This window comes from Nocardia sp. NPDC056564 (genome assembly GCF_042793755.1).
Taxonomy (GTDB): domain Bacteria; phylum Actinomycetota; class Actinomycetes; order Mycobacteriales; family Mycobacteriaceae; genus Nocardia.
This window is the reverse complement of the sequence record NZ_JBHTUR010000027.1, coordinates 1-54,990: the sequence shown is the minus strand read 5'-3', so window position 1 is coordinate 54,990 and position 54,990 is coordinate 1. Positions and strand designations below refer to the sequence as shown.

56 protein-coding genes, 1 tRNA gene and 2 pseudogenes (1 of these 59 only partly in view) are annotated in these 54,990 nt (G+C 67.0%); 25 read left to right on the top strand and 34 right to left on the bottom strand.

Features of this window, described 5'->3' with window-relative positions:
- Positions 1–604, bottom strand: partial view of a helix-turn-helix domain-containing protein gene (locus tag ACFQ9K_RS40715; protein WP_378715943.1) — the 5' portion only. The gene continues 239 nt to the left of window position 1, outside the view; the window shows 604 of its 843 coding nt (coding positions 1–604); it begins with the start codon at positions 602–604; the stop codon falls past the left edge of the window.
- A gap of 151 nt (positions 605–755) precedes the next feature.
- Between ACFQ9K_RS40715 and ACFQ9K_RS40710 the strand changes: the two genes are divergently transcribed.
- The 4 genes from ACFQ9K_RS40710 to ACFQ9K_RS40695 all read left to right on the top strand — a co-directional run bounded on the left by ACFQ9K_RS40710 (position 756) and on the right by ACFQ9K_RS40695 (position 4,660).
- Entirely contained in the window at positions 756–1,391 is a 636-nt protein-coding gene (locus ACFQ9K_RS40710) for a TetR/AcrR family transcriptional regulator (RefSeq protein WP_378715940.1), read from the top strand.
- Positions 1,392–1,479: 88 nt separating this feature from the next.
- Complete coding sequence (locus tag ACFQ9K_RS40705) at positions 1,480–2,613, top strand: phosphotransferase family protein (protein ID WP_378715939.1); 1,134 nt, start codon at positions 1,480–1,482, stop codon at positions 2,611–2,613.
- A 40-nt stretch (positions 2,614–2,653) separates the two neighbouring features.
- Positions 2,654–3,739: a TIGR03857 family LLM class F420-dependent oxidoreductase gene (locus ACFQ9K_RS40700; protein WP_378716027.1), complete on the top strand. Its 1,086-nt coding sequence runs from the start codon at positions 2,654–2,656 to the stop codon at positions 3,737–3,739.
- 78 nt (positions 3,740–3,817) lie between these two features.
- Positions 3,818–4,660, top strand: a complete 843-nt coding sequence (locus tag ACFQ9K_RS40695) for a hypothetical protein (protein ID WP_378715937.1) — start codon at positions 3,818–3,820, stop codon at positions 4,658–4,660.
- On the opposite strand, the gene ACFQ9K_RS40690 is transcribed toward ACFQ9K_RS40695, so the two are convergent.
- Positions 4,637–5,608 carry a helix-turn-helix domain-containing protein gene (locus ACFQ9K_RS40690; protein ID WP_378715934.1) on the bottom strand — a complete coding sequence of 324 codons (972 nt, stop codon included), beginning with the start codon at positions 5,606–5,608 and terminating at the stop codon, positions 4,637–4,639. The genes ACFQ9K_RS40695 and ACFQ9K_RS40690 overlap by 24 nt on opposite strands.
- A 265-nt stretch (positions 5,609–5,873) precedes the next feature.
- Here ACFQ9K_RS40690 and ACFQ9K_RS40685 point away from each other — a divergent pair, with 265 nt between their 5' ends.
- The gene (locus tag ACFQ9K_RS40685; RefSeq protein ID WP_378715932.1) at positions 5,874–7,097 is read left to right on the top strand and encodes a cytochrome P450; all 1,224 of its coding nucleotides are present in this window, start codon (positions 5,874–5,876) and stop codon (positions 7,095–7,097) included.
- Here ACFQ9K_RS40685 and ACFQ9K_RS40680 read toward each other — a convergent pair.
- Positions 7,094–8,437 carry a cytochrome P450 gene (locus ACFQ9K_RS40680; RefSeq protein ID WP_378715930.1) on the bottom strand — a complete coding sequence of 448 codons (1,344 nt, stop codon included), beginning with the start codon at positions 8,435–8,437 and terminating at the stop codon, positions 7,094–7,096. The two genes, ACFQ9K_RS40685 and ACFQ9K_RS40680, sit on opposite strands and share 4 nt — an antisense overlap.
- Before the next feature lie 139 nt (positions 8,438–8,576).
- Positions 8,577–9,111, bottom strand: a pseudogene (locus tag ACFQ9K_RS40675) (dihydrofolate reductase family protein).
- 33 nt (positions 9,112–9,144) lie between these two features.
- Between ACFQ9K_RS40675 and ACFQ9K_RS40670 the strand changes: the two are divergent.
- Positions 9,145–9,954 (top strand): hypothetical protein, encoded by an 810-nt coding sequence (locus tag ACFQ9K_RS40670; RefSeq protein WP_378715927.1) that lies wholly within the window; start codon positions 9,145–9,147, stop codon positions 9,952–9,954.
- A gap of 64 nt (positions 9,955–10,018) precedes the next feature.
- Here the strand turns inward: ACFQ9K_RS40670 and ACFQ9K_RS40665 are convergent, their stop codons facing one another.
- The 10 genes from ACFQ9K_RS40665 to dnaK form a co-directional block, all read right to left on the bottom strand.
- A complete protein-coding gene (locus ACFQ9K_RS40665; protein ID WP_378715925.1) occupies positions 10,019–11,677 on the bottom strand; it encodes a PucR family transcriptional regulator in 1,659 nt (552 codons plus the stop codon).
- Positions 11,678–11,790: 113 nt separating this feature from the next.
- The gene (locus ACFQ9K_RS40660) at positions 11,791–12,231 is read right to left on the bottom strand and encodes a DUF1931 family protein (protein WP_378716025.1); all 441 of its coding nucleotides are present in this window, start codon (positions 12,229–12,231) and stop codon (positions 11,791–11,793) included.
- A gap of 14 nt (positions 12,232–12,245) precedes the next feature.
- Positions 12,246–13,895, bottom strand: a complete 1,650-nt coding sequence (locus ACFQ9K_RS40655) for an FAD-dependent oxidoreductase (protein WP_378715921.1) — start codon at positions 13,893–13,895, stop codon at positions 12,246–12,248.
- Positions 13,895–14,161, bottom strand: a complete 267-nt coding sequence (locus ACFQ9K_RS40650; RefSeq protein WP_378715918.1) for a UBP-type zinc finger domain-containing protein — start codon at positions 14,159–14,161, stop codon at positions 13,895–13,897. The genes ACFQ9K_RS40655 and ACFQ9K_RS40650 overlap by 1 nt, the downstream gene beginning before the upstream one ends.
- Positions 14,158–14,610: a thioredoxin family protein gene (locus ACFQ9K_RS40645; protein WP_378715916.1), complete on the bottom strand. Its 453-nt coding sequence runs from the start codon at positions 14,608–14,610 to the stop codon at positions 14,158–14,160. The genes ACFQ9K_RS40650 and ACFQ9K_RS40645 overlap by 4 nt, the downstream gene beginning before the upstream one ends.
- Before the next feature lie 15 nt (positions 14,611–14,625).
- The gene (gene clpB / locus ACFQ9K_RS40640; protein ID WP_378715913.1) at positions 14,626–17,256 is read right to left on the bottom strand and encodes an ATP-dependent chaperone ClpB; all 2,631 of its coding nucleotides are present in this window, start codon (positions 17,254–17,256) and stop codon (positions 14,626–14,628) included.
- Complete coding sequence (locus ACFQ9K_RS40635; protein ID WP_378715912.1) at positions 17,238–17,555, bottom strand: chaperone modulator CbpM; 318 nt, start codon at positions 17,553–17,555, stop codon at positions 17,238–17,240. Before ACFQ9K_RS40635 ends, clpB begins: the two co-directional genes overlap by 19 nt.
- Positions 17,552–18,463 carry a DnaJ C-terminal domain-containing protein gene (locus ACFQ9K_RS40630; RefSeq protein WP_378715910.1) on the bottom strand — a complete coding sequence of 304 codons (912 nt, stop codon included), beginning with the start codon at positions 18,461–18,463 and terminating at the stop codon, positions 17,552–17,554. The genes ACFQ9K_RS40635 and ACFQ9K_RS40630 overlap by 4 nt, the downstream gene beginning before the upstream one ends.
- 6 nt (positions 18,464–18,469) lie before the next feature.
- Positions 18,470–18,970, bottom strand: a complete 501-nt coding sequence (locus ACFQ9K_RS40625) for a nucleotide exchange factor GrpE (protein ID WP_378715908.1) — start codon at positions 18,968–18,970, stop codon at positions 18,470–18,472.
- 11 nt (positions 18,971–18,981) lie between these two features.
- Positions 18,982–20,868 (bottom strand): molecular chaperone DnaK, encoded by a 1,887-nt coding sequence (gene dnaK / locus ACFQ9K_RS40620; RefSeq protein ID WP_378715906.1) that lies wholly within the window; start codon positions 20,866–20,868, stop codon positions 18,982–18,984.
- A gap of 184 nt (positions 20,869–21,052) precedes the next feature.
- On the opposite strand from dnaK, the gene ACFQ9K_RS40615 reads away from it, so the two are divergent.
- A complete protein-coding gene (locus tag ACFQ9K_RS40615) occupies positions 21,053–22,027 on the top strand; it encodes a CorA family divalent cation transporter (protein ID WP_378715905.1) in 975 nt (324 codons plus the stop codon).
- A gap of 24 nt (positions 22,028–22,051) precedes the next feature.
- On the opposite strand, the gene ACFQ9K_RS40610 is transcribed toward ACFQ9K_RS40615, so the two are convergent.
- Positions 22,052–24,136: a restriction endonuclease gene (locus ACFQ9K_RS40610; RefSeq protein WP_378715903.1), complete on the bottom strand. Its 2,085-nt coding sequence runs from the start codon at positions 24,134–24,136 to the stop codon at positions 22,052–22,054.
- Between the two features lie 141 nt (positions 24,137–24,277).
- Between ACFQ9K_RS40610 and ACFQ9K_RS40605 the strand changes: the two genes are divergently transcribed.
- Positions 24,278–25,288, top strand: coding sequence for a hypothetical protein (locus ACFQ9K_RS40605; RefSeq protein WP_378715901.1), 1,011 nt, complete (start codon positions 24,278–24,280; stop codon positions 25,286–25,288).
- A 397-nt stretch (positions 25,289–25,685) separates the two neighbouring features.
- Here ACFQ9K_RS40605 and ACFQ9K_RS40600 read toward each other — a convergent pair.
- The 5 genes from ACFQ9K_RS40600 to ACFQ9K_RS40580 form a co-directional block, all read right to left on the bottom strand.
- Positions 25,686–25,758: transfer RNA gene (locus ACFQ9K_RS40600), tRNA-Ala, on the bottom strand.
- A gap of 102 nt (positions 25,759–25,860) precedes the next feature.
- Positions 25,861–26,994, bottom strand: coding sequence for a gephyrin-like molybdotransferase receptor GlpR (gene glpR / locus ACFQ9K_RS40595; protein WP_378715899.1), 1,134 nt, complete (start codon positions 26,992–26,994; stop codon positions 25,861–25,863).
- Positions 26,995–27,275: 281 nt separating this feature from the next.
- Positions 27,276–27,929: a GNAT family N-acetyltransferase gene (locus ACFQ9K_RS40590; protein ID WP_378715896.1), complete on the bottom strand. Its 654-nt coding sequence runs from the start codon at positions 27,927–27,929 to the stop codon at positions 27,276–27,278.
- Between the two features lie 12 nt (positions 27,930–27,941).
- Entirely contained in the window at positions 27,942–29,201 is a 1,260-nt protein-coding gene (gene glp / locus ACFQ9K_RS40585) for a gephyrin-like molybdotransferase Glp (protein ID WP_357381761.1), read from the bottom strand.
- Between the two features lie 132 nt (positions 29,202–29,333).
- Complete coding sequence (locus tag ACFQ9K_RS40580; RefSeq protein ID WP_378715892.1) at positions 29,334–30,290, bottom strand: UTP--glucose-1-phosphate uridylyltransferase; 957 nt, start codon at positions 30,288–30,290, stop codon at positions 29,334–29,336.
- Between the two features lie 67 nt (positions 30,291–30,357).
- Between ACFQ9K_RS40580 and ACFQ9K_RS40575 the strand changes: the two genes are divergently transcribed.
- From ACFQ9K_RS40575 to mscL, 4 genes are all read left to right on the top strand, one after another.
- On the top strand, positions 30,358–30,966 hold the full coding sequence (locus ACFQ9K_RS40575; RefSeq protein ID WP_378715891.1) for a 5-formyltetrahydrofolate cyclo-ligase: 609 nt from the start codon (positions 30,358–30,360) through the stop codon (positions 30,964–30,966).
- A 67-nt stretch (positions 30,967–31,033) separates the two neighbouring features.
- The gene (locus ACFQ9K_RS40570; RefSeq protein WP_378715889.1) at positions 31,034–31,345 is read left to right on the top strand and encodes an FmdB family zinc ribbon protein; all 312 of its coding nucleotides are present in this window, start codon (positions 31,034–31,036) and stop codon (positions 31,343–31,345) included.
- Positions 31,346–31,433: 88 nt separating this feature from the next.
- The gene (locus ACFQ9K_RS40565) at positions 31,434–32,081 is read left to right on the top strand and encodes an SAF domain-containing protein (protein WP_378715886.1); all 648 of its coding nucleotides are present in this window, start codon (positions 31,434–31,436) and stop codon (positions 32,079–32,081) included.
- Positions 32,082–32,186: 105 nt separating this feature from the next.
- Positions 32,187–32,591: a large conductance mechanosensitive channel protein MscL gene (gene mscL, locus ACFQ9K_RS40560; protein ID WP_378715884.1), complete on the top strand. Its 405-nt coding sequence runs from the start codon at positions 32,187–32,189 to the stop codon at positions 32,589–32,591.
- Positions 32,592–32,671: 80 nt separating this feature from the next.
- Here the strand turns inward: mscL and ACFQ9K_RS40555 are convergent, their stop codons facing one another.
- From ACFQ9K_RS40555 to ACFQ9K_RS40530, 6 genes are all read right to left on the bottom strand, one after another.
- A complete protein-coding gene (locus ACFQ9K_RS40555; protein ID WP_378715882.1) occupies positions 32,672–33,334 on the bottom strand; it encodes an MspA family porin in 663 nt (220 codons plus the stop codon).
- Between the two features lie 64 nt (positions 33,335–33,398).
- Positions 33,399–34,073 (bottom strand): MspA family porin, encoded by a 675-nt coding sequence (locus ACFQ9K_RS40550; protein ID WP_378715880.1) that lies wholly within the window; start codon positions 34,071–34,073, stop codon positions 33,399–33,401.
- Positions 34,074–34,383: 310 nt separating this feature from the next.
- Positions 34,384–35,055: an MspA family porin gene (locus tag ACFQ9K_RS40545; protein WP_150402042.1), complete on the bottom strand. Its 672-nt coding sequence runs from the start codon at positions 35,053–35,055 to the stop codon at positions 34,384–34,386.
- A 65-nt stretch (positions 35,056–35,120) separates the two neighbouring features.
- Positions 35,121–35,795: an MspA family porin gene (locus tag ACFQ9K_RS40540; RefSeq protein WP_378715877.1), complete on the bottom strand. Its 675-nt coding sequence runs from the start codon at positions 35,793–35,795 to the stop codon at positions 35,121–35,123.
- Positions 35,796–36,491: 696 nt separating this feature from the next.
- Positions 36,492–36,986 (bottom strand): molybdenum cofactor biosynthesis protein B, encoded by a 495-nt coding sequence (locus tag ACFQ9K_RS40535; RefSeq protein ID WP_223885114.1) that lies wholly within the window; start codon positions 36,984–36,986, stop codon positions 36,492–36,494.
- Positions 36,987–37,066: 80 nt separating this feature from the next.
- A complete protein-coding gene (locus ACFQ9K_RS40530; protein ID WP_378715875.1) occupies positions 37,067–38,542 on the bottom strand; it encodes a S1C family serine protease in 1,476 nt (491 codons plus the stop codon).
- Positions 38,543–38,965: 423 nt separating this feature from the next.
- On the opposite strand from ACFQ9K_RS40530, the gene ACFQ9K_RS40525 reads away from it, so the two are divergent.
- On the top strand, positions 38,966–39,196 hold the full coding sequence (locus ACFQ9K_RS40525; protein WP_378715873.1) for a hypothetical protein: 231 nt from the start codon (positions 38,966–38,968) through the stop codon (positions 39,194–39,196).
- Between the two features lie 464 nt (positions 39,197–39,660).
- Here ACFQ9K_RS40525 and ACFQ9K_RS40520 read toward each other — a convergent pair whose 3' ends face one another.
- Together ACFQ9K_RS40520 and ACFQ9K_RS40515 are read right to left on the bottom strand one after the other, a co-directional pair.
- A complete protein-coding gene (locus tag ACFQ9K_RS40520; RefSeq protein WP_378715870.1) occupies positions 39,661–41,127 on the bottom strand; it encodes an ATP-binding protein in 1,467 nt (488 codons plus the stop codon).
- A gap of 9 nt (positions 41,128–41,136) precedes the next feature.
- Positions 41,137–41,823 carry a response regulator transcription factor gene (locus ACFQ9K_RS40515; RefSeq protein ID WP_150402038.1) on the bottom strand — a complete coding sequence of 229 codons (687 nt, stop codon included), beginning with the start codon at positions 41,821–41,823 and terminating at the stop codon, positions 41,137–41,139.
- Between the two features lie 363 nt (positions 41,824–42,186).
- Between ACFQ9K_RS40515 and ACFQ9K_RS40510 the strand changes: the two genes are divergently transcribed.
- The 7 genes from ACFQ9K_RS40510 (at position 42,187) to ACFQ9K_RS40480 (ending at position 48,847) form a co-directional block, all read left to right on the top strand.
- Positions 42,187–44,955, top strand: a complete 2,769-nt coding sequence (locus ACFQ9K_RS40510; RefSeq protein ID WP_378715867.1) for an ATP-binding protein — start codon at positions 42,187–42,189, stop codon at positions 44,953–44,955.
- Positions 44,952–45,359: a roadblock/LC7 domain-containing protein gene (locus ACFQ9K_RS40505; RefSeq protein ID WP_150402036.1), complete on the top strand. Its 408-nt coding sequence runs from the start codon at positions 44,952–44,954 to the stop codon at positions 45,357–45,359. Before ACFQ9K_RS40510 ends, ACFQ9K_RS40505 begins: the two co-directional genes overlap by 4 nt.
- A 7-nt stretch (positions 45,360–45,366) precedes the next feature.
- Positions 45,367–45,738, top strand: a complete 372-nt coding sequence (locus ACFQ9K_RS40500; RefSeq protein ID WP_107659355.1) for a DUF742 domain-containing protein — start codon at positions 45,367–45,369, stop codon at positions 45,736–45,738.
- Positions 45,728–46,354 (top strand): ATP/GTP-binding protein, encoded by a 627-nt coding sequence (locus tag ACFQ9K_RS40495; protein ID WP_373283749.1) that lies wholly within the window; start codon positions 45,728–45,730, stop codon positions 46,352–46,354. Before ACFQ9K_RS40500 ends, ACFQ9K_RS40495 begins: the two co-directional genes overlap by 11 nt.
- On the top strand, positions 46,351–47,109 hold the full coding sequence (locus tag ACFQ9K_RS40490) for an MHYT domain-containing protein (protein WP_378715863.1): 759 nt from the start codon (positions 46,351–46,353) through the stop codon (positions 47,107–47,109). The genes ACFQ9K_RS40495 and ACFQ9K_RS40490 overlap by 4 nt, the downstream gene beginning before the upstream one ends.
- A 55-nt stretch (positions 47,110–47,164) precedes the next feature.
- Positions 47,165–48,184 (top strand): glycoside hydrolase domain-containing protein, encoded by a 1,020-nt coding sequence (locus tag ACFQ9K_RS40485; protein ID WP_378715861.1) that lies wholly within the window; start codon positions 47,165–47,167, stop codon positions 48,182–48,184.
- Between the two features lie 438 nt (positions 48,185–48,622).
- Positions 48,623–48,847 carry a hypothetical protein gene (locus ACFQ9K_RS40480; protein ID WP_135233452.1) on the top strand — a complete coding sequence of 75 codons (225 nt, stop codon included), beginning with the start codon at positions 48,623–48,625 and terminating at the stop codon, positions 48,845–48,847.
- A 63-nt stretch (positions 48,848–48,910) separates the two neighbouring features.
- On the opposite strand, the gene rpmF is transcribed toward ACFQ9K_RS40480, so the two are convergent.
- Genes rpmF through mrf form a run of 3 tightly spaced genes read right to left on the bottom strand, consistent with a single transcriptional unit; the run spans position 48,911 to position 50,668 of the window.
- A complete protein-coding gene (rpmF, locus tag ACFQ9K_RS40475; protein WP_378727179.1) occupies positions 48,911–49,084 on the bottom strand; it encodes a 50S ribosomal protein L32 in 174 nt (57 codons plus the stop codon).
- Position 49,085: 1 nt separating this feature from the next.
- A complete protein-coding gene (locus ACFQ9K_RS40470; RefSeq protein ID WP_378727177.1) occupies positions 49,086–49,349 on the bottom strand; it encodes a type B 50S ribosomal protein L31 in 264 nt (87 codons plus the stop codon).
- Complete coding sequence (gene mrf, locus ACFQ9K_RS40465; RefSeq protein WP_378727175.1) at positions 49,346–50,668, bottom strand: ribosome hibernation factor-recruiting GTPase MRF; 1,323 nt, start codon at positions 50,666–50,668, stop codon at positions 49,346–49,348. The genes ACFQ9K_RS40470 and mrf overlap by 4 nt, the downstream gene beginning before the upstream one ends.
- 96 nt (positions 50,669–50,764) lie before the next feature.
- On the opposite strand from mrf, the gene rpmB reads away from it, so the two are divergent.
- Genes rpmB through rpsR form a run of 4 tightly spaced genes read left to right on the top strand, consistent with a single transcriptional unit; the run spans position 50,765 to position 51,779 of the window.
- Complete coding sequence (rpmB, locus tag ACFQ9K_RS40460) at positions 50,765–51,001, top strand: 50S ribosomal protein L28 (protein ID WP_150402029.1); 237 nt, start codon at positions 50,765–50,767, stop codon at positions 50,999–51,001.
- 13 nt (positions 51,002–51,014) lie between these two features.
- Positions 51,015–51,185 (top strand): 50S ribosomal protein L33, encoded by a 171-nt coding sequence (rpmG, locus tag ACFQ9K_RS40455; RefSeq protein ID WP_150402028.1) that lies wholly within the window; start codon positions 51,015–51,017, stop codon positions 51,183–51,185.
- A gap of 1 nt (position 51,186) precedes the next feature.
- Positions 51,187–51,492 (top strand): 30S ribosomal protein S14, encoded by a 306-nt coding sequence (gene rpsN / locus ACFQ9K_RS40450; RefSeq protein WP_378727172.1) that lies wholly within the window; start codon positions 51,187–51,189, stop codon positions 51,490–51,492.
- Between the two features lie 32 nt (positions 51,493–51,524).
- A complete protein-coding gene (gene rpsR / locus ACFQ9K_RS40445; protein WP_040738992.1) occupies positions 51,525–51,779 on the top strand; it encodes a 30S ribosomal protein S18 in 255 nt (84 codons plus the stop codon).
- 74 nt (positions 51,780–51,853) lie between these two features.
- On the opposite strand, the gene ACFQ9K_RS40440 is transcribed toward rpsR, so the two are convergent.
- Positions 51,854–52,417 carry a LysM peptidoglycan-binding domain-containing protein gene (locus ACFQ9K_RS40440; protein WP_378727120.1) on the bottom strand — a complete coding sequence of 188 codons (564 nt, stop codon included), beginning with the start codon at positions 52,415–52,417 and terminating at the stop codon, positions 51,854–51,856.
- Positions 52,418–52,629: 212 nt separating this feature from the next.
- Between ACFQ9K_RS40440 and ACFQ9K_RS40435 the strand changes: the two genes are divergently transcribed.
- Complete coding sequence (locus tag ACFQ9K_RS40435) at positions 52,630–53,091, top strand: hypothetical protein (protein ID WP_378727118.1); 462 nt, start codon at positions 52,630–52,632, stop codon at positions 53,089–53,091.
- Positions 53,092–53,103: 12 nt separating this feature from the next.
- Here the strand turns inward: ACFQ9K_RS40435 and ACFQ9K_RS40430 are convergent, their stop codons facing one another.
- Positions 53,104–54,666 (bottom strand): family 20 glycosylhydrolase, encoded by a 1,563-nt coding sequence (locus ACFQ9K_RS40430; RefSeq protein WP_378727116.1) that lies wholly within the window; start codon positions 54,664–54,666, stop codon positions 53,104–53,106.
- A 134-nt stretch (positions 54,667–54,800) separates the two neighbouring features.
- A pseudogene (purH, locus tag ACFQ9K_RS40425) lies at positions 54,801–54,990 on the bottom strand (bifunctional phosphoribosylaminoimidazolecarboxamide formyltransferase/IMP cyclohydrolase); the annotation flags it as partial.

The following is a 54,990-nucleotide window of genomic DNA, read 5'->3' as shown; positions in this document are numbered from 1 at the left end:
TGACTCCGACATGCGACTTGAACTGTGTAGCAAGGTGATTGCCACTCACCCCGGCGGCATCCGACAGCGCGCCGACCGAGATCCCACCGCACGAACTCGCCAGGCGCCCGCCGACCTGCTGGACCAGTTCGAGCCCGCGCGACGGCCCCTCCGCCAGCCGCGCGCGCAGTTCCGCTTCGACCGCCCGCAGCGTCTCGGCGGGCGACGCGAGATCACCGATCTGGTTGCGGATCCGCTCCACCGATCGCTGCCAGACACCGTCGACCGGCACCCATCGATCGCGCAACTCACACACCGGCAGGTCGACGAACGGCGAAATCCCCCACGGCTTGAAGTGCACCCCGACCAGCCGCACCCGCTCGGGGTATTCGAACAGGAACCGCCTGGTCCACACGCCCATGAACCATCCGTCCGCGAATACCGCCGACGGCACTGAGGCATCGGAATCCCACAGCCGGGCGGGGTCGCCCAGGTTGATGAACAGGTGCGCGGACGGCATCGGCGGGACGACCATCCGGCGATGGCTCGGCACCCCGGTCAAACAGTAGATATCGTCGATGAACCGGTCCAGCGGCGGGCCGGGCACCAGGCCGACGTAGTGCATGGACTCAGTCTGCCCACCGATTCGATCGCTGACATCGGTAGACACGGAAGCCGCCCTAGGTATATCGCGGGCAGGCGGCCGCTTGCTCGCCGTCGGCCAACCGAGCGGTGTGAAAGGCTTCCTTCGGCTGGTCGGCGAAATGGAGGTACCGATGACCGCAGCGGGACCGACAATGCAGTCCGCGGCCGGAACCCGGCTCAACAAGAAGGGCAGGGAGACCCGCCAGCGGCTGCTCGACGTCGCCATCACCTGTCTCGCGGAGGGGTCCGGCGAACCGTTGTCGGCGAACCGGGTGGCCCGGGCGGCGGGGGTCAGCTGGGGAACGCTGAAGCATCAGTTCGGTGACCTGGACGGATTGTGGGCCGCGGTGCTGATCGAGCTGACCGATCGCAGCGGCGCGAGCAGTCCGGAGACCTGGCCGCGGTTCAGCGGTTCGATCCAGCAGCGGGTGGGCGAAATGGTGAATGCCATCTGGACCATCCTGGGTGCGCCCGAGGGACGCGCGGTGGAGACCCTGCGCGCCGGACTGCCCACGGATCAGACCGAACGGCTCGCCCACTTCCCCCAGACCTCAGCGGCCATGGCCGGATATGAGGACGCGTGGCTCAGAGCCTTCGAGCACTCCCTGGCCGACCTGCCGCTCGATCCGCAGAAGGTGCATCGGATCCGCTGCCTGATCCCGCCCGCGATTCGTGGCATCAATAACGAGCGCAGGCTGACCTCCCCGGCCGATGTAGCGAGCGCACTGCGCGGACTGGTCGAGGCGACCACGGCCTACCTGGAGTAACTCCCATTCATTGAGAACCCTTGTTGACAATTGCGCGGCGGCGGCCGATGGTTATCCGCAGTTTTCGCCCAGCTGTCAGGAGTGATCGATGTCTCAACCGCGAGCCGAAAAGGGAATGCGGCTGCAACGCAGCAGCCGCGACACCAGCACGCTGATCCCACACCTCACCGAATGGCTGAGCACGCAGCTCCCGGCGGCGGCCGAGCCGAGCATCACCTTGCGGTCCGGCATCGACAGCAACGGCATGTCGGCGGAAACCATGGTGTTGCAGGTGAATTGGACCGAGGCCGAGTCCGCGCAGTCCGCCGATTTGATCGCCCGCATGGTGCCTGCGCCCGGCGACTTCCCCGTCCTGGAGGACTACAACCTGCCGGATCAGTTCGACGCCATGCGCATCGTGGCCGAATCGAGCGAGGTCCCCGTCCCGCGGGTGCGGTTCATCGAGCCGACCGGCGACGTGCTCGGCACGCCGTTTCTGCTGATGGACCGCGTCGACGGCCTGGTACCGCCGGACGTCATGCCCTACACCTTCGGCGACAATTGGCTCTTCGACGCGACTCCCGAACAGCAGAACCGATTGCAGCACAGCACGATCGAGGCCGTCGCCAAGCTGCACGCCATTCCGGACGCGGCCACCACCTTCGCCTTCCTCGACCCGCGCCAGCCCGGCGCCGATCCACTCGAACGAACCCTTCACCGCGCCGAGCGGTGGTACGAATTCGCCGCCCGCGACAGCGGAAGGTCGCCGCTGGTCGAGCGAATCCTGGTGTGGCTCAAGGCGAATCTGCCTGCCACCGCGTCCGGTGAGACCGTGCTGTCCTGGGGCGACGCCCGCATCGGCAATTGCATGTACCGGGACTTCAGGCCGGTCGCGGTGCTCGACTGGGAGCTGGCCACGATCGGCCCCCGCGAACTCGACCTGGCCTGGCTGATCTTCGCGCACCGCGTTTTCCAGACCATCGCCAATACCTATGGCCTGCCCGGGATGCCGGAGTTCCTGCGCGCGGAGGACGTCGCGGCGGCCTACCGCGAGTACTCGGGCGTGCGGGTCGGCGATCTCACCTGGTACACGCTGTATGCCGCCCTCAACTACTGCGTCGTCTTCATGCGGTCCGGCGGGCGTCAGGTTCATTTCGGCGAGATGGCCCGGCCCGACGACATCGAGATCCTCTTCCACCACAAGTCGCTCGTCGAAGAACTGCTCGCCGATCTCGGCGCCTGACCATAGTCTCGAAAACTACCTGGGGAGAACCACTCTCGTGATCGAACAGCTCAATGAACTGGCCTACTACTGCGTCACCCGGCACCCCGCCGACGCCAGGGTGCTCTTCCCGGAGGCACGCACCGCGGAGGAGATCGGCCTCGGATCGTGCATGATCGGCGAGCGCATGACCGTCAAGGATTCCGCCGTGCTCTCCGGTGGAATTGCCGGGTGCACAACCACTTTGGGGGTCGCGGCGGCGGCGACGAATCACCACACCCGGCACCCGATGGTCACCGCGACCATGGGCTCGACGATGCAGGCACTGACCGAGGGCCGGTACGCGATGGCATTCGGCCGCGGGATGGCGGCGAATTGGAAGGCGATCGGACTGCCCGCGGTCACCGCGGCCCAACTCCGGGACTTCGTCGATATCCTGCGGCGACTATGGGCCGGGGAAACCCTGATCGACCGCAAAGGTCCGGCAGGTTCGTGGCCGGTCCTGTACCACCAGAACGGGTTGGCGGACGCGCCGCCGATCGGCTTCGTCGCGGTCGGCCCGAAGACCCTCGAACTCGCCGGTGAGATCGGCGATTTCGTCATCCTGCACACCTTCTTCTCCGAGGAAGCCACCGCGAACTCCGTCGCGGCGGTGCGCCGCGGCGCCGAACGCGCAGGCAAGGATCCCGACAGCGTCCGAATCTGGTCGTGCCTGGCCACCGCGAGTGACGCACTCTCCGAAGAGGATCGGCTGCGCCGCCGGACCGGTCGCCTGGTGACCTATCTCCAGGCCTACGCCGACGTCCTCATCTCCGCCAACGGCTGGGACCCTCAGGTCTGGGAGCGGATCCGCACCACCCAGCTCTTCCTCGACGCCGCCGCGGCCGGGCCGATCGATGCGTCCGCGTCCGTCGAGGTCCTCGAACAGTTCGACGCCCTCATCCCCGACGAATGGCTCAGCGCCGCCGCCTACGGCACCCCGGAACAGTGCGTACAGAAGATCTCCCGGGAGTACGACCTCGGCTGCCACTCCGTGATCATGCACGGGGCGAGCCCGCACGAATTGGCGTCGGTGGTCGAGGCTTATCGAGCGAATCGCCCGGCACTGCGCCGAAAGGTGGCGGCGAATCCAGGAAAGTTCCTCTGACGCGCCCGGCGTGCATGTTCCATCCGGTTGGCGCGTCTGTTCAAGTGTGGTCCGGAGTCGCTTCCCTATGGTCACTTCATGAATTCGATCAGCAACCCCGGGTTTCCGGTCCAGTGCGATATTCGGGTGCGGCAGGGCGATCTCGGTCGGGACGGGGCCGCGAGCACGGTCGGGATGGCTCGCTGGCTGGAGGACGCTCGGATACGGGTGCGGATGTCCAGGTTCGAACGGCTCGTCGACGCCGGTGGGTTCGGGGCCTATCAGATTATTTTCGTCAGCCAGCAGATCGAGCGGCTGGCGCCCGTCCATGGGACTCACGCCGAGGTGCAGGTGCACACCGGTATTCGGCGGATCGGCAGGTCCTCGTTCACCTACGAGCAGGCGGTGTTCGCCCCAGGGCGGCAGGTGGGTCGTGGCGGAGCCACGGTGCTGCACCTCGGCCCGGCGGGGCCGGTCGCGCTGCCGGAGGAGTTGATCGCGGATCTCACCGAGCTGTCCATACCGGATTCGAGCGGGTCGACGGCGGATCGCCCCGGCGCCGAACGTCAAAAGCGAGACCACTACGGGTTTTTCGCTCCGCTGCGGGCGCGGATCGGCGATGTCGACATCAATCAGCACGTCAATTATCTGGCGCTCGCCACCTGGTATGACGAGGCTGTCGCGACGTTCGCGGCCGCGGCAGCGGACGCGGAGGCGCTGGTGCCGGATCTGGCGCCGTCGTCGTATCGGATCGACTACCTCGGCGAGGTCACTTATCCCGGTGACTACGAGATCGGCGTTCTCGTCACCGCTTTCGACGCGGCCGCGGTGCACTACGAACTCGGGATCTTCTCCGGCAGCGCCTGTTTGGGCATCGCCGATGCGGTCGGAGCGCGCGGACCGTTGTCCGCCAGGGCTTTAGGGCCCGGTGGCCCGCGCTGACCTGGCGTACTCGACGGGCGTCCGACCGTAGCGTTTCTTGAAGGCGCGGATGAAATGGCTGCTGTCGGAGAACTGCCAGTACGCGGCCAGTTCGGTGACGCTCGGCGGACGGGCCTGGGCGAGGGCCGCCCTGGCCTCCTCCAGCCTGCGGTGGCGGATGTAGCCGGTCACCGACTCACCCGCCTGGGTGAACGCTCGTTGCAGGGTGCGCACGGAGACGTGGAGTTCCCGGGCGAGCAGCGCCGGGGACAGCTCGGGATCGGCGAGCCTGCGGTCCGCCGCCGCCTTCGCCGCGTGGACGAGCGCAGGTCTCAGCTCGGGTTCGGCGGCGTCGAAGCGGCCCGTCACCACGGCCTTGGCCAGCTCGAGCAGGGCGCCGTGCGCGGCGTGCACACCGGCCGGGCCGAGGTCGGTCACCGTCGCGTGGACCATGTTCGTATGGGCCAGCAGCAGGCGCATCTCGGCGGAGTCCGCCGACTCGGTGACGCTGCGGTTGCGCAGCCGGGGATCGAACGCGGCGGCGGGCAGCGTCAAGATCTGCACCGTGGTGTGCGGCGACGCGCCGAAATGCAACGGCGGCCCGTGCCGTAGCAGGAACTGCCCGGCGCGCACCGTATGTTCGCCTCGACCGGCCACGCCGCCCAGCGACCAGAGGCCGCGCCGCACCACATACATCCGCACCTGGTCCGCGTAGCCGTACGGGGTGCCTGCCGTCCGGATGACCGACGCGCTGTCGAGATCGGTGATCGCCACGTCGCGCAGCTTCGCCACGCGGCTGCGAACCCGGAAGTCGCCGGTGGTGGCCTGGCTGAAGGTCGGCAGCGGAAAGGCCGCGCCGACCTGCGTCTGCCATCCATGGCGGAAGGTATCGAACCCGTGTGAGACGGCGCCCGCGACGGTGGAGTCCAGGGAGAACCCTCCGCGCGTGCCGGCGATCACTGCTCCCATGCTGTCCATCACCTGGCGCTCCATTCCGGTCCCTGTTCGGAGCCTATTTTCGCGCTCGCTCCAGTTCAAGCTCGGCCGTCTACGGCACAGTTCGCGAGTTGTCCGCCGTGGTGGCGGCCATGGCGCGAACGTTCCATTCACCTGGCGCAGCGGTGCAAGCGTGCGCGGTATCGACATCCATAGGCTTCGACGTGCCCGTTCAGGTCCGCTCCCGAGCCAACTGGCCTGTGATGCAGAGGAATTCGGGCAATGGAGGAGGCAGCACATGGAACCCGAACCCATCGTTGTGGACACTGCCGGTGTCGACATCCAAGGCGAGTCGGCCCGGATCCGCCGCAACGGGCCGATCACCAGGGTGCTGCTACCCGGCGATGTTCCCGCCTGGTCGGTGACCGACGCGGCCGTACTCCGCCGCCTGCTGACCGATCCCCGGGTATCCAAGGACGCGCGGCAGCACTGGACCGCGTTCAGCGCGGGCGAGATCCCGGCGGAGTGGCCGTTGCGCTCATGGGTCGGCGTCGACAATATGTTCACCGCCTACGGGGGTGAACACCGGCGACTGCGGAAGCTGGTCGCCCCGGCGTTCACCCACCGCCGCACGATGGCGATGCGTCCACGGATCGAGGCGATCACCGCAGGCCTGCTCGACCAGCTGTGCGCGACCCGGCCCGGCGCGGTGGTCGACCTGCGGCAGCGGTTCGCCTACCCGGTGCCGATTCGCGTCATCTGCGAATTGATCGGCGTGCCAGAGCATTTGGCCGCCCCGCTGCACTTCTGCGTGGACAGGTTCTTCGACACCTCGGACACTCGCAAGGATCCACCGGCCGACTACCTCGAAATGTACGGTCTGGTAGGCGAACTCGTCGACTATCGCAGAGCCGAGCCCGGCGACGACATCACCAGTCTGCTGACCGCCACCTACGACGACGACGGCACCCGGTTGACCGAGAAGGAACTGGTCGACACCCTCATGCTGATCATCAGCGCCGGGCACGAGACCACGGTAAACCTGCTCGACCAAGCGATTTTCGCGCTGCTGACCCACCCGCGGCAGCGGGCCGATGTGCTCGCGGGAAGGGCGAGTTGGGCCGCCGTGGTGGAGGAGGCATTGCGGTACCAGGCGCCGCTCGCGCACCTGCCGCTCCGGTTCGCGGTCGAGGATCTCGACGTCGACGGCGTCCGAATCGCGCAGGGCGAGGCGATTCTCGCGTCCTACGCCGCGGCCGGCCGTGACCCGAAGGTGCACGGGCCCACCGCCGACGAGTTCGACGTGCATCGCGGCACGGCGGGCGGGCATCTGGCGTTCGGGCACGGTGTGCACCATTGCCTCGGCGCGCCGCTGGCCCGGCTCGAGGCGCAGGTCGCGTTGCCCGCGCTGTTCGCCCGGTTCCCCGAGCTCAGCCTGGCCGCCGATCCGACCGAGTTGGCGCCCGTGCGCAGCTTCATCTCCAACGGGCATGCGCGGCTGCCGGTCCGCCTGACCGGCTAGTCACGCGGCGTGAGGTTCACCCGGATGTCGTCGGCCGCCCACAGGACGAAGCGCTCGACCGGAATCACCGCATGGTCGGCGGCGAGTTCGAAGCGGAACCGCCGCACCAGGACCGCGAGCATCAGTTCCGCTTCGACCATGGCCAGCGCGGCTCCTTCGCAGCTGCGCGGGCCGAAGCCGAAGGGGATGTAGGCGAGCCTGGGCCGTGCGGCCGTCTCCGCCGCGGTGAACCGCTCCGGGTCGAAAACCGCTGGCTCCGGCCAGTATTCGGCGTTCATATGCACGGCCCAGATCGGATAGAAGATCGTGGTGCCTGCGGAGACCGGATAGTCGCCGACGCGCAGGTCCTCGGTGGCTTCCCGGGCGCCGTAGGGACCGGGCGGGTAGAGCCGCATCGATTCCTTCAGCGCCATGGTCAGGTAGGTCAGGTTTCTCAGATCCGCGTAGTCCGGGACGGCACGGGCGCCGAGGACTCTGTCGAGTTCTTCGGCGATCCGGTCGGCCACGTCCGGATGCTGCGCGAGCAGGTACAGGGTCCAGGAGACGGCGACGCCCGTGGTGTGGTGGGCGGCCAGCATGGTCATCAGCACGGTGTCGCGGATCCGCGCCGCGGGTTGTCCCGCGGCGGCCAACGCGGCGATCAGGTCGCTGCCGTCGCTTCGCCGCGCGTCGTCGCGGTGCGCGGTCAGTACGTCGTCCACCGTCGACCGCAGATAGGCCAGGGCATGTCGCGCGCGATCGGTGCGCTCCGCTTCGGCGCCCGGCATCTCGGCCTGATACAGCCGGGCCAGCTGCTCGGACAGCACGTCCTCGAACGCCGATACGATCCGGTCGGCCTGCTCCGGCGTGTCCGCTCCACCGCCGAGTGCGTAGGCGCAGATCATGCGCAGGGATAGTGCACTGAGGTTCTGCTGCAAGGCAATTGGGCCCGGTGCCGCCGCCCACCGATCGGCCAGTTCACCGACCAGGGTCACGAACTGCCCGAAATGTGCCTCGTGTGAGGGACGCCCGGCCAGCACCGACAGCAACACTCGCCGCCACGGCGTGTGCTCAGCCGCGGCGAGGGTCTGCAGGTTGTCCGATTCCTGCAGTGGCGCAAGGAATTCGAACAGTTTCGCCGGCCGCTTGTCGATCGTGGCGGTGGCTTCCAGCAACACCGGGTCGGCGACCGACACCGCGGTCTCCGCACCAGGAAGCCGGAACCGAACGACCGGGCCGTACTCCTCGTGCAGCTTCAGCTGATAGTTGTGCAGGCCGCCTGCGGCGACGATCTCGGCGAGACCGTCCCCCGCGCAAGGCGGTCCGGGGATCGAGGTGGACTTACCGTCGTCTGGTTTCACGACATCCCTCCATGACCATCATCCCGTGCGCGACAGTGGTTCCCGAAGCCGACGTTACCCAGACATCGCCCCGTCCTGTGCGGTTCCCGCTGAATTCAATAAATATATTGAGGAACAACAAGTTTCGGGTTATTGCTGGTCAACGCCGCCAGAACAGATGATGCGTCACCCCGCTCGGGCTCGGGACCTTCTCCAGATGGAAACGGTCCGTGAGTTCGTCCGGGCCGGTCCACAGCCTTTCCCCGCTGCCGAGTTCGACCGGGGCGATCGCGATGTGCAGCTGATCGATCAGATCCGCGTCGAGGAAGGCTCGGACGGTGGCGACTCCACCGCCGATTCGCACATCCTTACCCTCGGCTGCCTCGAACGCCCGAGCCAACGCCTCCTTCGGCGATGCGTCGAGGGTTCTCCCACGGCCCACGCTGCGGTCCGAACTTGTTGCGTCCCATGATTTCCGCACCGATATTGTTCCGGAAATCACGGGTGAAGTAGTCGTCGAGGCCGTAGCTGCCACCCGGGTCGGTCCGGTTGGGCCAGTGCGCCGTGGGGCCACACCACGCGAACAGTGCGCTTGCGTCCGCGTCGCCGAATGGACGCTGCAGCGTCTGCCCGTTACCGGCGCCGTAGCCGTCGCTGGAGATGTTGAAGTTCTGCACTCGAACACATTGCGCCACCGCGAGCACAGGCCCGCCACCTACGATGGCGGCATGGGGTTGGATGCTTTTGTGCGGTGCCGGTGCTGGCAGGACGGCCGCACCACGCCCGCGCCGGTCCCGGCGGACCTGATCGTCGAAGACGGCGAGGGGTACCTGACGTTCTCGATGCCCTACGAGGGGCACGAGGATCAGCATCGCAGTGTCGACGGCTGGATTCGCAACGGCGCGTGTCCGCACAAGCACATGGACCTCGTGTCCGTACGGATCGCGAACTGGTCCGGCTATCGGCTGTTCCAATCGGCCCTGGCGGCGGCCGGAACGGCCGGCTTCCCGACCCTCTCCGCGGAACTCCCCAACAACAACGGTGGCATGCTGTCGCCGACGTCGGCCGCGACCGCGCTCATCGAAATCGACCTGTTCCGAACACAATCCGAAGTCGGCACGGCGACCGATCTGGTCGACGCCTCGACCGGTGAAACGCTGATCACCGGCGTACCGTCCTACGACGGCGTCTTCATCTGGGATGGCCGGACCAAACACAACTTCGCCCTCGACCCCGACGCAGGCCTCACGATCACCGACACCTCCACCGACCCCGAATCGGAGATCTTCCGCGCACGCCATTTCACCCAGAAACAATCATGGCAAGGCGGAACCTGGTTCACCGACCTCGACACCGGACAGCGAACAAGGATTCGGGCGCGCGCACCGATCAACCCGAAGAAATCCCCGACCTATCCGCGCCGGCTGCGTGTGCGGATAACACCGGTCGCCCCGGATCATTTCGACTACATCCTCAACCCGTTGACCCGAGTACTGCAAGCCTCCGTCGACACCGGCAACCCGGTCGTGTGGTGCTGACCGGAACGCCGCCGGACGACAGCGGCTTCCGACGATCGGCCCAGCCGGTTCCCGATCCGCCGAATCACGGATCCGGGACGACCGCGAGGAATTGCCAAGCACGCGTTGCGGCTTGGAGGTTGAACCGGATGTTTATATCGCGTAAGTCGAAGCCGGTGAGTTCGCGGATCCGCCCGAGGCGATAGCGCAGGGTGCTCCGATGGATGTGCAGCACGGCGGCGGAATCGTCGTAGTTGCCACCGCATTCGAGATACTGGGCCAGGGTGTACACGAGGTCGGAGTGCCGGTTGTCGTCGTAGTCCAGGAGCGTGCCGAGCCATTCGCGCACGAAGTCCTCCACCTGGCCCTGGGTGTGCGCCGCGTCGACCAGCCGATAGAAACCGAGTTCGTCGAATGCCGTCGCGCCGTCCGGGATACGCGATCGTAGCCGGATGTGCACGGCCCGGTGTGCGTCGGCGAAGTGCCGGGCGAGATCGCTCGGTTGCTCGCACCGGCCGCTGACGCCGATCGTTATCGAGGTCGTGTCGACACCCTCGTGGAGTGCGTGGTGGAGCGCGGCCGGGTCCGGTCGCCGGTCGGTGACGAGCACGATCATGCCGCGATGGCGACCCTGGATGCATTGCAGGCCCTGAGCCGACAAGGCGCGGCTCGCCACCTCGGCGATCGCCTCGAGCCGACTCGGGCTGTGCACCAAGACCACATAGTGCGTTCCGCGCAGGTCGAGTCCCAAAGCTTCCGCGCGGGCGTAGGCGCTGTCGTTGTCGGTGCCGGAGGCCATATCGTCGACGAGATCGCGGCGCAACCGCAGCTCGACCTCGGCGAGATTGCGTTGATGTGCGAGTTCGAGGGCGAGCATGGTGCTGCCGAACGCCAGCGCGAACAGCTGAGGCTCGGCCACCCGATCGTCCGGATCGATCAATGCCAGGGTGCCGAGAACCTCGGCCCGCGGCTTCACCAACATGATCACCCGATCGTGGATCCGAAGCGGCGCATTGTGCGTGGCGAGCCGGCGCAATAGTCGATCACGTTGCTCCGGTGCGGTTTTGGGATACGGCTCCGGTCGGCCGGGTCCCGACCAGGCACGCAGATTGCCGAAGGGGTCCTCGACCGCGACCGGCAAATCGGTCAGCTGGGCGATGGCGTCGGCGATACCCTGTTCGCCCTGTCCGTAGGCGGCGGCTCCGGAGAGCACCTCGAGTGCTCGGGTCTGCCGTTCGAGACGCAGGATGGTGGCGGCCAGATGTTCGTTGATCTCGGTGAGTTCGGTCGCGTGCACGGCGGCGCGTTCGTGGGTGGCCGCATTGGCCAACGCCGCACCGGTGATCTGCGCCAGCACTTCCAGCAGGAGGATCTCCTTCGGCCGCGGTGCGCGATCGGAGCCGACAATCAGCGAACCGCTGATGCCGGACAGACTGCCCAGCACAAAGGCCCAGCCCCATTTCTCGTCGGTCACGACAACGCTGCCCGCGCCGTCTTGGGCGCTGACCTGCGCGTCCAGACCGGGCTGTGCAAGTAGCCCGTCCGGGTGCCGCTGGAATTCGCCGTCCACCCGACGGTAGCTCGCCAGCGTGTGACACGAGCTGAGGGACGGCACGGCCGCACCCGCCATACGCAATATCTCCACGACTTCGTGCTCGTTCGACAGCGCCGCGGACAACGCGCACAGCGCGCGCAGCGACACCAGCTGAGCATCTGCCGAATCGTCGACGGTGGGATTACTCAATCGCGGCTGCTTCATAAGAAAGGCGCCTGACCTGCGGAGGGCGGATGATGATCATCGCGATACCCGGACCCCTCCGGCGCATGCAGCTCCAGCGAATATGCACCGCTAATGCATCAAAGCAGCAAATGGAATATCTCGAAAACCACCGACCATTCGGCGGTGCCGGGGTGCTTGGCCTTGGGGTCGATCGCGACGAATGTCTGCGCGAGCGCCATACTGAGCCCGCCGGCGATCAGCGGCAGCCTGCGCTCGGTCTCCTGCGCCAGCGCCACGTCCAGCGGCGGACGGGCGACGAGTTGGTCGAGCAGCGGTTGCAGCTCGATCTCCTCATCCAGCTTCTCGAAGCGATGGATGCTCTGTTGCAGGCCCGCGGTGATCGGCAGATCCCATGGTTCGATCACGTCGCGCACGTTCGCCTTCGCCGACGCCTTGGCAACGAGGAACAGGTCGTAGATCTTCTCGTCGATGAACTCGTCATAGCGCTTGAGATCGTTGTGGTGCACCTGCAGCCCGGCCGCGGCGCGGAAGAAACGCTGAAATTTGACCACACCCATGATCGGCATTTCGGTCAGCTCCTCTCGAGATATTCGTGAATGTGGCGCACCGCCATCGACCCTTCACCGACGGCGGACGCGACCCGTTTGACCGAGCCGCTACGGACATCGCCCACCGCGAAGACGCCGGGCCTGCTCGTCTCGAGCGGTAGCGGCCGACGGCCGGAATCGTGCTGATCCCCGGCCGGGTACACCGCGTCCAGGCCGGTGCGGACGAAGCCGTGCGCGTCGAGCGCCACCGCGTCCCCCAACCACTGGGTGCACGGCATCGCGCCGATGAAGACGAACAGTGCCCGCACCGGGATCGTCGCTCGCTCCGCGGTGCGGTTGTTCTCGACCTCGACGGCATCGAGCTCGCCGACCCCGATCACCTCGCGCACCTCGGTGTTGCGGTGCACCGTCACCCGCGGGTGCTGCTCGATCCGTTCGACCAGGTATCGGGACATGCTCTTGCCCAGATCACCGTCCCGGATCAGCAGGTGCACGTGCTCGACCCGGCCGGCGAGAAACACCGTTGCCTGCCCGGCGGAGTTGCCGCCGCCGACGATCGCCACCGGGTCCACGCCGCACATCGACGCCTCCTGATGGGTAGCGGCGTAGTACACACTGGTGCCTTCGAAGCGCTCGATCCCGGTGACGGCGAGTCTGCGATAGCGGGCGCCGGTGGCCAGGACCAGGGTGCGCCCGAGCAACGCCCCGCCACCGGCCAGCCGCAGCAGTTGGTGGCCGTCCTCGGCCTCCAGCCCGACCACCTCCGCGGACACCAGCAACCGAGCACCGAACTTTCCGACCTGGATGACCGCCCGCTCGGCTAGTTCGGTGCCCGAGATGCCTGCGGGAAAGCCCAGGTAATTCTCGATGCACGAGGAGGTGCCCGCCTGCCCGCCCGCCGCGATCGCCTCCAGCACCGCGGTATCGAGCCCGTCCGAAGCGCCGTACACCGCGGCGGCCAAACCGGCCGGGCCGGCGCCCACCACGATGAGGTCGCACACTTCACGCAGCGTGTCCGGGACCGGGAGGCCGACCAGGCGCGCCAGTTCCGCGTTCGTCGGATTGCGCAGCACGCGCTCGCCCCGCCAGATGACGACCGGCGTGTCCTCGGCTCCGACGCCGAGAGCGCACAGGAGCTGTTCGGCCCGCGTGTCACGCTCGAGGTCGATCCAGTCGTGCGGCAATCGGTTTCGCATCGCGAACTCGCGCAGCCGCCGGGTGTCGGGTGAATAGCAGGAACCGACGATCCGGAACCCGGTCACCATGCCGAGCAGCCGGAGGCGGCGGATCAGATACGCACGCAGAATGAGGTCGCTGAGCATCGGATCGTATTCGACCAGTGCGCGTATGCGGTCGACCGGGACGACCAGCACCTCGCCGTCCTCGATCATCTCCGCGGTGTAGAACGCGACCTGCCCCTCCAGCAGGCCCAGCTCGCCGAGGAACCGGCCGGGCCCGTGCACACGCAGCACCCGGCGCTCCCCCGCGTCGTCGTCGACGATCGCGACGGTGCCGGACAGGATCACGAAGAACTCATCGCTGGGCGCGCCGCCGCGAACCAATACCTCACCGGCGTGCACCGGCCGCCGGGTACCGCCGACGGCAAGCGTCGCCACTTGCGCTGCCGACAATCGCGGAAACGCGCCCACGTCATCGGGAGTTTCGACGCTCATCAGACGAAGTTCTGGTGAACGTAGCACCAGCGCCAAGTCTCGCCGGGCTCCATCGATTGCACGATCGGATGGCCGACTCCCTCCGCGTGCGCTCGCGCGTGCCGCATCGGGGACGAATCACAGCAGCCGACATGCCCGCAGGTCAGGCACAGCCGCAGATGCAACCACGGCGTGCCGAGCCGGAGGCATTCTTCGCACCCCTGCGGGGTCCGCGGCACCACCGATCGGATCGCCGCGACGTGGGGGTCAGTATGGATCGAAGTCATGCGTTCACGTCCTTATCCGTTCGGTCGGACAGGCTTTGGTCCAGCCATCTCCGCAGTTCCGGCATCGGAGCGGCGCCGGCCTGCCGGGCCAGCACCTCGCCGTGGTCGAGTATCAGCAGCGTCGGCACGGCCCGGACGACGAACCGCTCGGCGGTGCGGGGGGCGGCATCGACGTCGACCTTGACCAGCTTCAGCCGGCCTGCCCGCTCGGTCGCGAGCTGTTCGAGGGCCGGGCTGACCAGCACACAGGGCCTGCACCAGGTCGCCCAGAGGTCGACAAGGACTGGCACCGAGGACTTCTCGGTCACCTCGGTGAAGTCATCGTCGCCCGCCGCGACGATCCAGGGCAGCGAGGTGTGGCAGTTCCCGCAGCGCGGTGTGCCGGTCGCCACGGCCGGAACCCGGTTCGATTTCCCGCAGTTAGGGCATTTGATCTTCGCGATCTCCATGGTCCTACCTCGTTTTCAGGCCGCGGCCGCGGGCGCGGTGTACGCGACGGCGAGATCGTCACCGGCCACGGTGACCGTGACGGTGCCGCCCTGACCGATGTCGCCGCGCACGAGTGCCCGGCCGATCTTCGTCTCGACCTCGTGCGCGATGTAGCGGCGCAGCGGCCGCGCGCCGTACACCGGATCGAATCCGCGCTGGGCGATGAGCCTGCGCGCCTCGGGGGTGATGTCGAGCGTGATCTGCCGTTCGGCCAGGCGGCGTCGGAGTTCTTCGAGTTGCAGCACGACGATGTGCTCGATCTGCGGCAGCGTCAGCGGCGTGAACAGCACGATGTCGTCCACGCGGTTGAGGAACTCGGGGCGGAAGTGCCCGCGCAGCTCGGCGAGCACCCGATCCCGCGCGTCCGGCTTGATCTCGCCGTCGGCGGTGACCCCGTCGAGGAGATGATGGGAGCCGATGTTCGAGGTCATGATCACCACGGTGTTGCGGAAATCGACGTGCCTGCCTTGCGAATCGGTGATCCGGCCGTCGTCGAGCACCTGCAACAGCGTGTTGAAGACGTCGGCGTGCGCCTTCTCGATCTCGTCGAACAGCACCACCGAGTACGGCTTGCGGCGCACCGCCTCGGTGAGCTGCCCGCCCTCGTCATAACCGACGTAGCCGGGCGGCGCGCCGATCAACCGGCTGACCGTGTGCCGCTCCTGGTACTCGCTCATGTCCAGGCGCACCATGTTGTCTTCGCTGTCGAAAAGCGTTGCGGCCAAGGTCTTCGCGAGTTCGGTCTTGCCGACGCCGGTCGGGCCGAGGAAGATGAACGACCCGATCGGCCTGCGTGGATCGCGGATGCCCGAACGGGCCCGGATCACCGCGTCGGCGACGAGTTGCACCGCCTCCTCCTGCCCGATCACCCGCTCGTGCAGGATCTCGTCGAGCCGCAGCAGCTTCTCCCGCTCGCCCTCCTGTAGCCGCGCGACCGGGATTCCGGTCCACGCGGCGACGATTTCGGCGATCTCGTCCTCGGTGACCACCTCGCGCAGCAGCGGCTGCTTGCCCTGCTTGGTCTGCAATTGTTCCTCTGCCGCTTGCAGATTGCGTTCCAGCTCGGTGATCTCGCCATAGCGCAACTCGGCCGCGCGGTTGAGGTCGTAGTTGCGTTCCGCCTCCTCTGCTTCGTGGCGCAGTCGCTCGAGTTGTCCACGCAGTTCCTGGACTCGGCGGATCGCCTGCCGTTCGGCCTCCCACTGGGCGTGCCGCGCGTCGGCCTCGGCCCGCACATCGGCGAGTTCGCGGCGGAGCTCCTCGAGGCGAGCCTTGCTCGCGGCGTCGGTCTCCTTGGACAGTGCCGCCTCTTCGATCTCCAGCCGGGTCACCTTCCTGGTGAGTTCATCGAGTTCCGCAGGCATCGAATCGATTTCGGTGCGCAGCCGCGCGCACGCCTCATCGACCAGGTCGATGGCTTTGTCCGGCAGGAAACGGTCGGTGATGTACCGATGCGACAGGGTCACCGCGGCCACCAGCGCGCCGTCCTGGATCTTCACGCCGTGGAACACCTCGAGGCGTTCGCGCAGGCCGCGCAGGATGGACACCGCGTCCTCCACGCTGGGCTCGTCCACCAGCACCGTCTGGAATCGGCGTTCCAGTGCCGCATCGGATTCGATGTGCTTGCGGTACTCGTCCAGGGTGGTCGCGCCGATCATGTGCAACTCGCCACGGGCGAGCATCGGCTTGAGCATATTGCCCGCGTCCAGCGAACCGTCCCCGCCGGACGATCCGGCGCCGACCACGGTGTGCAGTTCGTCGACGAAGAGCAGGATGCGCCCCTCGGCCGCCTTCACCTCGGACAACACCGCCTGCAGCCGCTCCTCGAACTCGCCGCGATACTTCGCCCCCGCGACCAGCGAACCCATATCGAGGGAGAAGATCGTCTTGTCGCGCAGGCCTTCCGGGACGTCACCGCGCACGATGCGCTGAGCCAAGCCCTCGACGATCGCGGTCTTGCCGACGCCGGGATCACCGATCAATACCGGGTTGTTCTTGGTCTTCCTGCTCAAAATCTGGGTCACCCTGCGGATTTCGGCGTCCCGGCCGATCACCGGGTCCAGCTTGCCCGCGCGGGCTTCGGCCACCAGATCGCGGCCGTACTTCTCCAGCGCCTCGTAAGCGCCCTCCGGAGTAGCGGAAGTCACCCGCTGATTACCCCGAACCGTGGTGAGCGCTTGCAGGAACGACTCCCTGGTGATGCCCTGCCCCGCCAGGATCCGACCCGCCGCGGTGCCCGTGCCCTCCTCGGCCAATGCCATGACCAGGTGTTCCACCGAGACATAGGAGTCCTTGAGCCGCTTGGCTTCGCGCTCCGCCGATGCCAGCAGCGCGGCCAATCGCCGGGTGACCATCACCTGCCCCGGCGCGGCGCCGGGACCGCTCACCTTGGGCCTGCGGGCCAGCTCGCGATTCAGCTCGGCGCGCACCGCGTCGAGGTCCGCGCCCGCCTGGTCGAGCAGCCGGGGCACCAGTCCGTCCGGCTGGTCGACCAGGGCGAGCAGCAGATGCTCGCCGTCGACCTCGCTGTGCCCCAATCGCGTCGCCACGTTCTGCGCTTCGCTCAGGGCTTCCCGAGACTTCTCCGTCAGCGTGCTGGTGTCCATCGGGACGCCCTCCTTCGAGGATCGGCTTCGAGTTCATCGATTCGGTTCAGCAGATCGAGCACCAACCCGATTGCCGCGTAGTTCAATCCGAGCCCGGACCGTAAGCGCTGGATTCGGGCGACCTCGGCCACCGCGGACGGTTCGAAGCGGAGATCGGCGCCGTCGCGCGCACCGTCGAGCAGCCCGAGCGCGACCAGCCTGCGCACCAGGCTCGGATGCAGGCCGCAGCGCCGGGAGAACTCGTCGAGCCGCATGCCCGCTCGCCGCACGATCACGTATTGCCGGGCGGGTGCGCTCATTGCTCTCTCCTCGGATCGAAGGTCGACGCGGCGGCCAACTGCTCGAACAGCTCACGTTCGCGCGCGGTCGGTTTCGCCGGCACCATGACCTTGACCTCGGCGTACAGGTTGCCGTCGGCGCCGCGGGGATTCGGCATGCCCGCGCCGCGCAGGCGCAGCTTGCGTCCGGTCGAGGAGCCCGGCGCCACTTTGACTTTCGCCTCGCCGCTCGGCGTCGGGATCGCGACCGTCGCGCCCAGCGCCGCTTCCCACGGGGACACCGGCAGGTCGAGGTAGATGTCGCGACCGACCAACCGGAAGCGCGGGTGCGGCTTGATGTGCACGACGAGGTAGAGATCTCCGGCAGGCGCGTCGCCGCTGCCCCGGCCGCCCTGGCCGGCCAACCGGATCCGCTGCCCGTCGATGACTCCGGCCGGGATGTCGACGTCGTAGGTGCGCTCACCGAGCCGCAGCTTGCGCTTGCCGCCGCGGTAGGCCTCCTCGACGGTCAACTCCAGGGCGGCCTCCTGATCGGCGCCGGGAATCGGTCCGTATCCGCCGCCTCGCCCACCGAAGATGTCGCCGAAGATGTCACCGAAGTCGACGTCGCCATCGAAACCGCGACCGAAGTGAACCCGGGTCCCGCCGGCCCGGCCGCCGCGGAATCCGCCGGCCGCCGCGCCGGCCGGTTCCTCGTAGTCCTCCGGCACCCGCCGGAAGTCCGCACCGAAGCGGTCGTAGCGACTCCTCGTCGCCGGATCGGACAGGACCTCGTAGGCCTCACTGACCTCCTTGAACCGATCCTCCGCCGCCGGGTCGGCGTTCACATCCGGGTGATATCGCCGCGCCAGCTTGCGATACGCCTGCTGGATCTGGTCCTTGTCGGCGTCGCGAGGAACCCCGAGGATCTCGTAGTAGTCGCGCGCCATCGACGCTCACCCCTCGCGACTGCTGACGATCACGGCCGCCGGACGCAACTGCTGTCCGTTCTCGCCGTACCCGGGGCGCAGCACCTCGACGACGGTCCCCGGCGGGAGATCGGGGCGGTCGACCACGCTGACCACCTCGTGCAGTTCCGGAGCGAACGGGACGCCCACCTCCGAATGCCTTGGGTAGCCGAGCTGTTCGAGGACCTGCACCGCCTGGTCCCGGATCGCCCGCACGCCGGCGACCAGCGGGTCCGTCTCGCTGTTCGCGTGCGCCAGCGCCAATTCCAAGTTGTCCAGCATCGGCAGCCAGGCGCCGCTGACCTTCGCTCGTTCGCCCGCCCGCTCTCGATCGAGATCCCTGGCGTAGCGCTTGCGCAGGTTGTCCAGATCCGCGGCGGTGCGTCGCCAGCGATCCTCCCACTGGGCGATCTCGGGATCGGGTTGTTCCTGCTCGGCAGGCTCCGGGCCTGGGGCGTCGGTGATCGACTGGTCTGCGGAGGTTTCCATCACGAACCTCCTCAGCTCCGGTCGAACTCGGCGTCGATCACGTCGTCGTCACCGGGCGCGCCCGCTCGCGCACCCGCGTAGCTGGACTCTCCGTCGCCGCCACCGGATGCCGTGGGCTGCAACCCGTACACCAATTGCTGTAGCTCCGAGGTGAGCGACTGCACCCGGTCGAGCGGCTCTTCCTCCTTGACCGCGCGTCTGGCGTCGGCGATCAGCATCTCGGCGCGTGCGCGCTCATGCGGCGGCGCGCTGTCGCCGAGTTCGGCCAGCCGCCGTTCCACCTGGTACGCAGCGGAATCCAGCGCGTTGCGGGCATCGACCGCCTTACGCAGTTGTTCGTCCTCGCGCCGATGCTGCTCCGCCTCGGCCAGCATCCGGTCGACCTCGCTCTGGCCCAGATTGGACTGCTCGCTGATCGTGATGCTCTGCTCCTTACCGGTGTCCTTGTCCCGCGCCGTGACATTGAGGATGCCGTTGGCGTCGATGTCGAAGGTGACCTCGACCTGCGCCTGGCCACGCGGCGCAGGCCGGATGTCCTCCAGCCGGAACCGGCCGAGCACGCGGTTGTCGGCGGCGCGCTCCCGTTCACCCTGGAGCACAACCACATCGACGGCGGGCTGGTTGTCCTCCGCGGTGGAGAACACCTCGCTGCGCCGGGCCGGGATGGTGGTGTTGCGTTCGATGATCTTCGTCATCACCCCGCCCTGGGTCTCCACGCCCAGCGACAGCGGCGTGACGTCCAGCAGCAGCACGTCGGAGACCTCGCCCTTGAGCACGCCCGCCTGCACCGCCGCCCCGAGCGCGACCACCTCGTCCGGGTTGACGCTCATGTTCGGGTCCTTGCCGCCGGTCAGCCTGCGCACCAACGCCTGCACCGCCGGGATGCGCGTGGAACCACCGACCAGGATCACCTCGTCGATGTCGTTGGCGGTGGCCTTGGCATCGGCCATGGCCTGCTCGACCGGGCCGAGGCAGCGCTGCACCAGATCCGCGGTCAGGTCCTCGAACTTCGAGCGCATGAGCGTGGTGGTGAGGTGCTTGGGTCCGTTCGCGTCGGCGGTGACGAACGGCAGATTCACCTGCGTCTGCGTCACCGAGGACAACTCGACCTTGGCCTTCTCCGCCGCCTCGAAAAGTCGTTGCAGCGCTTGCGGATCCGCGCGCAGGTCGATGTGCTCGGCGCGCTGGAACTCGTCGGCGAGATAGTCGACGATGCGCCGGTCGAAATCGTCACCGCCCAAATGCGAATCGCCCGCGGTGGAGCGGACCTCGACCACGCCCTCACCCACATCGAGCAGGCTGACATCGAAAGTGCCACCGCCCAGGTCGAATACGAGCACCGTCTCGTGGGTCTGCTTGTCCAATCCGTAGGCCAGCGCGGCAGCGGTCGGCTCGTTGATGATGCGCAAGACCTCGAGTCCCGCGATCCGGCCTGCGTCCTTGGTGGCGTTGCGCTGCGCGTCATTGAAATAGGCGGGCACGGTGATCACCGCTTCCTTGACCCGCTCGCCCAGGTACTTGCTCGCGTCGTCGACCAGTTTGCGCAGCACCAGCGCGCTGATCTCCTCGGGCGCATACAGTTTGCCGCGCACATCGAATCGGGCGACGCCGCCCTCGCCCTCGACCACGTCGAAACTCACCGCCTTGGCTTCCGCCGAGATCTCGTCGAAGTGGCGCCCGATGAATCGCTTCGCCGAATAGATCGTGCCCTTCGGATTCAAGATCGCCTGTCGGCGGGCGAGCTGACCCACAAGGCGCTCACCGCTTTCGGTGAACGCGACCACCGATGGCGTGGTGCGCGCCCCCTCGGCATTGGCGATCACCACCGGCTCCCCGCCCTGCCAGCTCGCGATAACCGAATTCGTCGTGCCCAGATCGATTCCTACAGCAGTGGCCATATCAATTCCTTCGGATCGGCGCGACCGCCCGGCCGCCGGATACTCGACACCGCCAATCCTCCCGACCCGGCCCGAACCACGAAACGGCCCCGCGAGGTGAAAAACCCGGCCCGATTCGCCCTGTCCGGACAGGGGCTACGGACCTGCGGGGCATGCTCATCCCGCTGCCCGGCACAATGCCGACATGATCACCGATGACGCCGTTTACCTCGACGGACAGCTGCGGCCCGAGCTCCGGGCGACGGGTTCGGACGCCAGCCACAAGGTGCCCGGGGCATTCGCTTGGATCGGTGTTCGGGATCTCGACGACGATGATCTCGCCCGTCTACACCGAGCGGTCGGCCTGGATCCGGTCTTGCTGTCCAAGGCGCATCGAGAGCTGCCACGTCCAGGCCTGGAGGTGCAGGGCGAGACCGTCGTCATCGCGATGCCGACGGGCCATTTCGATCCCGACCGCATCTCGCTCGACGTCGGGGATGTATTGCTCGCCGTAGGAAGGGATTTCATCGTCACCGTCGGCGCCGAGTTCGCTCTGCCGACCACATCGGAAACCCCCACCGATCTCGCCGGCGGCCCGCTCGCCGCATTCCGCCTCGTCCTCGACTTCATCATCGACGGCTATCTGGACCTGCTCGACCACCTCGATCGTGAGATCAAACAGGTCGAGGGCGAAGTCTTCTCCACCGGCGGCGCAAACCCGGTCGAACAGATCTACCGGCTACGACGCCTGCTGATGGAATTCGAACAAACCACGTCCCCACTCGTCGACGAACCCCTCGAACGCCTGGCCCGCCGCCGCCTCCCCGCCTGGATCGCCGACGACCCCTACAGCACCGACATCGGCGAACAAGCCCTGCACGAAATCGACCGCCACTTCCGCCACATCGACAACCGCGTCCGCGCCCGCCGCGAACTCCTCGACGGCGTCCTCAACGCCAACCTCACCCAGGTCGGCATCCGCCAAAACGAAGACATGCGCAAGATCTCCGCCTGGGTAGCCACCGCCGCCGCCCCCACCCTGGTCGCCGGCATCTACGGCATGAATTTCGAAGGCATGCCCGAACTCTCCTGGACCTACGGCTACCCCGCCGCCCTCACCCTGATGATCGCGCTCGCCACTTTGGTGCATGTGCTTTTTCGACGGAAAGGGTGGTTATGAAACCACCTGATCCCGGCCGGGCCCTCAGGAGAACTCCAAATAATCGGCCAGCTCCAAGAGGTCCTGGATGTCGGGCTCGAAACCGTAGATCATCGCGTGGCTCTGCAGACCGTGCGCCTCGGAGCGAATGATCTCCGGGTCGAGTTCATCAGCAAGGTGCGAAAGCTCGGCGAAGATCACGCGTTCCGCATCGGGGCGGACGCTGCTGAGGTCTATGCCGAGGAGCAGAGCGTGGTCCTCAACCGTGTCGAGATCGCCTAGGGTCTCGATACTCGCCAGAGCCCTTGCGCATAGATCGCTTGCGGTGTCGGACACATCGGCCCAATTCAGGTGGCGCTTCATCCCAGCCGCGAAGGCGAGGCCGCGCGCTACCGGCACGGTTTCGTTGCCTGAAAGGAGCTCTCCGACCTTATCGCAGACCCATTCGCTGTCGGTCCGACGTCCGTACATACCGAGAAGCGCGGCAGCGTCGTTGAGCTTCAACAGATACTCAGAGGTGTTGGAAACCGACAGTTCCATCTCCGCATATCGTTTGACTCGATCGACGATCTCGATTCTGTGCTTCCGGAGCACGTCACCCAGTACCGGGCGAATCCTGGTACGGAGGTCTGGACCTGCCGAAAGATCTCCACTGGCGTAGGCAAGTTCTACCAGCTGCTCGAGTGTCTGCGCGTTGTCGATGCGCTCGCCGGCCATAGCGGAATCGTCTAGGCGGCCTTGGATGAAGCCGCGCAGCCCCGGATTTGCCAGCGCGACTGTTAGGCCGGCCGGTTTTCCACTGACGGAAATCCACATGGGCGTCAACGATTGCCATGTCGCGACCCAATCCTTGGCAGGTGTTGCGGGGGCGACAAGCCGACGCAACTCGTTCATCGAGACGTAGCGCGGCGCGAGCGTCGCCAGAGTAAGCACGATTTCTGCCGAGAGACCGTCGAGCATTGCCCAGCTGCTAGCCCAGATGTACTCAGGGTCATCGAGTGCGGCTGTGAGCTGTTCGAGCGCTTCATCGACTGTAACGTCGTCCGCGAACTGTTCGCAGACTGCCTCGATGACCCGCGGATTGAACGATTGATGCCGAATTATGCTGATGATCCGGCGATCTCGATCGAGGACAGCCCGGTCTTCGACAGACAACCCGGAAAATAGGAGATGGGTCAGCAAAATTTGCTTCCTGACCAGGTCGGGCCAGTTCTCTACCGAAATCTCGTATCGATACTTCCGATCTTTCGCCAGCCGTTGTAATGATCTGTCACCAAACGACTCGGCCCGGCTCAAGACTTCGCTCGATGAGATGACAATCAAGCGCTTATTGGTGTCGCGGCGCTGAGCGATCGCGGACACCAGTCTTTGTATACTGGCAGCGTTTTCATTGGCAAAAGGCGAGAGCGCCGCCTCACCGAGCGGATCTGAAAGCAAAAAGAACTGCCGCGTTGCATCCTGGCGCCGTAGCAGCTGCCAACACTGGTTCGGGTCGCTGGAGCCCCCGATCACATTCCAGCCTTCATACGCTCGCTGCAATGCCAGAACCTCTGCCAAGTAACTCTTCCCGACACCGGGCGCTCCGGTCAGGACGCACACACCCGCATCGTCGAGCGCCTTCGCCACCTGATGAAAATCTGGTGTATCAACCCAAAACCGTGCGCGGCGTGCAATGTCCTCGAGGAGCTCGAATGACTGGTTCCACCATTGATTGCCTACGATCGTCTCGAGTACTGCCGCTGAGGAGAGCCACAGCTTGAAGTGGCGACGTTCGACATCCGATTCGATATCGAGTGCCGCGTTGAGTTCATCGGGACCCCAGACATCTTTCTGCGGGATGCCGAAGATATTCATGATCTCGGCCTCTGTCGCCGCATTCACCGGATGCGAGGTTACAAAAATATACCGATTCGCCTTTATAAAACCATCTTTCGCGGTTTCATTTTTTGCCGCTGAAATCAGTTTGGAGCGATCGGATTTCAGATAATGCTTACACTGCACAACTATGCGATGGCCATCCGGCCGAACCTGAAGGAGGTCAATCCCCCGATCCACGCCGGACGGGTAGGCATGCAGATCCAGCCCGAGCCGCGCGTTCAGGATGTCGCGCACCAGATACTCGAAGTCCACGTCGGATAATGTGTGGAAGTCGTAGTCTGGCAAAACTGCTCACCCCTGGTCGAAAGTCCACTGTCATTGCATTGCGACGCAGAATCTTTCATAATCTTGCCATAATGATCCGACTCCGGCTCACGATGGGGGATACCAACTTTGCGCGTCCAGCTGATCGGCCTCGGCCTCGTTGCCGCGGACGAGCCTCATCGTGAGCCATATCTCGAACGTGTGATCGAAAACGAGGTTCAAGGCTTCTTTCTCGACCACATCAAGGCACTCCGCTCGATGTCCGAAAAGCCCGACGCCCCGCCCCACGCCCGCTTCATCGACCCCGAGGCGCAGGCGGTCTTTCATACGTTGCACTCCGGTGACGACGAACAATTCTCCACGTCGGCGGGTGCACTCACCAAGCGTTTGGTTGAACGGATGAACGGCCGCACTCCCAGGGGTCTACTCGCCTGCGTCCGCGCGGATGGTGACGCCGGACGGGTCACTGCCGTCATGAAGCTGCAGATCGACTCGTCGCGCGGCACTCGGCTCGAGCAGCTCGCTTCCGGCGAGGTCCGCTTGGCCGCAGTAACCAATCTGGTGCGCGAACAGCCGGGAAAACTACAGAAGGGGATCCTGCTCGCGAGCGACATGCCCGCCGAGGAAGTCCTGTGCGGCGACACCTTGGAGCATCAATCTCGTTATTTCCCAGAGGCATTCGGTATCCAGGTCTTCGCGAAACCCCGACAGGGCCTGGCCGGCTTGATGCAGGCGGTCGCCGAATACAACCCCGACCTGGTACCCGACGTGGTGGAAACATTGCCACAGGTCTCCTCCGGATCTGCCCGCTCCGTGCTGACGGAGCTGGGCGAACACGTCACCGACCTGGACACCGACGCGCAAACGCGCATTCTCAGCAGCCTGACGGATGCCTCCCGACCCATCGCTCAGATCGACACCGCACGAGGAGTCGACGCGAAGATCGAATTCGACGGCCTGATCATCAAGGGACCCGCAGACATCTTCCATAGCAGGGTCTTGGTCCGCCCAACACTGGGCGGCACACACGAAATCGTCATTGCAGTCGACAGCAGGCCCGAGATCACCTATCGCCCAGGGCGATCTAATCCTGGCCAGCACCGCACCGACACCCCCCGCTCGAACCCAACCAACAGCTGAGCTGCTCAACGAGAGCTGCAGGCAGCCCGATCATCCACGTGCGCCAACATATCGGTGCCTGAAGCAATCGACGGGCGGGCGAGCCATCGCGCCGGAGTACTCCGCTCAGGCCCTTACCAACAGCGGCAGAGGCGGTCGGCGGGCCACTCAAGGCAGGCCCGCGAAAACGTCCAGGGGGTGCAGCTTCGAGAACTGGCGAACTGGGTCGGGGTTCGGACCCGAAGGCGTCGAGAGCTGGCGAACCCGGGTGGGGGTCCGGGGGCGCGGCTTCGGGTAGGCGAACCCGGGAGGGGTCCGGGGGCGAAGCCCGCCGGGCAGGGTGTGGGGGTTGCACCCCCACAAAACACGCGGAACGCGAAAACGGCTCATGCTCTCTATGAGCATGAGCCGTCTAGCGTGGAGCTAAGGGGAATCGAACCCCTGACCTTCTCGATGCGAACGAGACGCGCTACCAACTGCGCTATAGCCCCGTGCGGCTCCGGAGAACCGCGCTGTGTCACTGTAGCAAAGGTTGCCGCGAGACTCCGAATCGCGTGGTCTAGCTGGGGTTTTTCGGAGTTACGCCGGTGTGGTTATTCGCCTGCGGCGCGGCGCATGTCGTTGCCGCCGGTGCGGTCGCGCAGGGCGCGGGCGGTGGCGGGGTCGAAGGGGTCGAGGTGGTCGAACATGGGGTCCTCGTCGTCGGTCTCCAGGAGGGCGGAGCGGCGGCGTAAGGCGCGGGCGGTGTCGCGGTCCATGGCGGCGCGGGCGGCGTGTGATTGCCGGGGGCCGGGGTGTTCGCCGAGTTGTTCGGCGCGGCTGAGGCGGGCGGCTCGGCGGCGGCGGATGTCTTCTTCTATCCGTACCTGCTTGCGCAGGTAGGTGAGGTAGCCGACGAGGACGACGGCGGCGAGGCCGCAGCCCCACCAGAAGTGCGGGGAAAGGGCGACGGCGAGGCCGCCGAACAGCAGGCCGGCCAGCACGAGGCCGAGGACGGCGCGCTGGCGGAAGGTGTAGCGGGCGGCGCGGGCGATGGCGTCGGCCTCGGGGTCGTAGCCGCCGCGACCGCGGCGGGTGGGGACGTAGTCGAGGTCGTCGGGGTCGTAGTCGTCGCGGGGGCGGCGCGTGGCGCGCTCGGGTTCGTCGTCGTCGAAGTAGTCGTCGTGCTCGACGCGCGCGGGAGCGGTGGAGGGCGCGGGGGGTATCCGGGCCGCGACCGGTTCGGTGCGCTGTTCGCCCACCTCGTCATCATCGACCGTGTCGTCGTTCCGCGCAGCGAGTTCGTCGTCGGAATCGGCTTCCGCGCTTACGGTTTCGTCGTCGGACGGCTCGGCATCCTGGTCCGCCGGGGTTACTTCGTCGAGTTCGGTGTCGTCGAGTTCGGCGTCAGCGATGTCCGGATCGGGGTGGGATGCCGCGGATTCGGCGATCGCCGGTAGGTCACCTTCGGTGACTGGTTCGTCGGCCGGTGTTGTCATCCGGTCCTCCGCATCATCGCTGTGGGCATGCTTTCTCTGTGCGCGGCGAGGCCGCCAGTTGGGGTCGGTTTCGTGGCCTGCGGCCGGTCCACTCTTGGTGCGCCGCTTGGAATCTCCGCGGACGAGCACGCGGGTGGCGAGGGCGGCGTCGGTGGTGCGCCGGATCCTCGGGTGCCGGTCGGCGAGAATGGGGAACAGGACGAAGACCCAGAGCACGACCAGTCCGATCCACAGGATTGAATTCGGCATCTCGGTCAGCACCTCCGTCCCGGCCTGGTTTGGTCCGTTCGGCCGGCGAGCGGTGCGCAGCACGCCCCGCGTCCGCCCGGCTTCCGTCCGTCGCTGCGGCATGGACGCCGGTCGCCTCGCAGGCTCCCTGCCGAGGGTGCAGGACGCACCTCCGACGTCCGTAGGTTAATTCCGGGACGCGCCGAGATACGGCAGGCGCGCCGTGCACACCCGCCACACCTGTCACAAAGCCACCAATTCTGCCGCGCGTCGGATGCGCCGGGCGTGTCCGTATTGCACGATTATCCGGGTAGAACGGCCCGGCCCTCCCGCACCAGCCGGTCGACGACGGTGCCCATCAGTTCCTCGACGGTGATCCCGACCAGCAGATGATCGCGCCAGGCGCCGTCCACGTCGAGGTATCGCCGCAGCAGTCCCTCCTCGCGAAAACCGACATTGCGCAGGACCGCCTGGCTGGCCAGGTTTTCCGGCCGCACGGTCGCCTCGACCCGGTGCAGGCCGATCGGGCCGAAGCAATGGTCGAGCCCGAGCGCCAACGCGGCGGTCGCGACCCCTTGACCGCTGAGTTCTTTGGCGACCCAGTAGCCGATCCAGCCCGAACGCAGCGCGCCGCGCACGATATTGCCGACGGTCAGCTGCCCGCTGAACGCGCCGTCCACCTCGATCACCAGCGGGATCATCGCGCCGCGCCGGGCCTCGGCCTTCAGGCTCGACCACAGCGACGGCCAGTTGGACGCGTGGTTACGCGCCTCCCACGCCCCGCGACCGGTCGGCTCCCACGGCTCCAGATGCGCCCTGTCCTGCAGGCGGATTCGGCTCCACGCGGCGGCGTCGCGCAGCCGCACCGGACGCAGCGTCACCTCGCCCGCGCTGACCCGGATCGGGCCGAGACGCGCGGGCCAGCCGGGATGCTGGGTGACCCGGAACATGTTCATCGCCTCCACGCCTCAGCCGCGCTGTGCGAGAAAAGCGACCCGGACCTCGTCACCGGTGCGAATCTCGGTGTCGTCGGGATCTATCACGATCAAGCTGTTCGCCTCGGCCAAGGTGGCCAGCAGGTGCGACGAGGCGCCCGCGCCCCCGCCGAGTGGTTGCACGAGGTAGTCACCGGTGGCCTCGTCGCGCATGAGTTGCGCGCGCAGGTAGCCCTTGCGACCGGCCATCGAGCTGATCGGCGTGATGGTCCTGGCCATGATGATCCGGCGCATCGGATGCCTGCGCCCCAACGCGATTCGGATCAGCGGACGCACCATCACCTCGAACACGACCAGCGCGCCGACCGGGTTGGACGGCAGCAGGAAGGTGGGCACCTCATCGCGCCCGAGCCGGCCGAAACCCTGCACCGAGCCGGGATGCATGGCGACGCGGGCGATTTCGAGTTCGCCGAGCCCCTCGAGCGCCTCGCGTACCTGATCGGAAGCCCAGCCGCCGACCGCGCCGGCGATGACGACGACCTCCGAGCGCACCAGCTGCCCCTCGACCACGTCGCGCAGCCTGCGCGGATCGGCGCTCACGATGCCGACCCGGTTGACGTCCGCGCCCGCGTCCCTGGCCGCGGCGGCGAGGGCGTAGGAGTTCACGTCGTACACCTGGCCGGGACCGGGCGTCCGGTCGATATCGATGAGTTCGCCGCCGACCGAGATCACCGACAAGCGCGGCCGCGGATGCACGAGCACCTTGTCCTGCCCGACCGCCGCGAGCAATCCCACCTGGGCCGCGCCGATGATGGTGCCCGCGCGCACGGCGACATCGCCGGGCTGCACATCGTCGCCGATGCGCCGCACGTAGTCGCCGGACCGGACCGGCTCGTAGATCTTGATCTTCGCCCGGCCGCCGTCGGTGAAGTCCAAGGGCAGCACGGCATCCGCGAGCGTCGGCAGCGGCGCGCCGGTGTCGACCCGGACGGTCTGGCGCGGCTGCAACCGGATCGGCTGGCGGGATCCGGCGATCACCTCGCCGACCACCGGCAGCGTCAGGTCGACGAGTTCGTCGTCCTCGTTGCGGATGTCGGTGCCCGCGGCGGCCACGTCGACGCTGCGCACCGCGTAACCGTCGATCGCCGCCTGGTCGAATCCGGGCAGCGGTCGTTCGGTGACGACGTCCTCGGCACACAGCAGGCCCTGGGCCTCGGAAATCGCGACCCGGACCGGCCGAGGGGCGACCGCCGCGGCGGTCACCTTGATCTGCTGATCCTCAACCGAGCGCATCCAGCCCTTCCTGATCTCTCCGCACACCTGTGATTCCACCGCGCGATTTCGCTTCGGCACAACCCTTTAGGCGCGCGTGATGGTGAACCATCATTGGTACCCGACGGCCCACTATCGAGGAAACCCGACGCCTCAGTCGTAGGTCGTCAGCTGCGGATCCCAGTCGGGACCGAGCCGATGCTCCAACCACTCCCGGAGGGCGGGGCCGTATTCGTCGCGTTCCAAAGCGAAATCGACCGCAGCACGAAGATAGCCGCCCGGGTTGCCCAAATCGTGGCGCGACCCACGGTGCACCACCACATGAACGGGATGACCTTCGGCGATGAGCAGCGCGACGGCGTCGGTGAGTTGCAATTCGCCGCCCGCGCCGGGCTCGATTCGGCGCAGCGCGTCGAAAATCGCGCGGTCCAACAGGTATCGGCCGGCCGCGGCGAAGGTGGACGGCGCTTCGGCGAGCGCGGGCTTCTCCACCATGCCCTTGACCCGCAGCACATTCGGGTTCACCGCGTCCGGCACGGTCTCCACGTCGAATACGCCGTAGGCGCTGACCTCGTCCTTGGGCACGTCGATGGCGCACAGCACGGTGCCGCCGCGCTTGCGCCGCACCCGGCACATCACGTCCAGCACGCCCGCGGGCAGCACCAGGTCGTCCGGCAGCAGCACGGCGATGGCGTCCTCGTCGTCGTCGAGCACCGCCTCGGCCTGCGCGACCGCGTGGCCGAGGCCGAGCGGTTCCTCCTGCACGACCGAGGTCACGTCGAGCAGCCCCGGCGCCCTGCGCACCTTCTCCAGCAGCTGGAACTTGCCGCGCTCGGCGAGGGTGCCCTCCAGCACGAGATCCTCGACGAAGTGCGCGACGACACCGTCCTTACCCGGTGAGGTGACGATCACCAGCCGCTGGGCGCCGGACTCGGCGGCCTCGGTGGCGACGAGTTCGATGCCGGGGGTATCGACCACCGGGAGGAGTTCCTTGGGCACCGTCTTGGTCGCGGGCAAGAATCGCGTTCCGAGCCCGGCGGCAGGCACCACGGCCGTGCGAAAGCACGACTCCAGCGGTACATCGCCGGGCTGTCCGGCCTTTGCTGTCATGCGCATACCCTATCCATCGTCGCAGCCCCTGACTCGGCGTCGAGCCGACCGGTATTCCGGTCAGCCTATGGTGATCGCCATGGAGATGCCCGGTGAGCGCGATAAACATGCATGGCGCACCGAAATTCTTGCTCGACGGGCGGCGATGACCGCCGAAGAGCAGGCGATGAACAGCCTCGCGCTGGTGGCGGCCGTCGGGCGGCTCACGGTGCCGGAGTGGGTTTGCGCGTATGTTCCCGTGCGCGGCGAACCGGGGTCGACGCAGATGCTGGACGCCCTGCGGACGGCGGGCGCGCGGGTGCTGGTTCCGGTGACCGGACCACCGGGGCCGCTCGATTGGGCGGAGTACACCGGGCGGGACAGCTTGCGGCGAGCCCGTTTCGGTCTGCTCGAACCGGTCGGCGAATCGCTGCCCAGTACCGCGATCGCCTGGGCGGAGCTGATCTTGGTGCCTGCGCTCGCGGTGGATCGGCGCGGGGTGCGGCTCGGGCGCGGTGCGGGGTACTACGACCGGACGCTCTCCGCCGCGCGGCCGGACGCACGGTTGGTCGCGGTGGTCGGCGACGCGGAACTCGTGGACCGGCTGCCCGAGGAGCCGCACGACTCGCGCATGGGCTGGGCACTCACCCCCGGCGGCGGCCTGCAACGGCTTGGCGAAGATCACGCCCCGGAATGAAAGGTAGATTGGCAACGTTGGCACTGTCGGCTGTAGAGTGCCAGAGGACTAACTCGCGGAGGATGCTGTGCCAACTTACTCGTATGCGTGCACCCAGTGTGACAACCGCTTCGACATCGTTCAGTCCTTTTCCGACGATGCGCTGACGGTGTGCCCGGAGTGCTCCGGAAAGCTGCGCAAGCTGTTCAATTCGGTCGGCATCGTGTTCAAGGGCAGCGGTTTCTACCGCACCGACAGCCGCGGCGGCGCGTCCACCGCGAGCGAGCCGGCGAAGTCCGACAACGGCTCGAAGGAGTCGAGTTCGTCGACCTCGTCCAGCTCGGATTCCGGCTCGTCCAACGGCAGCAGCACCACCGCCAGCACGGCCGTGGCCAGCTGATTCGCCGAATTATCCACAGTCCCTCAGTTATCCACAGCTAGCCCTTTTCCCGGGCGGACGGGTGTGGCCGCGGTCATAGGATCCGGCCATGACTCGCCCCTTCGCCGATCTCGGTACGCGGTTTCCGACGTGGCATCGACCACCTTGGGCGGACAGCCTGCTGCTGCGCCGGCTCCTCGCCGGCGGCCTGGCCTTCCTCGCGGCGGCGTTGTTCCTGCGCGGCGACCCCGGCGCCGAACGAACGCCGGTCGTCGTCGCCGGCCACGATTTGGCGCCGGGCCAGGTACTCGAAGCGAATGATCTTCGATCGGCTCCTCGTGAATCCACCGCACTGCCCGACGGTGTCGTGCGCGATCCGGCCGAGTTGATCGGCGCCACCTTGACCGGGGCCATGCGCGCCGGGGAGGTATTCACCGATATCCGAGTCGTCGGGCCGCGCCTGGCCGCCGTCGCGACCGGCGCGCGCGACGCGCGGATCGTGCCCATTCGACCGGCCGACACCGCCGTCGCCGAAATCCTGCGCGCCGGTGACCGGGTGGATGTGGTCGGCGGTGAGGAGCAGGGTTCGCGACCCGCCCGCACGCTCGCCACCGACGCGGCGGTCATCCTGGTGTCCGGGCCGGGCGACGGGCGCGCCACGAAAGAGCGCGTGGTCTTGGTCGCGATGGACGCCGAACATGCCACCGCGGTCGCGGCGGCGTCGCTGCATACCGCGCTCACCGTTGTCTTCCATTGAGTTGTCCGCACATTTGCCATCAAGGTCAACTAGCATCGGCGATACCGAAGGCGTCGACCGCCGAGCACGACTTTGTCAGCTCCACACGTAGAGGAGATATCGGCAATGCTCAAGGGTTTCAAGGATTTTCTATTCCGCGGAAACGTTGTCGACCTGGCGGTGGCGGTGGTCATCGGCACCGCGTTCGTCGCGATCGTCACCGCATTCACCAATGGCATCGTCAACCCGATACTGGCCGTATTCGGCGGCAACAATGAACTCGGTCTCGGTTTCCAGCTCGTTGCCGACAAACCGGCGACCTTCGTCCAGGTCGGTCCGATCATCACCGCCGCGATCAATTTCGTGATCATCGCCGCGGTGCTGTACCTGGTGCTCGTGCTGCCCGCGCTGCACGTGAAGAAACGGTTCAGCAAGGACGCGGTGGAGCTGAGCGACACCGAACTGCTCATTCAGATCCGCGACCTGCTCGCCGAGGGCCAGCGCAGCGCGGGCGGAAAGCACGAGTCCTGAAAAGACTTGCGCGGGAACAGGAAACGGGCCCGCCGCGATAGCGACGGACCCGTTTACCTTGGGCTGATTGATATTCGAGATCAGCCGAGGCTGAAAGGCTGTCCCCACAGGACAACCCAGGTGATGACGTTGTCGGTCTCCACCTCGACCTTCACGAACGAACGAGCCTGCGCGTAACCGCCGCAACCGGACAGACCGATGGTCTCGTCGGCCCAGGTGGTCGAAGCGCTCGCGCCCTTGAACGCCCAGCTCTTCTTGTGCACCTCGTTACCGAAGTCGTCGGCCTTTTCCCGGTCGATGACGTAGAACGAGGTCGCCTGGCCGGGGCCGAGCGACAGGTTGGCGCCGGTGGTGGCGCCGATCTTCGGGCTCTTGCCCTCCCAGTCGGTGCCGGCGGTCATGCCGCCTTCCGCGCCACCGCCGTCGATGTTGACCTGGCAGGCGACGACGTAGCCCGGGATGATCGCGCCACCCTTCGCACCCTGGATATCGACCGACGCGGAGCCGGAGACCCACGCGTTGCGGTGTACCGGGGTCGAGCCCATGGACGGGCTGATGTTGGCCGACTCGTTGGTCAGCCGGACCGTCACCACGGTGCCGTCGGACAGCGTCTTGACGAGTTCACCGCCCGGCAGCGGGATGAAGGTATCGGCGCTGGCGGCGCCGGTGGAGAACAGCCCGACCGCCATCGTGGCGGCGGCGCAGAGCCCTGCCGCCCGCGCGAGTTTCTTTCGGTTGATCATTGTATGTGTGTCCTAAGGGATCGAATTCGCTTCAGCGAGAACAGAGATGACAGATCCGGCGGGCTCAGCCGATGCTGAACGGCGCACCGTAGAGGGTGGTCTTGGAGTAGTTGTCGCCGATGATCTCGACGACGGTGTAAGACCTGGCCTGGGCGTACCCGGCACAGCCCTGGATCTCGATCTCGGCGTCTTGGTACTCGACCGAGTAGACGCCCGGCTTGGTGATGTCCTTGCTGTCGATACCGACGAACTTGACTTGTCCCGGGCCCAGTTTCAGCCCGATGGAGCCGCCCGCGGTGGCGCCGCTGAGATTGATGCCACCGGAGATGCCCGCGGAAATCGCGTTGTCGGCGATGCTGACCTGGCAGCCGACGATGTAGCCGGTGTTCAGCTGCGACGTTCCGTGCGTCGAAGAATTGTTGGTGCCCGGGGCGCCGGTGGCGCCGTTGTTGGGTCCGGCCTTGCCTTCAGGCGTCACGCTGACATCGGCGACGGCGTTACCCGACACCCACACCACGCGCCCCGCGCCATTCGCCGCCAGCGACGGCGAGATCAAGGCGTGCTCACTGTTGCGCGAGATGGTGACGCCGGGTCCGATCTTCTGGCCGTCCGGCAACGGCACAAAGGTATCGGCGTTCGCGGCGCCGGTCGAAAGCAGGCCCATGGCCACGGCAGCCGCAGCGCCGGCGCCCGCGATGCGGACCCCTCGATGCAGACCCCTGGTGCGGATCTTGCTCATACTTCCCCTCATCAGGTTCTAGCGGTCGACCCCGGGTTGTCGAGGCCGAGTTAACCCCTTTCAGGCCGGCCGCACCTGGTGGAATGTTCTGTCCATCAGGTGATGAGCCGTCCATCCCGTCATAGGACGATCTCGGGTGGGGCTTATGTTATTGGTTTCCGCCGGAGTTCTCAGAGATTTCGAGTATGTTACTGCGAATATGTTCGCCAAAAAATGTTGGGGGACAACACTTTTGCACACGAAACTAGCCCGTCGCATAGGGCGCGACGGGCTGGTTTCGTGAACGTGCGAAGTGCGTTACTCCACTCGATCAGCCGAGGCTGAACGGAGCTCCCCACAGCGTCACCCAGGTGACCACACTGTCGGTTTCGACCTCGACATTGATGAAGGCACGCGCCTGCGCGTAACCGGCGCAACCGGTCAGGCCGATGGTCTCGTCGGCCCACGTCACCGAGCCGCTGGTGCCCTTGAACTTGTTGCGCTTCTTGTGCGCCTCGTTGCCGAAGTCGTCGGCCTGCTCGAGATCGAGCACGTAGAACGACTTGGACTGGCCGGGGCCGAGCGACAGGTTGCCGCCGCTGTTGGCGCCGACACCGCCGGTGACGTTCTGGCCGTCACTCCAGTCGACATTGCCCTCGACGCCGCCGGTGGCGCCGCCGCCGGCGATGTTGACCTGGCAGCCCACGGTGTAGCCCGGGAAGATCGCGCCGCCGGCCGCACCGGACAGCTCGACCTGCGCGCTGCCGGAGACCCACGCGTTGCGGTGCACCGGGGTGGAACCCATGGACGGGTTGATGTTGGCGGACTCGCCGACCAGCTTGATCGTCACCACGGTGCCGTCGGACAGCGTCTTGGTGATTTCACCGCCGGGCAGCGGGACGAAGGTATCGGCGTTCGCGGCGCCGGTGGAGAACAGGCCCAAGGCCATGGTGGCAGCGGCGCCGACACCGGCCATCCGCGCCAAGTTCTTACGGTTGATCATTTGTACTACCCCTCGAGGGATTGAGTTCGCTTCAGCGAGAAGATTGTTCGTGGATTCGACGGACGTCAGCCGATGCTGAACGGCATCCCGTACAGGGTGGTCTTCGAGTAGTGGTCGCCGATGATCTCGACGACGGTGTAGGCGCGCGCCTGGGCGTAGCCCGCGCAACCCTGGATCTCGATTTCGGCATCCTGGTACTCGACCGAGTACGTACCGGGCTTGGTGATGTCCTTGTAGTCGATCTGCACGAACTTGACCTGGCCGGGGCCGAGGTTGAGGCCGATCGATCCACCCGCGGTGGCGCCACTGAGGTTGATGCCGCCGGAGACGCCCGCCGAGATCGCGTCATCGGCGATGCTGACCTGGCAGCCGACGATGTAGCCGGTGTTCAGCTGCGACGTTCCGTGCGTCGAGGAGTTGTTGGTGCCCGGACCGCCGGCGGGGCCGTTGGTCGGGCCGGCCTTACCTTCCGGGGTGACGGAGACATCGGCGATCGCGTTGCCCGAAACCCAGACAACCCGGCCTGCGCCGTTCGCGGACAGCGACGGCGAAATCAGCGCGCGCTCTCCGGTCCGACTGACGGTCACGCCAGGGCCGACCTTCTGACCGTCCGGCAACGGCACGAAGGTGTCCGCGTTGGCGGCACCGGTCGAAAGCAGTCCCATGGCCACGGCAGCGGCAGCGCCGACGCCCGCGACGCGGACACCGCGGCGCAGACCGTTGGTGCGGTTCTCGCTCATACTTCCCCTCATCAGGTTCAAACAGTCAACCTCGACCTTCGAGGTGGACAATGGTCCTCTCAGGCCCAGCTCAGTGTGTCGTTACTTTGTTGCCGATGTGTAACCGGCTGTAAGTTCGGCGCAACGGGTAGCTGGCAACGGAACCGAGCCAGGTTCCGCCGGGTGACCACGTACGTGCCGACCCGGGCCTGCGGGGTCCAGTTGTGGGTTGGCTCGTGGCGAACATTAAACGCTAGGTAACGGCGCTGCAACGTAAGCTTTCGTAAAGATCAATGTGATGTAGATCACAATCGTTAACGCGCGCATTGCCCTTGACGTGCGGAAATAGGTGGCGGAGACAGTCAGACCGACCGGCCGGTGCCGACAAAGTCGCTAAAGCGTCAAGCGCTGAATACGGGCCAGGGCCGTACATATATCGATGGGATAACTCGGATCTGAAACAATCACAAGTAAATTACGGTTAGCCAAACTTATCAATACGTAGCTACTACGTAGATTCGGGCATTCAACCGTGATGCGGCGGCTTCTGCGCGCGCAGCCATTCATCGGCGGAGGACTCGTTTCCGGAGTCATATCCGCGTTCGTCGCTCGTGGTGTCTGGGAGGGCGTCGCCGAAAATCTCGGCGAGACGCGCCGCATCCCTCGCCCGGCGAGCGGCCGGACGAGGGATGCCGTCGGAGGAATCGGCGGCGGTGATCAGTCGACCAATCCGGAAAGCTCGCCGATCACCTTGCTGGCGAGCGGGCCGAGGGTGGCCATGCCGTCCCGCACCGCGGCGCGGGTGCCGGGCAGGTTGACCACCAGCGTGCTGCCGGAGATGCCGGCCACGCCGCGGGACAGGCCCGCGTCCAGCGAGCCTGCCACCCGGCCGGAGGAACGCAGCGCCTCACTGATCCCGGTCAGCTCGCGATCGAGCACCTGGGAGGTGGCCTCGGGGGTCACGTCGCGCGGCGACATGCCGGTGCCGCCGACCGAGATGACCAGGTCGACACCGCCGATCACCGCGGTGTTCAGCGCGTTGCGGATCTCGACCTCGTCGGCCTGCACCGACACCGACGCGTCGACCAGAAAGCCTGCCTCGGTGAGCAGCTCGGTGACCAGCGGGCCGAGCGAGTCAACACCTCCATGCGCCGTTCGATCATCGACGACCACCACCAGAGCACGCCCCGCCACCGGAGCATCGATTTCCATGGTGCTAACCGTAGCGTCTAGGCCGAGCACCTCTGCGGCGGTGTCGAGCAGCGGCGTGCGGCCGCCTTGCAGCACGCGCATCATCTGCCACCGTCCGCGGGTGCACCGGTGAGGGTCACCTCGACGGTCTTGGGATTGTTGCCTTGCGCATCGGTATAGGTGACTTTCACCTTGTCTCCTGGTTGGTGCGAGCGGACCGCGGCGACGAGCGCGTTCCCCGAATCGATCGGGCGGTCGTCGACCTTGGTGACGATCGCACCGCCCGGAATGCCTGCCTTCGCGGCCGGACCGTCCGGCACCGCGTCGCGCACCTTCGCGCCGAGGATCGCCTGCTGGGGATCCTGCTGGCGGAACACGCTGATCCCGATCTGCGCGTAGGTCGCGTGCCCGGTCTTGATCAGTTCGTCGGCGACCCGGCGGGCCTGATCGACCGGGATGGCGAAGCCGAGGCCGATCGAACCGCTCTGGCCGCCTGCCTGCTCGGCCGCGCCGAGCGTGGCGATGGCGGTATTGATGCCGATCAGCTTGCCGGTGGCATCCACCAGGGCGCCGCCGGAGTTACCCGGGTTGATCGCGGCGTCGGTCTGCACCGCGTCGATCACCGGGCTCACCGCGGCCGGATTCTGCTGATCGCTCTCACCGCTGGTCGACACCGGGCGGTTGAGCGCGGACACGATGCCGGTGGTGACCGTGCCGGCCAGGCCGAGCGGCGAGCCGATCGCGATGACCGGCTGGCCGACCTGAAGGTTCGCCGAGGAGCCCAGCTCGATCGGGGTCAGTCCGTTCTTGCCGGTCACCTTGATCACCGCGAGATCGGAGACCGGGTCGGCGCCGACCAGCGTCGCGGGCGCGGTGCTGCCGTCGGAGAACATGACGTCCATCTTGACGTTGGGGCCACCGCCGGACGCGACGTGATTATTGGTCAGGATCAGGCCGTCCGAAGACAGGATCACGCCGGAACCCTCGCCCTCGGCGCGGCTGCTGGCCACCTTGATCATCACCACGCTCGGCAGCACCTTCTGCGCGACCGCCTGGGTCGAGCCGGCCGGTGCGTTGGACACGTTGTTGACGTTGGGCTTGGGCTGGTCCAGCGCGTTGGTGATCACCGGGCGGTTGTTGTCCGAGTGCGTGGCCAGCGCGCCGACCGCGCCGCCGACGCCGCCGCTGACCAAGGCCAGCGCGACCGCGCCCGCGACAAGGGCGGTACGGACCGGCCGCTTGGCGGGCTGCTGCTGCACGCCGAGCGGAGCGCCTTGCGGGTGCTGATCGAAGGGCGGCTGCGCGGGCCCGAACGGCGCGCCGTACTCCGGGCCGGGGAACGGCTGGGTGTGCTGATGCGGCGGCGGATACTGCCCCTGTGGCTGTTGCGCCGCATACGGATGATTCGGCGCCTCGTACGGCCCGTAGCCGGGCTCCTGCGGTGCGTAACCCGCTCCATACGGCGCGCCGGCGGCCCCCGTCGGTGCGGCCGGGATCTGATCGGTCGGGTTGGGCTGATCCGGTGCGGCGTTCGCCGTCTCCGGCTCGTCCCGCCGGTCCTTCGAATCCTCGGTCATGGACTCCTCGTTTCTCCTCAGCGTCTGCCGCCAAGCTTGACGACGACTACTGAGAGCGGACTGAGACCGTGCTATCAATTGCCCGAGACCTGTCTACCCACCGCTCGCGGTCTCGCCGAGGGCGCGCACGCCCCGATCCTGCAGCTTCCAGCCAACAGGGTACGCACCCGGGCTGCCGTCCGCCTGCCGTCTTCGGCGTGACGGCATGGGACGCGTATCACCCGGACAGCTTTCGATCAGCAATCGTACCCAACTGGTCTGCTCGTAAGTTTCCGCCATGCGGCAAACCCGCAGCAGCAATCCGGGCTGCCATTTATCAGCCGACAACTGCCGCGCACTATTACCCGCAGCTCAGTCGTTCAATTAGAATTCGATGAGCTCATACCAGTCGAGCAGTAATAAAACTCGAGGAGGGGGATCATTATGCTGATCAAAATCGCTGCCGCGGCACTGATTGTTTCCGGGCTCTCGATGGGCGCTGCCCATGCGCAGTCGTACACGCCCGCCGTGACGGAAATCGGATCGGTGACCAACCTGGCGTGGCCGCCGCCGACTCCGTATCTCACCAAGGAGTTCTGCGAAGCGGAGAATCCGTGGACCTCGTACTGCACGCGAGGCGAGGACGGGTACTGGTACCCGACATACAACGTGTAGCACTGGATCTTCGCCGCGGCGTCGCGCGGATCGCCGTCCCCGGGTGGACCTCCTCGCGGGTCCGCCTGCGGGCCGACGCTACCACTGCGAGCGCCGCGCGACAGATCCGTGAAACGTGATCGCCTTGGCGTGTATCGATCGGATATGCCAGCAGTGAGAATCACATAGATCGTATCGCGGTCGACACTATCTGCGATTCTTGAAGTAAACAGCAAGAATGCGGAAGATATTCATCGCAAGCCATTGATTCGGGCCACCGCAAGAGCGGGCACCCGACCAGCTGGCAGGCGCAAACGTCAACCCGCCGAAAAGTGTTTCACCAAGCAAATTGGCATTGCAAAACTTACACTCAACGGAATGCACAGCACATACTAATCAGTGCCGCGCATTCCGCTGACGGATCGCCGACATGATCTATCGAAGCAGACCAGCTAACCAAGCGCACCCTGCGTCGCCCGAGCCGCTCAAGCCTCCACCGGCCGCCCGGCTTCACCCGGCAACACGATCCGGATCCGCGCCCCGCCCCGCCCCGACGCCTCGATGGTGATCGTGCCGCCATGCTTCGTGACGACCTGCTTGACGATCGCCAAGCCGAGCCCAGAACCGGGCATCGACCGCGACGCGGTGGTCCGATAGAACCGCTCGAACACCAGCTCCCGCTCCCCCGGCGGGATACCCGGCCCGGCGTCGTCGACGGTCAGTTCGAGCAGGCCCCGCCCGGTCTCGCGCATCTCGACATAGACCTGCGCGCCGGCCGGACTCCACTTCGCGGCATTGTCGAGCACATTGAGGATCGCTCGCTCCAGACCCGCCTCGTGTCCGTAGACGAACCACGGCCGGATCGCCGAAACGAACGCCACCGATCCGCGCCGCCGCCGGGCCCGCTCCAGCGCCCGCTCGGCCACCTCGCCGAGATCGACTCGCTCATAGACGGTTTCGGGCGCGTCCTCGCGCGCCAGGTCGACCAGATCGCCGACCAGGTTGGACAACTCCTCGATCTGCGCCATCACATCCGAACGCAGTTCCGCCATGTCCTCGTCCGGAATGCGCGGCGCGCCCGGCCGGCTCGACGCCATCAGCAGTTCGGTGTTCGTCCGCAACGACGTGAGCGGCGTGCGCAATTCGTGCCCGGCGTCGGCGACCAATCTGCGTTGCCGGTCCCGGGATTCGGCCAGCGCGCGCAGCATCGTGTTGAAACTCTCGGTGAGCCTGGCCAACTCGTCGTCGCCGGTCACCGGGATCGGCGTCAGGTCGTCGGTGCGCGCGATCCGTTCGGTCGCCGCGGTCAGCCTGCCGATCGGCCGCAATCCGGTGCGCCCCACCGCGGTACCCGCGGCTGCGGCCAGCACCACGCCGCAGCCACCGACCACGAACAACAGCCAGGCCAGGCGGTCCAGCACGTTCCGGGTCGGCTCCAGCCGCTGCGAGATCACCAACGTCGCACCCTGATTCGTGCGCAACGCGAGCACCCGCTGGTTGGCGACGGTGCGTAACGACGAGTTCAGCTCGCCGTGGAACACCGCCATCTCCTGACTACCGACCGGCGGCTCGGTCGCCTGCGGCGGCGAGTACGGGCCGATGTCCGGGAAGATCAGCGCGATGCCGGTGTCCGGATAGAACGCGGTGGCCAGCACCAGGTTCTGCAGATTGAACCCGTACGGATTGCTGGCGATCACCGCGCTGGCCCGGCTGCGCAGCTCGGTATCGACGTTGGCGTACAACGCCCGCGCGACCAGCGCGTAGGCCGCGATCGAGGTCACCGCGACGGCGATCGCCACCACGGACGCGGCCAGCAGCGTCACCCGCCAGCGCAACGACACCGAACGGGTGAGGGGAATCGGGGGCCGCATCTCGGCCGGGTCGGGCGGCCGCTGCGGCGGTCGTTGCCCGAGTCCGGCGACCACGGGCCGCTTGGGAACTGTGCGCGCCATGGTCTTCCCCTACGGGGGCGTCTCCCGCAGCACGTAACCGACGCCGCGGACGGTGTGGATGAGCCGGGATTCGCCCTCGGCCTCGGTTTTGCGGCGCAAATAGCCGATGTACACCTCGAGCGCGTTGCCGGAGGTCGGGAAGTCGTATCCCCAGACCTCCTCCAGGATGCGACTGCGGGTGAGCACCCGGCGCGGATTCGCCATCAGCATTTCCAGCAGCGAGAACTCGGTGCGGGTGAGACTGATCCCGCGTTCGCCCCGAGAAACCTCCCGGGTCACCGGATCCAGCGACAAATCGGCGAACGTCATTGCCTCGGAAACCTCGCCGGGATCGGCGGTCGTGCGGCGCAGTAGCGCACGCAAACGCGCGAGCAATTCTTCCAACGCGAACGGTTTCGGCAAATAGTCGTCGGCACCCGCATCGAGTCCGGCAACCCGCTCGGACACCGAATCCCGTGCCGTCAAAACCAAAATCGGAAGATCGTCACCGGTGCTGCGCAGGCGCCGGCAGACCTCGAGCCCGTCCATCCGCGGCATCATCACGTCGAGCACCAGCGCGTCCGGCCGCTGACTGGTCGCCTTGTCGAGCGCGTCGACTCCGTCGACCGCGAGGTCGACGGAGTACCCGTTGAAGGTCAGTGACCGGCGCAGAGACTCGCGGACGGCGCGATCGTCGTCGACTACCAGAATGCGCATGCGACCAGTTTGACCGTATCGACTGAGAGGCGACTGAGAGGGGCGGCCCGACACGCCGCGTCCGGCTCCACCCGCCCCGCCGGCGGCCAGCACTCAACCAGCTATCCGCGATCTTCCGCCGTATAGATCAGTCGTCCAGGAACTATGTAGACTCACAAACTCTTACAACGCGAAACCTGTTCCGCGTAGCCATATTCGGCCACGAGCAGACCTGGTGCCTCGGATTGCCGACGGCCAGTCAGCACGGTATGTTCCGTGCGGTAAAAAGAAGACCTTGAGTTGGTTCTCGGCGGGTTGATCCAGACAGCTCCTAGACAGCCACCATTCGGGGACCATGCGCGAAGTGGAGGCGACGGAAGCGGAATGGAAGCTGCACCGCGTTCCTGGCAATTCAGCCTGTCCAACATGTCGGTCACGCGCAAGGTCGGCATCGTGCTGTTGCTGCCGGTGCTGCTCGCCTCGGCCTTCGCTGGACTGCGGATCAAGGACGAGCTCGGGGTGATCTCGAAGCTCGACGCGGCTACCGAGCAGGCCCGTATCTTGCGCCCGATCCTCGAATTCAGCCAGGCCACCGAGCAACTCGCGATCGCCGCGGTCAACGCCAGGCCGGAGGACCCGATCGACACGGTCGCGGCCAAGTTCGACCAGGCGGCCATCGATCTGGAAACCGCGCTGCGGACCAAGAAGGTCGACGACAGCACCACCAAGGAACTGCCCGCCGCCATCGCGGTCGCCCGGACCATGCGCAATGGGCTGCGCACCTCCTCCCCCGCGACCATCGGCGGCCAGGTCGATGAGGTCGGCACCCGCATCATCACCGCGATCTCGGTCTCCTCCTCGATCGAAGAGATCGTCATCCAGCGCTACTTCCTGCAGCTCGGCCTGATGACCAACGCCTCGCGCCTGCTCACCCAGGAGCAGATCATGTCCGCGACGGCCGGCGGCGGCAACAACCCGGCCGCGCTGGCTGGCATGCTGACCACGCTCGGCGCGGAAATGATGCTCACCTACTCCTATCCGCAGATGAGCCCGTCCTCGGCGACCAACGCGCAGGTCCTGATCGATCAGGTGCAGACGCGCATCGGCGCACTGAGCCAGAGCCCGAACAGCTTGGGCAGCAACGGGGTCATCACCGATTCGCTGCACACCAGCTCCGAGGCCTACCGGCAGGCGACCTCGGTGCTGCTGGACACGATCGACGACAAACTCGCCGACCGGACCATCGAACTGCGCAGCGCGGTGCTGCGCGACGTCGCGATCGTGATCACCACGCTGCTCGCCGGCCTGGCCCTCGCGCTCGGCGTCGCCCGCTCGCTGGTGGTGCCGATTCGCCGCCTGCGCCACGACGCGCTTCAGGTCGCGCACGTCGATCTGCCGAAGGAGATCGAGGTGGTGCGCACCGGCGGCGCGACGCCGAAGATCACCCCGGTCGACATCCGCACCACCGAGGAGATCGGCCAGCTGGCCCGCGCGGTGGACGACATCCACCAGGCCTCGCTGCACCTGGCCGCCGAGCAGGCCCGATTGCGGGTGCAGATCGGCAGCATGTTCGAGACGCTCTCGCGGCGCAGCCAATCGCTGGTCGAGCAGCAGCTGGCGCTGATCGAGGACCTCGAGCACGACGAGGACAACACCGAACGCCTGCAAAGCCTGTTCCGCCTCGACCACCTGGCCACCCGCATGCGCCGCAACGGCGACAACCTGCTGGTGCTGGCCGGCACCGCGCTGCGCCGCGGCCAGCTGCACCCGGTGCAGCTCTCCGACATGCTCTGGAGCGCGGTCTCGCAGGTCGAGGACTATCAGCGGGTCGAGATCGGGGCGGTCCCGGACGGGATCGTGGCCGGCGAGCCCGCCATCGACATCGAGCACCTGCTCGCCGAGCTGATCGACAACGCACTGCGCTACTCGCCGCCGACCACGCCGGTCACGTTGTCGGTGGCGCGCGCCGTCGACGGCGGCTACCTGATCGAGATCATCGACCGCGGCCTCGGCATGTCGACCGAGGACCTGCGCGCGATCAACGACCGGCTGAGTTCCGGCGGCGAGGTCACCGTCGAAACCGCGCGCCGGATGGGTCTTTTCGTGGTCGGCCGGCTGGCGAAACGGCACACCATCACCGCCAACCTGCGCCGCACCTCCACCACCGCGCAGCAGCCCGGCGTCACCGCGAGCGTGCACCTGCCCGGCGCGCTGGTCGCGCCGCCGCTGGACGACACCGACCCGACCGGCAAGCCGCTGGAGCTGACCGGCGACTACGAACTGCCCGCGCAACCGCGCAACCTGGTGCCGGTACCGAGCCTGCCGCAGCACAATTCGCCGCGGTTCGAGGTGTCCAGCACCGGCCTGCCGCAGCGCAGACCCGCGATCCGGGTGGCCGAGCCGCCCGGGCAGCCCGCCGTCTCGGTGCCCGGCCGGACCAATACCCCGGACACCGATTCCGAGTCGCAGCCGCCGACCGAGCCGTGGTCGATCAACACCCCGACCGACGACCGCTCGCCCTTCGGCCCGCCGACGACCGGCGTGGCCAACAGCGGCCCGAGCCGTCCGGCCGACGAGGAGCGGCCGACCGGCTTCTGGGCCAAGCCCGAGGCGAAAGACCCGGAGCCCGAACTGACCGTCCCCCAGCAGCGGGTGCCGCGCGAGGCCGAACCGCCGAACGTGTCGCGCGAACCGTCGCGCACCACGTCGCGCTCCGGCCTGCCCATCCGGCGCCCGGCCGCGGTGCCGGAACCCGAGCCCGCTCCGCCGCGGGCCGCCGAGCCCGCCCTGGCGACCTCTTCTCGCTTGCAGCCGGTGGCAGGCGCCTCGCCGACCCCGATCTATCAACGCATGGTGTCGGAATGGCTGGTCGAGCCCGCGACCTCGCAGACCGCGGAGACCACCTGGACCTCGCCCGCCGACGTGGGCTGGTCGGCCGCCGAGGAGGCGACCCATCCGACGCCGACCGGCCGCACCAGCGGTGGACTTCCGATCCGAACGCCGGGCGCGCAACTGGTCCCCGGCGGCTTGGCGCAGGCAGACGAATCGGGAGCCCGTGATCCCGAGGAGATTCGGAACAACCTGACCAGGCATCTCAGTGGGGTCCGCAGTGGGCGGGCCAATGCGCAGTACGACGACGGAGGGCTTGCATGACAGACGCGAACAGCACCACTGATGAGAACCTGAACTGGCTGGTCGCCAGATTCACCCGGGACGTGCCCGGCGTGTCCCACGCGGTGCTGGTCTCGGCCGACGGCCTGCTGCAGGCGACCAGCCCGCACCTGCCGTCCGATCGGGCCGAGCAGCTCGCGGCCGTCACCGCAGGCCTGGCCAGCCTGTCGATGGGTGCCGCGTCGCTGTTCGACGGCGGCAAGGTGATGCAGTCGATCGTCGAGATGCAGCGTGGCTATCTGCTGGTTATGAGCGTGGGCAACGGATCTCACCTGGCCGTGCTCGCCAACAAGTCGCACGACATCGGCCGGATCGGCTACGAGATGGCGCTGTTGGTCGACCGGGTCGGCACGGTGGTCACCGCCACCGCGCGTACCGCGGTTTGAGCGGGAGATGTCCAATCCCTACGGACCTGGACCACGACCGACCACGCGCGTGCGACCGTATGCCCTGACCTCGGGGCGTACCGAGCCGGCGGTCGACCTGCCGCTGGAAGCCGTTATCGAGACCCTGTCCTACACTGCGCATCTCGACTGGCCAACCGGTGATGTCCGCACGGATATCCTTAGGCTCGGCACACATCGGCTTTCTGTTGCCGAGATCGCCGCTCACCTGGATCGTCCGCTCGGCATGATCCGGGTGATGATCGGTGACCTCGTGGTCGACGGCATTGTGCGTCTGCATTCGACACTGACTGACGAGGCGAGTTTCGACGAGCGCCGTTCTTTGATGGAGAGGACTTTGCGTGGACTCCGTGCCCTATAAGAAAATCGGGCCCGACACCAACCCCGGCCAGGCCGACGGGGACAACCGGACCGCGTCCACGAAGATCGTGGTCGCGGGTGGTTTCGGGGTAGGTAAGACAACATTTGTCGGCGCGGTGTCCGAGATCGTTCCCCTGCGGACCGAGGCCATGGTGACCCGGTTCTCCGACGGCATCGACGATCTCGCGGAGACGCCGGAGAAGGAAACCACCACGGTCGCCATGGATTTCGGCCGGATCATCCTGCCGGGCAACCTGGCGCTGTATCTGTTCGGCACCCCGGGGCAGCGGCGCTTCTGGTTCATGTGGGACGACCTGATCCGCGGCGCGATCGGCGCGGTGGTGCTCATCGACACCCGCAGGCTGGAGGACAGTTTCGCGGCGGTCGACTTCTTCGAAGCGCGGCAGCTGCCGTTCCTGGTGGCGGTCAACCGTTTCCCGAACGCGCCCCGCTTCCCGATCGCCGAATTGCGGGAGGCGCTCGCGGTGCGCGAGAGCGTGCCGATCGTCGACATCGACGCGCGCAACGCGAACGAGGTGCGCCAGTCGCTGGCCGCGGTGACCGAGTACGCCATCCAGCGCCTCGCCGCGCAGGAACGGGAGCAGGCTGTTCTTTGACTTACTTCAGCATGGGCTACTGGATCATCGGGTTGTCGATCGCGGTCTCGCTGGTCGGCGCGCTGGTCGGGTTCAGTTGCATCCGGCAGTCGACGAAATCGGTGACGCCGAAGTTCCGAGTGGTGTGGCAGGCGTCGGCGGCGGTCTCGATCGGCGGGATCGGGGTCTGGCTGCCGGTGTTCGTCTCGATGCTCGGGGTCACGGTGCCGGGCAGCCTGGTTCGCTATGACGTGTGGAGCGTCGCCGCGGCGGCGGTGGTCTCGATCGTCGCGGTGTGGGCGGCGCTGGTGCTGATGGGGCGGACGCTGCACATCGCGCGCCTGATCGGCGCCGGCGTGGTGATGGGCGGCGGGTTCGGCCTGATGCACTATCTGGCCTTGAACGCCATGCACATTCAGGGTTCGATCTCGATCCAGCCGTGGCTGTTCGTCGGCGCGGTGGCGATCGCGATCGTGCTCTCGCTGGCCACGCTCTGGTTCACTCAGCCGCGGCGGCCGCTGCCGCTGCTGGCCGCGGCGGCGCTGGTATTCGCCGCAGGCATCGCGGGCATGCACTACACCGATCTGGTGGGCGTGGAGGTCCATCTCGCCACGGCCAATTCGACGCCGCCGGGTGAGGACCTGTTCGGCTTCTTCGTGCCCGCGTTCGTGCTCGGCATGCTGTCGCTGGCCATCCCGATCAGCGCGATCCTGATCGCGCCGGACCGGCGCACCTCGGCGCCGGTGCGGGTGCCCGCGCCGAATTCCGCGTTCTGAGCCGCGGCGCCGGTTCGGCCATGCCGCGGTAATCCCTCGATTTACAGTGAGAGACATGCGTTTCGGTCTGGACTACGCCGCGGCACGTCCGGGCGGCGCGGCCATCCGCGCGGCGGGTTTCGACTTCGTCGTCCGGTATCTGTCCGACGGTGGCGTCACCTTGCCCGGCAAGTTGCTGACCCCGGCCGAGGCCGATGATCTACGCGCCCACGGGGTGTCGATCGCGGCGAACTGGGAGACCACCGCGACGCGCATGCTGGACGGCTACGGCGCCGGCGTGGTGGACGCGCGCGCGGGCCTGGCGCAGGTGCTGCGCTGTGGCGGCAGGCCGGATCGGCCGATCTATTTTTCCGCCGATTTCGATGTGACGCCGCAGGATCAGCAGCGGATCAACGCCTATCTCGACGGCGCGGCGACGGTGCTCGGCCGCGCGAATGTCGGTATCTACGGCGGATATTGGCCGGTGAGCCGGGCGCTGGACGCGGGAAGCGCGCGCTGGGCGTGGCAGACCGATGCCTGGTCCGGCGGCAAGGTGGAGGCGCGGCGCAATCTTCATCAGACCTTGCGTCAGCAGGTCGTCGGTGGTGTGGTCTGCGATGTGAACGTGGCCGAAACGACCGATTTCGGTCAGTGGGATTTCTTTGCACAGGAGGACGCCGACGTGACGCCGGAGCAAGAGGCAGTGCTGCGCGATATCCAGATCCAGCTGCGCGGGCCCGGCCTGGCCGGTTGGCCGCAGCTGGGTGACCCGGGCGGGCAGGCGCGCACGCTGGTGGACGGTGTGGCGGCGGCACTGGCCCGGATCGGCGAGTTGGAGGGTGAGGTCGGTGAGTTGCGCACCGAGATCAGCGAATTGGAGGCGACGACGGCCGACCTGGCGGCGCAGGTGCAGCGGCTGAACAGCAGGCATTGGCCGTGGCCGTTGTCCTTGATCGAGGGACCGGCGGCATTGGTGGGTGAGCAGTTGGCACGGCTGGAGGCGCTGCTGCCCGACTTGCCCGGTTTGCCGGGTCAGGGTGCGGGTACGCAGCACACATCCAGTAGTTCGGCTCTGGATTCACGCTCTGCGAGATGAGATCGGCGGGTGCGACGAGTGGTTTCGCACGGGCGGCGGACAGTGCCGCAGCCTGAATTTTGGCGATGAGCGGGTTCTCCCGGGAACCGGAAGAACCCGCCCTCTCGCACGAGGATACTGACGCCAGGACACGTTCGCATCACTTCGCGGAGACTTTTCCGACCGCCAAAAACCAACCAACAGTAGGTATTTCACCCGGTAGTTATCGGAGCGCTATCGCATCGTGCACGAGGTCGCAACGTCGCCCTGACCAGCAGGGTTGCCAATCGATTGCCACGCGTTTCGGCGGCGCGGCAAAGTTGGTCATCAACCCGCCAGGACGGGCCGATTCGGTCGACCGGCGCGTTCGCCACCCGCGATAGCACCGTGCGAGTTATCGTCGGCTGGCACATGGCGCTCACCGGCGCCGCACATCCAGGTTCGTTCGAAGGAGTTCGCATGGCCGTCAACGTGGTGCTCGACAAGGCTCTCGACAAGGCGTACGAGAACAAGTCGCTGAACGAAATCCTCTCCGCCCCGCCCTCGGCCCTCGCCGGTCTCACCGAAGCGCACGACAAGCAGCTGCTGGAAGCGCTCAAGATCAAGACGATCGCCGATCTGGCCAACAACAAGTACTTCCGGCTCGCCGCGACGCTCGCGGACCTCGCCGCCAAGGAAGGCTGAGCCGACATCCTCGACAGCGGGCCCGCGGAGATCCGCCGCGGGCCCGCTGTCGTTTCGCGCCGGTCAGCGCCGATCGAGATCGATCAGTCCGCGCCGCACCGCCGCGACCAGCCGGCGCGGCACCTTGTGCACCACGCCCGCTACGGTCACCGGCACCAGATCCGGCGGCGTCGCCTTCCATTGCGCGCGCCGGCTGCGGGTATTCGACCGCGACATCTTCCGCTTCGGGACGGCCATCTCAGCCCTCCCCGCGGCGCGTGCGCCTGCCGTACTTGCGTTCGAACTTCTCCACCCGGCCCTGGCTGTCCAGCACGCGGTGCGCGCCGGTCCAGAACGGATGCGAGTCGGACGTCACATCGACGACCACCAGCGGGTAGGTGTTGCCGTCCGACCACAGCACGGTGCGCGCGCTGGTCACGGTCGACCGGGTGAGGAACTGCTTGCCGGTGCCGGCGTCCTCGAACACCACCGGGTGGTAGTCCGGATGAATCCCTGTCTTCATTTCGCTTCTCCTCTCGGGCTTTTCACGTCTTCGACGGGTAGCGAGGCGTCGGCGGATTCGCACGGATCGGCATGCCAGACGCCGAACGGGTCCTCCCACTGGGCGACTCGCTCGGGTGCGCGTTCGACCAGGCGCAGTTCGTCGTCCTCGACCAGCGCCCAGTGCAGCGCCTCGCGGATCTCATTGGGGTCGGCGTCGTGCACCAGGATCACCAGCGAGATGTCGCGGTCGCCGAACTGGTCGTCCCAGCGCAGCGCGGCCATCGCCCGCCGATCCGGATCCGCCTGCGCCAGTTCGGTTTCCGACATCGCCGCCAGCCAGCGGCCGGCGCTGCCGACGCGCAGGCCGCCGCCAGCGGACTCCAGCCAGGCCACCTCGCCGGGCTGAGTGGCGAGCCACATCCGGCCGCGCGCGGTCACCACGCCGTCGAAGAGCACGTCGAGCGCCTCGTGCAGCCGGCCGGGATGAAACGGCCTGCTCGCGGCGAATTCCAGCAGGGTGACGCCGTAATCGCTGCTGAGCGGCGGCTGTCCGCGCAGCAGCGGCGCGTGTGCGTCGAATACCCTGCCGCGGCGGGAGTTTGCCGGAACGCGGGCCAGCAGGGCCTCGATGCGGGCCGCGGTCAGCAGGTGCGGATGGTCCACCCAGTCCACCGGCGCGTCGGGGACGAGCCGGGTCAGCACCGCATTCAGCTTGCCGCGATCGACGTCACCACCGGGCACCACCGCACCCAAAGCGATGACGGCATCGGCGAATTCGACCTGACCGACGGCCACCTGCGCGACCGTGCGCTCGTCGTCGGCCTTGGCGAGACCGCGCTCGGCGAGGGTCTCCTCGCCGGTGGCGTCGGCGAGCCACGCACCGGCATCGAGGAAGGTCAGCACGGCCTCGATCCGCACATCGCGCCCGGCCGGCCCGTCGACGCGGCCCAGAATCCCTTCCACCACAACATGTTCGATGGCGTGGCAGACCGCCTCCGCCTCGAACGCCGGATCCAGCGCGAGCACGATGCGCTCGACCGAATCCCGCGCGGCGAGCGTGCGCAGCAGGGGCAGCAGGTCGATGCGCAGCGTGCAGGAGACGCAGCCGTGCGCGAGTTCGAGCACGTCCGAGGTCTCGTAGGTCGCGCTGCGCACCGTGCGGTGCACGATGCCCTCGTGCAGCTGACCGAGGTCGTGCTGGACGACGACGGTGCCGGGCGCGTCATTGCCCAGCGCGGCCGCCGCGTGGCCGGCGCCCGCCGCGGCCGGTCCGGCGAATCCGGCGAGCACCACGACCGGTGTTCGCCGGTCGGTCTCAGGTGCGAGCACTGACAGCACCCCCTTTCGATAACGATTTTCATTTGCGTCGAGCCAACGGTACATTGTCGATCAGCCGTTGTCGAAAATGATTGTCATCTACCGGAGGGAGCCCGCATGTCGGCCCACTGCCAGGTCACCGGGCGCAAACCCGGGTTCGGCAAGTCCGTCTCGCACTCACACAAGCGCACGAATCGGCGCTGGGACCCCAATATCCAGCGCAAGACCTACTTCCTGCCCAGCGAGGGCCGGCGGATCACGCTGACCGTCTCGGCCAAGGGCATCAAGACCATCGACCGGGACGGGATCGAGGCCGTGGTGGCCCGGATCAGAGCCCGCGGCGACAAGATCTGACCAGGAGAAAGCCATGGCATCGAAATCGACCGAGCTCCGGCCGATCGTCAAACTCAAGTCCACCGCAGGCACCGGGTACACGTATGTGACCAGGAAGAATCGCCGCAACGATCCGGACAGGATGGTGCTGCGCAAATTCGACCCGGTGGTGCGCAAGCACGTCGATTTCCGCGAGGAGCGCTGAGGTGGCGAAGAAGTCGAAGATCGCCCGCAACGCACAGCGCGCGGCCGTCGTCGCGCGCTACGCCGAGCGGCGGGCCGAGCTGAAAGAACTCATCCGCAAGCCGGGCACACCGGACGCCGTGCGCGCCGACGCCCACGCTGAGCTGCGACGACAGCCACGGGACGCCAGTCCGGTACGATTGCGCAATCGGGACGCCGCTGACGGACGACCGCGCGGTCACCTCCGGAAGTTCGGATTGTCCCGTGTGCGTGTGCGCGAGATGGCGCACCGGGGCGAGCTGCCCGGTGTGCGCAAATCGAGCTGGTAGACAACCACCGTTCTCGTACGAAGGATCCATATATGGCAGTCAAGCGAGCACCGTCGAAGAAGGTTCGCGCCGAACAGGCCCGCCGTCCGAAGAAGAACCCGCTCATTGCCGCAGGCATCGAGAAGGTCGACTACAAGGACGTCAACCTGCTGCGCACGTTCATCTCCGACCGCGGCAAGATTCGCAGCCGCCGGGTCACCGGGCTCACGCCGCAGCAGCAGCGCCAGGTCGCCGTCGCGGTGAAGAACGCGCGCGAGATGGCGCTGCTCCCCTTCACCAGCCGGTAGGCGCACTCCCCCGAACGCGAACGTGGGACCCGGCAGGTTGCCGGGTCCCACGTTTTGTCTTGCGCCGCAATAAATTACGGGATGGTCAGCACCTGGCCGGGGTTGATCAGGTCCGGGTTGTCGATGCCGCTCGCGTTGGCGATCTCCTGGTAGCGGTTGCCGTCACCGTAGAAGCGCTCGGCGATCGCCCACAGGGTGTCGCCCGGCTCGACGGTGTAGGTGCGCACCTCGGGGGCGGGCGGCGGAACCTCTTCGGCGGCGGGCGCCTCGGCGACCGGCTCCGGCTCGGGAGCCGAGAGCGGGTTGTCCGACTTGGTGTTCGAGGCCCACAGCGCGCTGCCGTCCTTGCCGTACAGCACCACGTTGCGATCGGCCTGCACGACCAGCCGGTCCGCGTCCTTGCCATTGGTCTCGGTGGACCAGGCGGCGGCGTCGCCCTTGTACACCACGAAGTTACCGTCGTCCTGCAGCACCGCGCGGTTGACACCCTGACCGTGAGTCAGGGTGGACCACACCACATTTCCGTCCGGCTCGGACAAAACCAGGTTGCCGTCGTCCTGCAAAGTAAGGGTGTAAGCACCACCCTGCAGGGACTGACCCAGTCCGAGTTCTTCACCAACGCGCAGTGTGTCGCCCACGGTTCTTCCTTTCGAAGGTTCTGAAGAGCATCCGACAATCGACGCGCGCCGAAGACACAGGCGCGCGTCTAGGCCCCGAAGATACTGGTCTGGAGCGGGTTACGGAGGGATTACGCGCATGGTTCGCCGAAAGTTCACTGTGGGGTGCGTCCTATTGCCGTGCCTGGTTCGATGTGAGATGGTCGCCGGCATTGCCCACTAGGGTGGTCGGCATGAGTCGGATGTCGGGCGGACGTACCGCCGCAGCTGTTGCCATTGCGCTCGGGTGCCTCGCCGCTACAGCATGTAGCGGAGCGGATGATGCTGCGCCGCAACCGAAGACCAGCACGACCAGCAGTGCGGCGCCGAGCACGCCGACCGAGGACTCCGGCGGCAATCGCGGCCGGGAGTTCACCGCCGACCCGACCATCGTGAGCCCGCGGCCGATGGCGTTCAGCTCGTGGACGCGGCTGGCAGACGACCGGATAGCGGTCAACTTCCAGACCGGCACGCCCGAATGCTACGGCGTGGACGCGACTGTGCGCGAGACGGATTCGGCCGTCACCGTCGAGCTGCGATCCGGCACCCTGGCCGGCGCGGTGGGCCGGATGTGCACCATGAACGCGGTGTTCGGTTCGCTCGAACTGCCGCTGAAGTCAGCTTTGGGCAACCGGGTGGTGCTCAGCGCGGTGTAGGCCGCGAGCACGCTACGCCGGAGGTTCGCCGACGGCGTCGGCCAATGCCGCGAATTCGGGGTAGCTACCGGCTTGCGACGGACCCCAGGTCTGCTGCGCGGTGACCCGCAGCGGCATGGTGATGGCGGCGGCGATCCGGTCCGGGGTCTGCACGGTCGGGTCGTCGCACCAGACGAACAGGCCAGAGCCCAGGTTGTGCGTGTTCTGCTCCGGTGTCAGGCGGGTGCCGTCGACGAACAGGGTCGGATCCCAGATCTGGTAGGCGACGGGCGGCGGCACGTTGCCTGCCGCGGTAGGGCCGCCCGCCACGTAGTAGGCCGGGGTGAACGACGCGTTGCGGAGCTCGTGCCCCGCGGCGATGAGATCGGCTGGGCTGCGGGCGTTTCCGAAGAACGGCAGGGGCAGCTGCGGGATGCCCGCCCGGCTCCAGTAATCGATGACGATGTCGGGGCCGATGGCGAGCGTGCCCGCGCCGGTGTGCAGTCCGTCGTTCCAGACGCGCGGGCGTTTGCCGTGCGCGCGGACGATGTCGGCGCCCCAGTCGATCAGGCCGAGAAAGGCGTCGACGGGCTGGGCTTGCGGCCCGTAGGTGGCGCGGGCGTACTCGCCGATCTGCGGGTACTCGTCGAAGCTCGCGACGCGAGCGCCGTCGAGCAGGAACTCGTCGGCACCGAGATGCCAGTAGGGGCCGGGGAACAGCGGCAGGAACTCGTCGAGGATGTCGCGCATCAGGTCGTAGGCGCGCGGGTTCGCGATGTCGATGGCCGCGTCGGAGACCCGTCCGCTCGCACTGCGCAGCTTCAGGTCCGGGTGCGCGGCCAAGATGCCGTTCATGTGGCCGGGGAAGTCGACCTCGGGCATGATCTCGACCTGGTACCCGGCCGCGTACTCGACCAGGTCGCGGATGTCTTGCTTCGAATAATGCTGGGCGGCGGTTATTTCCGGGTGTCGTTCGCTTTCGAGGCGAAAGCCGAAGGTGTCCGAGAGGTGCAGGTGCAGCAGGTTCAGTTTGAGGTAGCCCATGCGGCGAATCTGCGCGCGCAGCAGATCGACCGGCATGAACTCGCGGCCGACGTCGAGCATGAGGCCGCGTTCGCGGTACTGCGGCCAATCCGTCGCGGTGCCACCGGGTATCGCCGTCCGCTGCCGGAGGAGTTGCAGTGCCGAGCGAGTGGCATAGAACGCGCCCGCGATGTCCGCACCGCGCAGGTCCAGCGTCTCGCCGACCGAAATCCGATATGCCTCAGGCGTTTCCGGCGCTCCCGGCACGCCGCCGGTGCTGAGCACGATATCCCCGGCGCCACCGGACGAACCTGCCTGCGCGACAACATCGTTCCCGGTCACCGCACGCAGCGCCGAAGCGAAATCCGCTGCGGTGTCGCCCAATCCATCCCCATACAACACCCGCGCATGCGCCCCGAGCGAGAACTCACCCGCACCGGGACTCCAGCTCTTCAGCGAAGGAACAGTCCGCGGCACCCCCGACTCCGCCTGCGCCGCCTGCTGCCCACCGAACGACACCGCCACGGCACCAACCATCACCACCACACCGGCGGCCATCGCCCGAATCGACATGCGGCCACTGTACGAAACCAACGCACCCACCACACGCCGCCGCACTACGTCTGATTTCCCGCACCGAGAATTGCATGCGAATCTCGGTGCGGGAAATCAGGAGTGGTGCGGGAACGCCGAACGCCGCGGGGGGGTTAGTGGGCGAAGTGGCGGGAGCCGGTTAGGTAGAGGGTTACGTTGGCTTCTCGGGCCAGGTCGATGGTTTCCTGGTCGCGGACGGAGCCGCCGGGTTGGACGATCGCGCGGACGCCGGCCTGGATGAGCTGCTGTGGGCCGTCGGGGAAGGGGAAGAACGCGTCCGAGGCGGCGACCGAGCCTTTGGCT

Excerpts from the sequence above, each read along its gene's own strand:
- ACFQ9K_RS40710 (WP_378715940.1), top strand. The coding sequence starts at position 756 with ATGACCGCAGCGGGACCGACAATGCAGTCCGCGGCCGGAACCCGGCTC.
- ACFQ9K_RS40705 (WP_378715939.1), top strand. The coding sequence starts at position 1,480 with ATGTCTCAACCGCGAGCCGAAAAGGGAATGCGGCTGCAACGCAGCAGC.
- ACFQ9K_RS40695 (WP_378715937.1), top strand. The coding sequence starts at position 3,818 with ATGAATTCGATCAGCAACCCCGGGTTTCCGGTCCAGTGCGATATTCGG.
- ACFQ9K_RS40690 (WP_378715934.1), bottom strand. The coding sequence starts at position 5,608 with ATGGGAGCAGTGATCGCCGGCACGCGCGGAGGGTTCTCCCTGGACTCC.
- ACFQ9K_RS40685 (WP_378715932.1), top strand. The coding sequence starts at position 5,874 with ATGGAACCCGAACCCATCGTTGTGGACACTGCCGGTGTCGACATCCAA.
- ACFQ9K_RS40670 (WP_378715927.1), top strand. The coding sequence starts at position 9,145 with ATGGGGTTGGATGCTTTTGTGCGGTGCCGGTGCTGGCAGGACGGCCGC.
- ACFQ9K_RS40660 (WP_378716025.1), bottom strand. The coding sequence starts at position 12,231 with ATGGGTGTGGTCAAATTTCAGCGTTTCTTCCGCGCCGCGGCCGGGCTG.
- ACFQ9K_RS40655 (WP_378715921.1), bottom strand. The coding sequence starts at position 13,895 with ATGAGCGTCGAAACTCCCGATGACGTGGGCGCGTTTCCGCGATTGTCG.
- ACFQ9K_RS40650 (WP_378715918.1), bottom strand. The coding sequence starts at position 14,161 with ATGACTTCGATCCATACTGACCCCCACGTCGCGGCGATCCGATCGGTG.
- ACFQ9K_RS40645 (WP_378715916.1), bottom strand. The coding sequence starts at position 14,610 with ATGGAGATCGCGAAGATCAAATGCCCTAACTGCGGGAAATCGAACCGG.
- clpB (WP_378715913.1), bottom strand. The coding sequence starts at position 17,256 with ATGGACACCAGCACGCTGACGGAGAAGTCTCGGGAAGCCCTGAGCGAA.
- ACFQ9K_RS40635 (WP_378715912.1), bottom strand. The coding sequence starts at position 17,555 with ATGAGCGCACCCGCCCGGCAATACGTGATCGTGCGGCGAGCGGGCATG.
- ACFQ9K_RS40630 (WP_378715910.1), bottom strand. The coding sequence starts at position 18,463 with ATGGCGCGCGACTACTACGAGATCCTCGGGGTTCCTCGCGACGCCGAC.
- ACFQ9K_RS40625 (WP_378715908.1), bottom strand. The coding sequence starts at position 18,970 with ATGGAAACCTCCGCAGACCAGTCGATCACCGACGCCCCAGGCCCGGAG.
- dnaK (WP_378715906.1), bottom strand. The coding sequence starts at position 20,868 with ATGGCCACTGCTGTAGGAATCGATCTGGGCACGACGAATTCGGTTATC.
- ACFQ9K_RS40615 (WP_378715905.1), top strand. The coding sequence starts at position 21,053 with ATGATCACCGATGACGCCGTTTACCTCGACGGACAGCTGCGGCCCGAG.
- glpR (WP_378715899.1), bottom strand. The coding sequence starts at position 26,994 with ATGCCGAATTCAATCCTGTGGATCGGACTGGTCGTGCTCTGGGTCTTC.
- ACFQ9K_RS40590 (WP_378715896.1), bottom strand. The coding sequence starts at position 27,929 with ATGAACATGTTCCGGGTCACCCAGCATCCCGGCTGGCCCGCGCGTCTC.
- glp (WP_357381761.1), bottom strand. The coding sequence starts at position 29,201 with ATGCGCTCGGTTGAGGATCAGCAGATCAAGGTGACCGCCGCGGCGGTC.
- ACFQ9K_RS40580 (WP_378715892.1), bottom strand. The coding sequence starts at position 30,290 with ATGACAGCAAAGGCCGGACAGCCCGGCGATGTACCGCTGGAGTCGTGC.
- ACFQ9K_RS40575 (WP_378715891.1), top strand. The coding sequence starts at position 30,358 with ATGGTGATCGCCATGGAGATGCCCGGTGAGCGCGATAAACATGCATGG.
- ACFQ9K_RS40565 (WP_378715886.1), top strand. The coding sequence starts at position 31,434 with ATGACTCGCCCCTTCGCCGATCTCGGTACGCGGTTTCCGACGTGGCAT.
- mscL (WP_378715884.1), top strand. The coding sequence starts at position 32,187 with ATGCTCAAGGGTTTCAAGGATTTTCTATTCCGCGGAAACGTTGTCGAC.
- ACFQ9K_RS40555 (WP_378715882.1), bottom strand. The coding sequence starts at position 33,334 with ATGATCAACCGAAAGAAACTCGCGCGGGCGGCAGGGCTCTGCGCCGCC.
- ACFQ9K_RS40550 (WP_378715880.1), bottom strand. The coding sequence starts at position 34,073 with ATGAGCAAGATCCGCACCAGGGGTCTGCATCGAGGGGTCCGCATCGCG.
- ACFQ9K_RS40545 (WP_150402042.1), bottom strand. The coding sequence starts at position 35,055 with ATGATCAACCGTAAGAACTTGGCGCGGATGGCCGGTGTCGGCGCCGCT.
- ACFQ9K_RS40540 (WP_378715877.1), bottom strand. The coding sequence starts at position 35,795 with ATGAGCGAGAACCGCACCAACGGTCTGCGCCGCGGTGTCCGCGTCGCG.
- ACFQ9K_RS40535 (WP_223885114.1), bottom strand. The coding sequence starts at position 36,986 with ATGGAAATCGATGCTCCGGTGGCGGGGCGTGCTCTGGTGGTGGTCGTC.
- ACFQ9K_RS40530 (WP_378715875.1), bottom strand. The coding sequence starts at position 38,542 with ATGACCGAGGATTCGAAGGACCGGCGGGACGAGCCGGAGACGGCGAAC.
- ACFQ9K_RS40525 (WP_378715873.1), top strand. The coding sequence starts at position 38,966 with ATGCTGATCAAAATCGCTGCCGCGGCACTGATTGTTTCCGGGCTCTCG.
- ACFQ9K_RS40520 (WP_378715870.1), bottom strand. The coding sequence starts at position 41,127 with ATGGCGCGCACAGTTCCCAAGCGGCCCGTGGTCGCCGGACTCGGGCAA.
- ACFQ9K_RS40515 (WP_150402038.1), bottom strand. The coding sequence starts at position 41,823 with ATGCGCATTCTGGTAGTCGACGACGATCGCGCCGTCCGCGAGTCTCTG.
- ACFQ9K_RS40510 (WP_378715867.1), top strand. The coding sequence starts at position 42,187 with ATGGAAGCTGCACCGCGTTCCTGGCAATTCAGCCTGTCCAACATGTCG.
- ACFQ9K_RS40505 (WP_150402036.1), top strand. The coding sequence starts at position 44,952 with ATGACAGACGCGAACAGCACCACTGATGAGAACCTGAACTGGCTGGTC.
- ACFQ9K_RS40500 (WP_107659355.1), top strand. The coding sequence starts at position 45,367 with ATGTCCAATCCCTACGGACCTGGACCACGACCGACCACGCGCGTGCGA.
- ACFQ9K_RS40485 (WP_378715861.1), top strand. The coding sequence starts at position 47,165 with ATGCGTTTCGGTCTGGACTACGCCGCGGCACGTCCGGGCGGCGCGGCC.
- ACFQ9K_RS40480 (WP_135233452.1), top strand. The coding sequence starts at position 48,623 with ATGGCCGTCAACGTGGTGCTCGACAAGGCTCTCGACAAGGCGTACGAG.
- rpmF (WP_378727179.1), bottom strand. The coding sequence starts at position 49,084 with ATGGCCGTCCCGAAGCGGAAGATGTCGCGGTCGAATACCCGCAGCCGG.
- ACFQ9K_RS40470 (WP_378727177.1), bottom strand. The coding sequence starts at position 49,349 with ATGAAGACAGGGATTCATCCGGACTACCACCCGGTGGTGTTCGAGGAC.
- rpmB (WP_150402029.1), top strand. The coding sequence starts at position 50,765 with ATGTCGGCCCACTGCCAGGTCACCGGGCGCAAACCCGGGTTCGGCAAG.
- rpmG (WP_150402028.1), top strand. The coding sequence starts at position 51,015 with ATGGCATCGAAATCGACCGAGCTCCGGCCGATCGTCAAACTCAAGTCC.
- rpsR (WP_040738992.1), top strand. The coding sequence starts at position 51,525 with ATGGCAGTCAAGCGAGCACCGTCGAAGAAGGTTCGCGCCGAACAGGCC.
- ACFQ9K_RS40435 (WP_378727118.1), top strand. The coding sequence starts at position 52,630 with ATGAGTCGGATGTCGGGCGGACGTACCGCCGCAGCTGTTGCCATTGCG.
- ACFQ9K_RS40430 (WP_378727116.1), bottom strand. The coding sequence starts at position 54,666 with ATGTCGATTCGGGCGATGGCCGCCGGTGTGGTGGTGATGGTTGGTGCC.